The organism is Gemmatimonadaceae bacterium (genome assembly GCA_016720905.1).
Classification (GTDB): domain Bacteria; phylum Gemmatimonadota; class Gemmatimonadetes; order Gemmatimonadales; family Gemmatimonadaceae; genus Gemmatimonas.
In genome coordinates, this window is the sequence record JADKJT010000002.1 from 346,029 (window position 1) to 403,699 (window position 57,671).

Sequence of the window (57,671 nt, forward strand, 5' to 3'; positions counted from 1 at the left end):
TTCACGCGCTACGACCTGACGGGATTGCAGGATCCGTCGGGCATCTGGGCGGGCTATGGTCCGGCGCCCGTGATGACGGCCACGCAGAGTGACTTGCTGCAGGCCGAAGCGCTCATTCGCAGCGGTGGCTCGTTGGCCACGGCGGCAACGATCATCAACAAGACGCGCGTCACCCGTGGCGGCCTGCCGGCCGCTGCTGCTGGCGATGGCGTGGCGGGGCTGACCACCAAGCTGGCGTACGAGATGGAAATCGAGTTGCTGGGTCTTGGCGCGTCACCGTACTACTGGCGTCGTCGCACCGACGGCCTGTTGGACGGCACGCCGCGTGAAATGCCGGTGCCGGCGAAGGAGCTCGGCGTGAAGGGCGAGGCGCTCTACACGTGGGGCGGCACGGGACCGTTGAACTCCGTCACGCCTCCATAAGGTGACGGGTTGGTAGTGGCGTGAACGCGGGGCCGGGAGCGTCTTCCCGGCCCCGCGTTTTTTTGTATTGCGAAGGTGATGTAGTGTTCCCAATAGAAACAGATTTACCGCGAAGTGCGCAGAGGCGCAGGGGAGCGCGTGCGGGTCACCCCGCGACCCCGCGAACCCCGCGGTTCAATCGTCTGATGGGGAACCGTCGAATTTATCCATCGTTTATTGCACCACCCCTGCGCCCCCAACGCTTTGGAGTCTCCATGCGCACACCGTTCCTGGCCGCGATCCTCCTGCTGGCCTGCACCGCCACACTCGGCGCGCAGGAAACCGCCACCGAACGCGACGCCGCGAAGGACGTGCTGCGCAAGATGGCAGCGCTCGAGCAATCGCTGGATGTACCTGGCCTCGTTGCCAAGCTCACGGCCTCCAATGCGGCGCGTGATCAGGTGGTGGCGCGGGCCAAGGAGTTGATGGACAAGGAGCTGCTGGCGCTGGCAGACGATCTCACGAAACACCCCGAGATCGGCTTTCAGGAAACCGACGCGGTGCGCAAGCTCGGCGCGTATCTCACCACACATGGATTCGAAGTGACCACCGGCACCGCCGGCTTCAAGACCGCGTTTGTCGCACGCTACAAGCAGGGTGCAGGGCTGCCGAACCTCGGCATCATCGTGGAGTACGATGCGCTGCGCGGCACCGGTCGCAGCTTTCATGGCGACCAGCATTCCACGCAGGGGCCGGTGGGCATCGCGGCCGCGGTGGCCATGAGCGAGTACCTCACAAAGAACAAGTTGCCCGGTACCGTGACCGTGTTCGGCACGCCGGCCGAAGAAATGATGCCGCCGCCTGTGAAGACCGTGATGCATGAGGCCAAGGTGTTCGATGGCATGGATATTCTGGTGCGCAGTCATTCCAGCACCTCCACCCAGCGTGCGGCCGCCGGATTTGGCACCTGCTGTCTCAATATCAACGGCGTGCGTTACGTATTTACCGGCGTGCCGGCCCATCAGATGATGGCGTGGGAAGGACGCAACGCACTCACCGCCGTCATTCATCTGTTCAACAACATCGACGCCATTCGCAGCAACCTGCGTCCGGAAACGCGCATTCAGGGCATCATCCCGGAAGGGGGCGCGGCACCCAATGTCGTCCCCGACCGTGCGGTGGCCGATTTCTATGTGCGCTATCCCGATGTGGCGTATCTCGAGCAGGTGCAGGAGATGGTGGACAATGCCGCGCGCGGGGCCGCGCTGGCCACCGGTACGCAAGTGAAGATCGAGCGCTACGGTCAAATGCGCGACGGTATTGCCGTGGCATCGCTGGGCGAGGTGGGCTTCGCGTATCTCAAGAAATACGGTGGCACCAATGTGATGGCCGAACCCGGCAAGCCGCAGGGGTACGAGGAAACCGGGAGCGTGTCCAGCGACATTCCCGGCAACGGGTTCAGCGCGCACACGTCCAACTCACCGTTCCATAGCTACGGAATGGAGAGCGACGCGTTGGCCGAGGTGGGACACACCGGCTTTGTGGTGGATGCGCAGGCGATGACGGCCGTGCTGTTCGACTTCGCCACGCGTCCGGAGTATCGCGCGGTGGTGAAGAAGGAGTTTGCCGGACTCAAGGCCCTGTACGGCGAGTACCAGGAGGCGCTGCGGAAGGCGTATGTGGTGCCGAAGGCGGCCACCCCGTAGCACCGACTTGGCAACGCCTCGCGCCCGACTCGTCGAGGCGCTATGCTCAACGGGTTGCCCACCCGCCCACCATTCGAGGACTGTGACCATGTCGCGCCGTCTCGCCATCGTTTCATCGATTGCCACCACCACGCTCGTGTTCGCGGCCTACACCTTGCGACACGGGGCCACGCCCGCGTCTGCGGCCGACCTCGACGACCATTCGGCGCACATGCGCGCAGAAGATCGTATGGCACCCATGACCATGTCGATCAGCGGCGCTGGTTCGCAGCAGGACGATCTCAGCTTGCCCGCCAGCGCGGCCACCACGGCGGCGCGACTGGCGGCGTCACCGCGTCATGGCGAATGGGTCACGTTCGCCTCCACGCCCGGATCGAAGGACTCCATCATGGCCTGGGTCGTGTATCCGGCCACGAAGAACAAGGCGCCGGTGGTGGTGGTGGTACACGAAATTTTCGGGCTTTCGAGTTGGGTGCGCGCGGTGGCCGACCAGGTTGCCGCTGAAGGCTTCATTGCCATCGCACCAGACTTCCTGTCGCGCGTGCGGGGCGGCCCGAGTTCGGTCGAGCTCAAAAGCGACACGGCCACGCGGCTCATTCGCGGCGTCGATGCGGCAGAGCGGAATCGCGTGATTGCCGCCGCCGCGAACTACGCGATGATGCTGCCCGCCGCGAAACAGAAGTATGCCGTGATTGGCTACTGCTGGGGCGGACAAACCACGTTCTATCACGGTATCAACGGTGGCCTCAAGGGCTTCTCCGGCGGCGTGGCGTTTTACGGGCTGCCGTACACGTCCGGCGGGACTCCGGCTACCGCGACCACGGCGGCGGTACCAGCATCGCTGGACGTCGATTCATTGCGGAAAATCAAGCAGCCAATCATGCTGCTGAACGGATCCAAGGATGCGCGTATCGCGGCCGCGATGCCGGCGCTGGATTCGATCATGAAGAAGCTGAAGAAGAAATACACGGGCGTGAATTACGACGGCGCCGTGCACGGGTTCCTGCGGGCGCAAGCCGATGGCCGCGCCCCGCGTGCCGCAACGGCAACCCAGCCGGCCGAGACCGAGGCGGATGTGGCGAAGGAATCGGCGGCGAATCTTGCGGCCACCAAGGACGGGTGGCCGAAGACGATTGCGTTCCTGAAGAAGAATCTCGGGGTGAAGTAGGGGGTCGGCGGGGAGATCGCGGAGGTCGCAGCCTTCGAACTAACTGATTGAACCGCCAAGGACGCGAAGGTCGCCAAGAATCACTGATGCAGGACTTGGCGACCTTTGCGTCCTTGGCGGTGAATGTTCTTTGACCGACCGCGCTGCTACCCGTGCAGCGCTCCAAACGCCAGCGCCGCCATCACCCCACCCGCAATCGGCCCCACCACCGGAATCCACGCATACGACCAGTCGCTGCCGCCCTTCCCCGCGATCGGCAGTAGCGCATGCGCAATTCGCGGCCCCAGATCGCGCGCCGGATTGATGGCGTAGCCCGTGGTGCCGCCCATGGAAAGACCGATGCCCCACACCAGCGCGCCAATGAGCAGTGGCACGAGATTGCTGGCCGGTTGCGCACCCTGTGCCGCGACACTGGTGATGGCCGTCGCGACGAAGACCAGCGCCGCCGTGCCGATGATCTCGCTGATGAGATTGGCCCCGGGCGAACGCACCGCTGGCGCGGTGCAGTAGCAGGCCAGTTTGCTGCCCTGATCGGTCGTACGACTCCAGTGCGGCAGGTAATGCAGCCAGACCAGTGTCGCCCCCACAATGGCACCGGCGAACTGCGCCGCGATATGCGCCATGGCGTCCGGGAGCGTGCGCGTGCCCGTGACGAGATTGGCCAGCGTGACGGCGGGGTTGAGTTCGCCGGGCGCACCGAACGCGGTGGCCGTGAAGACGCCCAGTAGCACGCCAAGCGCCCAGCCGGTGGCGATCACGATCCAGCCGCTATTTTCGGCCTTTGAGTTCTTGAGCACGACACCGGCTACGACACCGTTGCCGAACAGGATGAGCACCATGGTACCGAGAAATTCGCCGAGTGCGGTTGCGGGCATGCCGAGGGCCTCAGGAGGGGGGGAAAGGAGCGGGTGTCGCAGATTTAGCGGTTGGGTGGCTGTTCAGCGAGCAGCGCCGAACTACTTTCGCTTTCCGTGGAGGTGATGGGCGCGCCGGCGAGGCATGTTCCATGAATAACGCCACGGGCGTGGCGCCGTCACCGCGCACCCGAATGTGATGACAAGGCCGGACGGGAACAATCGCCTCGACCGACGTCAATCGGGACTGAGACGTCGACAACACCGGAGAATGCCGCGACATGATGGACCCGACAACCGCGAGACGACGAGACAGATCCGCATGAGCCCATCGGACGCGGGACTCAAGCGTACGCTCACGCTGCGCGATCTCGTGCTGCTCAACATCGTCGCTGTCTACACGCCCAGCACGCTGTCGCAAACGCTGCAACTGGGCCTGTTCGGCGTGCTCTTCTGGGCGCTGGCGTCGTTGACCTTCATGCTGCCCTACGCCGCGGCGCTGGCCGACCTGACGCGACAATATCCGCGCGAAGGGGGCGTGTACGCGTGGACGCGCCTGGCCTTTGGCGATGCGCATGGATTCATCTGCGGCTGGTGCTATTGGGTGAATTCATTTCTGTACCTCCCCAGTATCTTCCTGGGGATGGCGGCGGTTGCGGCGCTGCTGGGCGGCGCGAAAACCGCGTGGATCAATGAGCATCAGGCCGTCGTGGTGACCGTCGCCTGCGGAGCACTCTGGCTGTCGGCTGGCCTGCACATCGTCGGACTGGGCCAGGGGAAGTGGCTGCAGAACGTGGGCGCGTTCGGGCGGCTCGCCATTGCGGCCGGATTGTTGACAGCCGCCGCATGGACTCTGTACGACACCGGTGGTCAGGCGTCGCACGCGGTGCCAGGCAACACGCTCAACGTGTGGTATTCGCTGGCCCTCTGGCCATTCGTTTTGAACGCGTTGCTCGGTCTCGACCTCGGCTCGGTCATGAGCGATGAGGCCAACGCACCCGCGCGCGACATCCCGCGTTCGCTGGCCATTGGGGGTGTCGCCGTGGGCTTGATCTACCTGCTGACATTCAGTGCGGCGCTCGTGACCGGCATGCCCGAGACCAACGTGATCTACGGGCACGTGCTGGCCATCAACTCGGTCATCGCCCGCGCCGGTGCGAACGGGGCGTTGACGGTCTTGGCCGCATTCATTGTCATGTGCGAATTGCTTGGCCTGATCGGGAGCGGTGCCGCGTGGCTGGCCGCGCCGGCCCGCGTTCCATTCGCCATCGGCATCGATCACTACCTGCCGACGGCCTTTGCGAAGGTGCATCCACGATTTGGCACCCCATACGTGGCACTCCTGGTCGAGGCCGGCGCAGCAACCGTGCTGATCATCGTGAGCGCGTACGGGGCCAATCTGCAGGATGCCTATCTCGCGCTGTTGAGCGGGTCGATTGTGCTGGTGCTGGTCCCATTCGGATACCTGTTTGCCAGTTGGCGGTCTTTGAGTGCTCGCGAAGACCGCACGTTCGCGCACTCGCGCAGTCGCGTACGCGCCCTCAGCGGCATCGGCCTCGCGGCCGCAATACTGGCCATCGTCGCCTGTTTCATTCCGCCCCCGGTGGTGACGGAAGTGACCGGGTTTGAGCTCAAGATCGCTGGCTCGGTGGCATTCATGCTGGGCACGGGGTGGGCGGCGTACGCTGCCGGGAAACGTCGGGCAATGCGATCGTTTGCGTAATCGCTTCGTTCGCCGCATATCCAGTGTGTTGGTGCAGACGCCTCGATTCACTACGGAGATTTCACCCATGATCCGCCCCACTGCCGGCCTGGTACTGGCCATCGTGATTTCCGGCGCGCTGCCCGCGCAGACCACACCCCGATCCACAGTGGCCGCGCTGAGTGTCGCGCCACCCGTGGCGGCCAAGGATCCTGTTGCCGATGCCCTCGCCGGTCTCAAGTGGCGATCGGTGGGTCCGGCCAATAACGCGGGCCGCATTTCCGTGGTGCACGGCGTGCCCGGCGATCCCAGCACGTACTACGTGGCCGGCGCCAATGGCGGCATCATCAAGACCACCAACGCGGGCACCACGTTCAAGCCCATCTTCGACAAGCAGAGCGTGGGTTCCATTGGTGCCATCGCCATTGCGCCCAGTGATCCGAATATCATCTACGTAGGCACCGGCGAGGAGAACCCGCGCAACAACGCCTCCATTGGCGACGGCATGTACAAGTCGGTCGACGCCGGTGAGCACTGGACGAAAATCGGATTGGACAAGACCGACAAGATCGCCCGAATCATTGTCGATTCGCGCAATCCGAATCTCGTGTTGGTGTGCGGCCTCGGTCGTGAGTGGGGACCCAACGAGGAACGTGGCGTGTTCAAGACCACCGACGGTGGTGCGTCCTGGAAGCGCGTGCTGTTCGTCGATCCGCAAACCGCCTGCTCCGATATCTCCGCCGATCCGGGCAACTCCAACATCCTGTACGCCGGCATGTACACCTATCGGCGATGGGCGTGGCACCTGGAGTCGGGCGGCGGGAACACCGCCGTGTACAAGTCGGTGAACGGTGGCGACACCTGGGAGCGATTGTCCGGCAAAGATCGCGATATCGGACTTCCGAAAACCGACATGGATCGTATCGGTATTGCCGTGGCGCCCAGTGATCCGAACATCGTGTACGTGATCAGCGAAACGAAAACCGAAGGGGAGCTGTGGCGCTCTGATGACGCGGGCGCGCATTGGCGCACGGTGAATCGTGACCCCAATATCAACTTCCGTCCGTTCTACTACGCCGACCTGCGCGTCGACCCGATGAACCCGAACCGCGTGTACACGCTGTCCGGATCGCTGTACCTCTCGGAGGATGGCGGCCTGAACTTCCGCACGATTGCGCAGAATGTGCACGGCGACCACCAGGCCATGTGGATCGACCCGCTCAACCCCAGGCGCATCATCGAGGGTTCCGACGGCGGGTGGCAGCTGAGCTACGACGCCGGGAAGACATGGGAGGTGGTGAACACGTTTGCGTTCACGCAGTTCTACCACATCAACTACGACATGCAGAAGCCGTACAACACGTGCGGCGGCTTGCAGGATAACGGCAACTGGTGCGGACCCAGTCGCGGGCTCTTTGGCGGCATTCTCAAGAGTGACTGGTACACCGTGTCCGGGGGCGACGGTTTCTTCACCGTGCCCGACATCGCCCAGCCGTGGCTCATCTACTCCGATGCGCAGGGCGGCATGCTCAACATCACCGACACGCGCACCGGCACCCAGAAGACCATCTACCCGTATCCCAATCGCGTGGGCTCGGTGGGTGACGCGATGATCGGGCACAAGTATCGCTTCAACTGGAATTCACCGATTGCGCTCTCACCACAGAATCCTGGCGTGGTGTACTTCGGCGGCAATGTGCTGTTCAAGAGCGTCAATCACGGCAACTCGTTCCAGGTCATCTCTCCTGACCTCACCACCAACGATCCGGCCAAGCAGCAAAGCTCGGGCGGCCCCATCGTCGTGGACAACACGGCGGCCGAGTTTCACAGCACGCTGTTGTCCATCAGCCCGTCCCCGCTCGACTCCATGCTCATCTGGACGGCCAGCGACGATGGTGTGGTGCAAGTCACGCGTGATGGCGGCAAGACGTGGACCAGCGTGTTCAAGAACGTACCGGGTCTCAAGCCGGCCGCGTGGCTGGCCACGATCGAGGCGTCGCACTTTGACGCCGCCACCGCGTACGTGACCGCGGATCATCATCAGGATGATGACTACGCGCCGTACGCCTTCATGACCAGCGACTTCGGCAAGACCTGGAAGCCCATCATGGGCGACCTGCCGGTGAGCGCATCGTGGACGCACGTGGTGCGGGAAGACCCGAAGAATCGCAACCTGCTCTACCTCGGCACGGAAATGGGCGTATGGGCGTCGTGGGATCGCGGCACGCATTGGGTGAGCCTGCGCGGCGCGCTCCCTGTGGTGCCGGTGCGTGACATCCAGATTCATCCGCGCGAGAACGACCTGCTGCTGGCCACGCACGGACGCGGCCTGTACATCATGGATGACATTACGGCGCTGCAGCAGCTGGGCACCGCGATGACCGCCGAGGCAACGCTGTTTCCCGCGCCAGTGGCGATCCGTTGGAATCAGTGGAACAAGGACGGCAACCTCGGCCAGAAGACGTACCGCGCCGAGAATCCGCCCGATGGGGCGATGCTCACGTACTTCCTGAAAGCGCAGCCGCCGACGGAAGTGAACATGACCATTGCCGACAAGGACGGGCGCGTGGTGCGTCGCCTGAATCGTGTGCCCGATGAAGCCGGTGTGAATCGCGTGAGCTGGGATTTGCGGTACGATGCCACGCCTGGCGGCGGCGGTGGACGTGGCGGCGGTGGCGGGCGTGGCGCGGGTGCCGGCGCGGCGGCTGCGGGTGGCGCGCCAGCCGATACGTCGCTGGCCGCGGTGCGGGCGCGTCGTCGCGCGGCCGCGCTGGACGACGCGGGCGGTGCGCCGGAGTTTGAAGGCTTTGGTCCGGCCGGGGCGCCGTTTGTGCTACCCGGCGTATACACCGCCACGCTCACCGTGGAAGGCAAGAAGTACACCACCAATGTGACCGTACAGCTCGATCCGCGCTCCGACATGACTGCGGCGCAACTTGTCGCACAGCACGACGCCGCACGGCGCATGGAAGACATTGCGTCGCGGGTGAACCGCGTGATCAGCAACATCGATGACGTGTCGCGCCAGATGACGGCGCTGCAAACCACGCTGCGTGCGGCGCCACGCGACAGCAGCGCTCGCAACGCCACCCAGGCACTAACGGAAATTGATGGCGCCTTGAAGGATCTCAAGCATTTTCGCGATTCGGTGCTGGTCCGGCCGGTGGCGGGTCTTGGCTACCGGCAGTATCCGCGACTGCGCGAGGAAGTGCAGACGGTGTCGGGGATGATATCGCGCCCCATGATGGCGCCAACGGCTGGGGAACTGTTGCGCTCGGGCGAATTGCGCACCGAGAGCGATGAAGCGGCCGCGCGATTCGACAACATCATGCAAACGCGGGTGGCGAAGATCAACGACTTGTTGAAGGGGTCACCGCACGTGATTGCCCCACCGGCGCCGAGGGCGTTTGTGCCGTAGGCGAACGGGCGCTATTGGGGTTAACATACAGGGATGATGAGTCTACGAAACACGTGCATGCTGGCACCGTTGCTGCTGTGCGGGCTCAGCGCCTGCGCCTCCTCGCCGTCGCGCGCCCCCGTGCTGGCGGCCGGAGCAGGCGTGGTTGGCGCGGGGTCGGCCGCGACCACGGTGGCCCTGGCGACCGCTGACAGCGCTGCACGGGCCTTCGCCCCCGCCGACGTCGATTTCATGCAGGGCATGATTCCGCATCATGCGCAGGCGGTGATCATGGGCGAGTGGGCCGCAACGCACGGCGCGCGCGCTGACGTGCAGCGACTCTGCCTGCGCATTGTCGCCGCGCAAAGCGATGAGATCCACATGATGCGGCGCTGGCTGCGCGAGCGAAAGCAGGACGTCCCCGATTCCACGGCAACGCGTCATGTGATGAAGATGGGCGACATGACGCACGAAATGACGATGCCGGGCATGCTGAGCGACGAGGAGATGGCGCAGCTCGACAATGCGCGCGGCTCAGAGTTCGACCGGCTCTTTCTCAACGGGATGATTCGCCATCACCGCGGGGCGATTGCGATGGTGGAGACGTTGCTGCAGAATGGCAACGCCGGGCACGACGATGCGGTGTTTCGCTTTGCCAACGATGTGGTGTCCGATCAGTCAGCTGAAATTATCGTGATGCTGAGAATGCTCGAAACCGTGCCCTCTCTTTAACCGGAACGACGATGCGCCGTACGCCTTTCGTTTGTGCCTCGCTCACGCTGATCGCGCTCGCGTGTTCATCAGGAACCACTCCGTCTACCGGCGGTCCGCCGGTACCGGCCGAGGGCACGACCGTCACCGGCGACGTATCGCTCGCCAAGTCGCCGCCCATGCGGTATCCGGAAAGCGCGAAAGCGCCGAACCCGGATCCGCGCATTGGTCTCACGCCTGGTGAGGCGGTGGGACAGGCGGGCGAAGCGGCGTTCAACATGAAGATGCTTTCCAACTCACCGGCGCCAAGCGGCTTCACCGGCCGTGGCGCAACCGGTTCGGATCTGGCCTTCAGCGGCAACTACATCATTCAGGGCAACTATCGCGGCATCCTCATTTGGGATGGCAGTAATCCGCGTGCCCCGAAGCTCGTCTCGTCGTTCCTCTGCCCCACCAGTCAGGGCGATCCCACGGTATACGGCAATTTGCTGTTCGTCTCCGGCGAAGGACTGGGCGCGCGCAACGATTGCGGCTCGACACCCATCACCGACTCGGTGAGCGCCGAGCGATTTCGCGGCGTGCGCGTGTTCGACATCAGCGACAAATCGAAACCGCGTTTGATCACCAACGTGCAGACCTGTCGCGGCTCGCACACCAACTCGCTCGTGCAGGATCCGAGCGACAAGAACAACATCTACGTGTACGTGAGCGGGTACTCGTCAATTCGCTCACCGAAGGAACTGGCGGGATGCCAGGACGCACCGGCCGGCGATTCGGCAAGCGCGCGCTTTCGCATCGAGATCATCAAGGTGCCGCTCAAGAATCCCGAACGGGCGGCGGTGGTGAACTCGCCGCACTTGCTGGCCGATCTCGCGGGACGCACGGTGCATGCGCCACCAGCGAGTGACACGGGTGCTCGTGGCGGTCGTGGTGGTGGTCGCGGCGGAGCGCCGGGTGGCGCGGGTCGCGCCGGTGGTCCTCCGGCGGGTGGTCCGCCTGCCGGCGCGCCCGCAGGCGGCGGCGCGCGTGGTGGCGGTGTCGGCCAAAGCGGATGTCACGACATTACCGCATACCCAGGATCGGGGTATGCCGGTGGTGCGTGCGCGGGATACGGGCTGCTGTTCGATGTGCGCGACCCCAAAAATCCCAAGCGGCTCAAGTCGGTTGCCGACTCCAACATGTCGTTCTGGCACTCAGCGACAGTAAGCAATGACGGCAGCAAGCTGCTGTTCTCCGACGAGTGGGGTGGTGGTGGCGCAGCGCGCTGTCGCGCCACCGACAAGCTGGAGGGGGGTGGCAACGCCATCTTCACCGTCGAGAAAGGCGAGCTCAAGTTCCAGAGCTATTACAAGATGCCAGCCCCGCAAACCACCGAAGAAATTTGCACCGCGCACAATGGTTCCCTGATTCCCGTGCCGGGCCGAGACATCATGGTGCAGGCGTTCTACATGGGCGGTTCGACCGTGTTTGACTTCACCGATCCGGCGCACCCGATTGAAATTGGGTTCTTCGATCGCGGCCCCGGCGGCGGATATTGGAGCACGTACTGGTTCAACGGTGCGATCATTTCGTCTGACGAACAGCGCGGACTGGACGTGCACGAGCTGACGCCCAGCGGCTATCTCTCGCAGAATGAAATCGACGCCGCGAAAACGGTGCGCTACGAACAGTTCAACGCGCAGGAGCAGCCGCATACGGTGTGGCCACCAAGCTTTGCACTGGCGCGAGCGTATCTCGATCAGCTCGAGCGCAACAGCGGCTTGTCGTCTAATCGCATCAGCGACATTCGCAATGCGCTGACGGCGGCGGAGCGCGGCGGCTGCGGCAATCGGAATACGGCGCTCGCGGCGTTGGCGCCATTGGTGCAAGCCGACATCGCCGGCGCGCTGGACAAGGGCCGAGTGGATCTCGTGGCGAGGGCCATCGCCGCGCTGGCCAAGAGCGTGTGTGTGCCACCGGCCATTTCGTAGCGCCGCCTACTTCACGACGACCTTCGCATCCTCCACGATCAACGCGTACGTGTAGCCTGCACCGAAATCCCGGTTCAGGCGCACGGTGCCCGTGATGGTCACCGTGGCGCCGGGCGCGGCGGCATCCATGGATGTCACGGTGATGTCGTGCGTGCCCTTGGCCGCGTCGCCGCTGCCGTCCTGCAAGTGAATCCAGTTCTTCCCCATCACACCGGGGTTGTATTTCACGACCACGCCGCGGATGGAGACGGTTTTGTCTGACAATCCGGCCTGCTGCGCCCACAACTCGCCGATCGTGCGCGCGTTGGCGCCACTGGCCTTCTCCACCTTGCCCACCTGGGCGTCTACGGCCTGGGGAGTCCCGACCGAGGTGGGAGCGGCGGCGTTGCCAGCCATGCCTGACGGCGCACTCCCTGGGGCATCGAGAGACCCGAAATAGATCTGGTCAAAGGTGCGGTTCAACGTCTTGGACTCGAACTTCTCCATCAGGATCGCGTTGTTCACGGTGACGTGCGCGCCGATCGTGAGCTGGGTCTGGTTCACGGCCGCCCATACGTCGCCGTTCGCCGTCTTGAGTCGCAGATACACATAGGGCGAAGCCGGGATCTGTTCGAGCAGCGTGCCGGACACCACGTCGCTCATCGCCGCCGCCTGTGTCGCGGGGGCGGCTCCAAGCGGGATCTTCTCCGCCTCGTTGCTCTTGGAGCAGGCGACGGTGAACACGGCGACGCAAACCAGCGCGAAGGGACGACGCATGATGAACTCGAAGGGATTGGAGGCGAGTGGCGCAGGGGACTGACGGGAGTGCTGGATTCCATTTACCCGCATGCGGGCCACCGTGCAAGCGGAGAACGCCCTACGGCGCCCCCCTGCCCCACCGTTGTGGGCACGGGTACCGAAGGTGTTCCGGCCGTGCGCGTCAGGGGTCAACTTGCAGTCTACCACACCCACCGTTTCCGGTCGCCATGTCCCCTCCGCATCGCCGAGAGGCAACCCCACCCCACGCGGCACCACCCTCCACCGCCTCGGTTACCCCGGGCTGGCTGGTGACGTGGCGCGTGCCGTTGGTTTTTCTGGCGGTGGCGGTGATCACTTTTTTTGTGTTCTGGCCGTCGCTGTCCAACGGTTTCGTGAGCTGGGATGACGACGAGAACTTCCTGACCAATCCGCACTATCGCGGCCTGGGGGTGGATAACCTCCGCTGGATGTGGACCACGTTTCACCTGGGCACGTGGATTCCGCTCTCCTGGATGACGCTGGGGCTGGACTATGTGCTCTGGGGGATGAATCCGGTCGGCTACCACGCCGTCAACATGCTGCTCAATGCGGTCGACGCCGGCATATTGTACCTGCTCGCGCTGCGACTGCTGCCGAAACCCTTGGACTCCGCACGAGCGGCCATGGCGCGGACCTCGCCGTGGGCGTTGCATCTGTCTGCCGCCTTTGTCGCCTTGGTGTTCTCGATTCACCCGTTGCGCGTGGAATCGGTCACGTGGATCACCGAGCGGCGCGACGTGCTGGCGGGATTCTTCTATCTGTCCACGGTGTTGTGCTTTGTCCGGTTTGCCGAGGGCAACGCGCAGGCCACGCGCTGGTACGTCGCCTCGGTGGCCGCGCACGCGCTGGCGCTCCTGTCCAAGGGCACCGCGGTCACCATTCCTGGCGTGCTGCTGCTGCTGTGGGTGTATCCGTTCCGGCAGATTGGCGGCGCGGCGGGCTGGGGTCGCGCCGCCCTCTGGCGTACCACGCGGATACTGGCGCCGTTCGTGCTGCTGTCCGTGGCGTTCACCGTTGTCGTATTCGTGGCGTTGCAGAATCTCGAGCAACTGCCAATTGGCGGGAAGATTGCCGTGTCGGCGGCCAGTTGGTGCTTCTATGTGGGCAAGATGTTGTGGCCCACCGGACTGTCGCCCCTGTATGCGATGCCCGACGTGGTGAATCCGCTTGCTGCGCGCTATCTGGTCAACTACGCCGTGATTCTTGCGGTGGTGGTGGTGGCGTGGGTCGTGCGACGCAAGGTGCCCGGCGCCGTCATGGCACTGATCATCTGCTCGGCCATCCTGTTTCCGCTCCTCGGCGTGCATCAGGGCGGTCCGCAGATCGTTGCGGATCGCAACAGCTTCAACGCGGCACCGGCGATGGCGATGCTGGCGGGAGGCACACTCCTGCTGGCGCTTCGTCGCTCACCGGGTGTCGCCATCGCCATGGCCGCGGCGATGGTGACTGTGTTGAGCACGCTGACCTGGCGACAGACCCACGTGTGGCACGACTCGGAGACCCTGTGGGCACGTGTGCTGGAGATCGAGCCCGACTCGCCGTATGGCCACAATGACTACGGCAACGTGCTGTTCCAACAGGGGCGCGTGGCCGAGGCTCTCGGGCATTTTGAGCGCGCCGTGCAGCTTCGCCCGCAATTTGCGCATGCGTGGGCCGACCTCGGCGTGGCGCTTGCCGCGAGCCAACGCGACACCGAGGCCATTGAGGCGTACCGACGGGCGCTGGCCATTGAGCCCTCTCAGCACGAAGCGGAGAGCAACTGGGGCGTGGCCCTGATGCGGGGCGGCGACGCCAGTGGTGCCATCGCGCACTTCGCGCGAGCGCTGGCGCTTAACCCGAACAACGCCGACGCGCACGTGAATTGGGGCAATGCCCTGGTACGACTGGGGCGCGCTGCCGAGGCGACAAGCCACTATGCGACGGCGGTAACGGTGCGTCCCGATCATGCTGATGCGCAGTTGAACTGGGGTGTGGCGCTGGCGTTGCAGGGTCAACTGCCGGAGGCCATTGTGCACTTCCGTCGCGCGCTGGAGCTCAACCCGTCGCTGGAGCAGGCGCGCGACTATCTCGCGCAAGCGGAAGCCGTCGTCAGATCCGGGGCGCCGCCGGTGAGTCGCTAAATAGTATCGCGACGCAGCGTCCTGGCGTTTGGCGGCGAACGGGCTCCAGATACCCCAGCGCACGAAACGCCGGCTGCAATCGCGGATCGGCGCGCAACCGGGGGCCACGAAACGCATAGATGCCCCACGCAAACCGCGCCTCCACCTGACCGCGGTCGCGCGATGCGCGATCCAGCACGGCAATGGCCACGCTATCGCTGCGCATCCATCGCGCCATGGCGAGCGCCGAAAACACAGGTCCGGTTGCGATCAGCGGATCCGTCGCCGGCTCACGGGTAGCCAGGTCGCCCCAACGCGCGGCCAATCGCGCCAGGACGTCATACTTGTCCGTCGCCGGGCCCTTGAGCGGCAGTACGGCGTCATCGAATATGGCGTGCTTGCAATCCTACCGCTTCATCTTCGCCGTGAGCTCCGTGAGCCAGTTCTCCACGTACACCGCCGTCGGCGCGCTCGCCGCCCAACGCTCGCGAATCATCAGAAAGCGCGACCCATCGGGCGATACATCGTACTGCTGTCGATTGCGCGCGCGGCGATAGCCGGCCAACGAGAACAGCGTGCGCGGATTGCCCGGCGTGAACGTTGGCCCCGCCGGGACGTTGACCACCTTCAGCATGCCACCGCTTTCGAAAAACAGTTCGCGACCGTCGCGCGACCAGCGCGGCTCGGTGCCGCCACCGCGAGACACGACAAACTTGGCCTGCGCGTCCGGAAACGACGTGACGTAGACGTTCACGGCGCCCTCGCTTTCGCTTGACGAGTAGGCCAGCCAGCGACCGTCGGGCGACAACGCAATACTGAGCGCAAACTGCACCGAGGGCATGTCAAACACGGTGCGCAGTGTAGTATCGCCGATAAGGCGTCTGGCCTGCAGAATGTTGCGCGAGCCGGTGACATCCTTCCGCATCACCATCCACCCGCCATCACGCGAGACTTCGGCTTCCCAGAGCCCGACCTCGGCGCGCTGCAACAGGGTTGCCTTCGTGCTGCCGTCCGCCGGCGCGCGATATATGGCGACATCATCCCGACGCTTGGTGATATCGCCAGCGGCAATGAACACCAGCGATTTCCCGTCGGGCATCCATGACGGGCGCCAACTGACGACACCCGGCGTGACCAGTTTCTGACGGCTGCCATCGGCCCGTCGCAGCCACAGGTCCGTGGTTTTTGCGCGAACGCTGATCGCGAGCGACTGCCCGTCCGGCGAGAGTGCCGGATATTCGAAATGCTCCACCCACGAGGAATCGAATGCCGTGGCCTGACCGTCTCGCGTGACCCACACCAACTCATCGACGGTGCGTGCCGCTTCGTCGGTCGTGTACAACACACTCCCCGACGACGAGACCGCGAAACGCAGCGGGTCCACGCCTTCCAGGACCGACACCGACCCCGACGTGAGCGTCATCGTTTCGGCGTCAAACCCGACGGCAAACAATCCGCCCTCGCGCGCCGTGTACAGCAGGTGACCCGTCGGTGAATACCACGCACCCGCCGCGCGTGGCACCAGCAGCAGCAGACTGTCCGCGGCGAACGAATAGGCGTACACCGTCGAGGTAATGGCGCAGTTTCCCGGACACACAGAGAGGAGCACGCCCTTACTCCCGGGCAACGGCGTGATTGACGCGGCAGCTCCAGCAGACTTGTAGCCACGCAACGCCACGGCCGGTCCGCCATCGGCCGACAATCGTTTCAGTGTCGACCCTTCCGCGAAATACACGATGGTGTTGTCGGCAAGCCAGGCGCCGGAGCGCATGTCGGGCGCGATGTCCTCGGCCAGTGTCACGGCGCCACCACCCTCTACCGGGACTTTCCGAAGCTTGAAATCATGGGTCAGAAACGCGACCCACTTTCCGTCCGGCGAAAAGAACGGCGAGTTCGCACCGTCCGTTCCGGCCATGAGCGTCGCATCAGTCGCACTGCGCAACTTGCGTTTGAGCACCCACTGCCCTTTCGCCGTATCGGCAAACACGATGCTCGATCCATCCGGTGCGATGGCGGCTTGCATCGCCACCGCTCGTACGCCGGGCTCCAACGCGGGCTGCAAGCTACTCTGCCAGAGCTGCACACGTTGACGACTCACGGCGCTCGAGGCGGCGGGACGCGCGAAATACATCGCGGCGAAAAACACACTGGCCGCAATGGCCGACACCGTAAGCCACGTGCGGGGATCGCGCACGAGTGGACGGGCAATCGCGACCGCACTCGTCGTCGCCGCAAACGTCGCGCCACTCGCGTTGGACAGCGCGGTCGAAAACTCGGCCGCGCTCGCATAGCGATCGGCCGGCAATTTCGCGAGCGCGGTGAACACCGCGTGCTCCACGTGCGCCGGCACCGTATCGCGCAACGTGCGCAGCGCGGTAGGCCGCTCACTCAACACTTTCGCGACAATGGCCTGCACGCTGCCACCGGTAAACGGCGCATCGCCGGCCAGCATTTCGTACAACACGGCGCCCAACGCGTACACATCACTGCGCGCGTCGATGGTGCGCTCGCCCATCGCCTGCTCGGGGCTCATGTACTGCGGCGTGCCGAGGCTCAGGCCCGTCTGCGTCATGCGCGCGCCGCCGGCGGACTGCACCGCGAGCGCGATGCCGAAGTCGGCCACAATCGCCTGGCCGTCGTGCAGGAGAATGTTCTCCGGCTTGATGTCGCGATGAATCACGCCCTGGCGATGCGCGTAGTCCAACGCACTCGCCACTTCGCGCGCAATGCGCACGGCCTCGGGAATAGGCAGCTGCCGTTCGCGCTCCATGCGCGCGCGCAGCGTTTCGCCGGTCACCAGCGGCATCACGTAGTACAGCAAACCGTCTGACGCACCGCTATCCAGCAGTGCGAGAATATGCGGATGCTGCAGCTTGGCGGTGGTCTTGATCTCGCTCAAGAACCGCTCGGCGCCGAATGCCGCGCCGAGGTCGGGATGCAGCACCTTGATGGCGACGTCGCGCTCGTGCTTGAGGTCGTGCGCGAGGTACACGGTGGCCATGCCGCCGGCGCCGAGTTCGCGGTCGACGCGGTAGCGGTCGGCGAGGGCTAACGTGAGACGCATCATGATGTCGCTCACTTGGCCGCGCCATCGATGGCGGCTTTCAGCCGCGTGATGAAGTCGGGAATGAAACGGAGATAGCGCGATTCCGTCTGCGCCGGGCTTTGCGCGTAGATGATGCCACCGTCCCACGACGCGCGATTGGACCACCCGGGTGTGTCGGTGAACAGGGGATCACGAGCCCACACGCTCGGCGCGCCGATGAGCGCACCGCTCACGCGATCGAAACGCGCCTTGTACCACGTCACGCCCGATCGGTAGAGCAGTTCGGTGGGCGAGAGCCAGATCGGCTCCACGCCACCGACCGCCACCTGCTGCTGCTGGGTGCCGCGAGGATATGGCCCGACGAGGAGCTGATTGGTTTGCGACGTATGCCAGGCGACACGCGTGGCGTCGGGAGAGCGCGTCATAAAGATGGCGTCCTTCGACAGGGTGTCGATGCGCACCGACCTTCCGGCCATCGTGAGACGAAAAACGATCGGGGTGCGACTGTCGCGCGCCAGGATCGTCGAGTCATCGCTGAAGTCGAGGGCATCGAGGGCATCCTGTTCGCCGACGCGCCGCATGAGGGTATCCGGAGCGCCCGTCGCGTCAGGAGAGCCGATCAGCAACGCCGCGCCGGCATCGTCTTCCACGCGCACCACGATCCGGTCGCTCCGCGGGTTCCAGAGCGGCATCCGGATGATCGGCGCTCGGAGCCAGACCTGCGTGAGTCCACTACGCAGATCGTAAATGCGAAGCTCGTCGCCCTCGGGCGTGGCCACCACGGCGGCCAGACGCTTCCCGTCGCGGGAGAGATCGAAACGCAGAAACGGAGCACGCTCCATGGGCAGCGGTACCGCATCAGCCCCTTCGCGACGCACCACCATGGCCGCCAGCCGCTCAGCACCAGCGGGTGCGTAGCCGAGCAGTCCGTTCGTCGACACTTCAAATTGCGCGATGCCACCCACATCGCGGCTCACGCCGCGCACCAGCGACACCGCCCGACCCAGCTGACGCGTGCGCGCGTCATACGATGCCCCACGGAGCGTGCCGTCGAGCGAGAGGTACGTCATGTAGGCGCCGTCGATGAGTCGGAATGCTGCCCCCGACACCGCTCGCGCCGCTTTGCCGTCTTCACGCGTCGTCGTGATGGACCGCACCTCACCTGAGGCCGGATCGATCAGCGTGGCCGTCTCGTTGTAGCTGCACAGCATCTTACGTTCGGCGGCAAGCCACTGACCCCATACGCAGCGCGTACCCGAAATCTTTCGATCCTCGGTCACGCCCAGTTCCGGATCGAGCCAGGTCAGCCGGTAGCCATCGCCCGCGAGAGCGAAGAGACGCGTATCGGATATCCATTCCAACGTCGCCGGCGGTGCGCTCTCCATCAGTTGCCGAGGCTCGCCGCCACCGATGGGCAGGATCATGATGTGCGTCCTGGTCGCGAACGCGAGGCGCTGACCGTCCGGCGAAATGCGCGGACTGCGGCCACCCGACGTGCCGGTGATCGGCGCTGCCGACGCATCGACGAGACTGCGGCGCCACAGCATGGTGGAGTCGCCGCGCTGCACGGCGTACACGACGAAGTCGCCGCGAGGCGCGACCGACAGTTGGCGACTCGCCGAACCGAATCCGGTGGCGATCGTCCCCGCCACGCGCGCCATCGGCGCGCTGTCCGGAAGCGCCGCATCGAAGATCGCAGCCGAGGCCACGGCGGGTGCCTCGCGTGAGCGCCCATGCGGCCACCACCAGCGATGCGACCGTGGTGACGGCCAGTGCGGCGGCGATCACCCGTAGCCTCCGGCTGCGGTCGGTTGGAGCCTGTGCGAACGGCGTGTCCACCGCGTGGCGGTCCGCCGCGGTCGTGTTCGCGGTGAGCGCCGCGACGAACTCCGTCGTACTGGCAAAGCGATCAGCCGGCAGCTTGCTCAACGCGCGGAGCACCGCCTGCTCCGCACCAAACGGCACGGTATCGCGCACCGTGCTGATCGACTGCGGCTTCTCGGTGAGCACGCGCGCCACGATGGCTTGCACGCTTGATCCGGTGAAGGGCGCATCGCCGGTGAGCATTTCGTACGTCACGGCGCCGAGCGCGTAGATGTCCGCGCGCGCATCGATGTGGCGTTCGCCCATCGCCTGTTCGGGGCTCATGTACTGCGGCGTACCGAGGCTCAAGCCGGTTTGCGTCATGCGCGCGCCGCCAGCGGCTTGCACCGCGAGTGCAATGCCGAAGTCGGCGACGATGGCGTGTCCGTTCTGGAGCAGGATGTTCTCGGGCTTCACATCGCGGTGCACAATGCCGAGCGCGTGCGCCGCGCCGAGGGCGTCAGCCACTTCGCGCGCGATGCTTAGCGCGTCGTCGATCGGCAATTGCCGCTCACGGTCGAGGCGCGCGCGCAGCGTTTCGCCGGCAATGAACGGCATCACGTAGTACAACAATCCGTCCGCCGCACCGGAGTCGAGCAGCGCCAGGATATGCGGATGCTGCAGCTTGGCGGTGGTCTTGATCTCGCTCAAGAACCGCTCGGCACCGAGTGCGGCGCCAAGGTCGGGGTGCAGCACCTTGATGGCGACGTCGCGCTCGTGCTTGAGATCGTGCGCGAGGTACACGGTGGCCATGCCGCCGCGGCCGAGCTCACGCTCGACGCGGTAGCGGTCGGACAGGGCGGCCGACAGGCGCTCGCTAGTGGTCATCCGTCTCCGGCGTTCTGATGTGATGGATCAACCGCGATGAGGACTGCTCAGCGTGCATCGCACACCGGAATGCCTGCGGTACGGGCCGCGTACGCAATAATGCCTCGATCGCAGGTTATCAGCGACGCGCCCAACGCTTGCGCCTGGGCAAGCAAAATCCGATCGGCGGGATCACCGTGCGGCCCGCCAGGCAAGCGCGTACTGTGCACCAGCACATCGCGGCTCACCGGGACGGTGGTGATGCCGGGTGCCAGGGCGGCGCGATCCAGCCAGAGGCCAACATCGGTCCCCAGCTGCAACCGCCCTTTGCTCACGAGCATGGCGATTTCCCAGTACGAGAAGTCGCTCACGAAGAGGCGGCGCGCGGCGGCGGCGCGATCGATGAGGGTGCGCGTCGCCTTGGGCAGCGCGCCCGCCGTGGCATCGAGCGTCCACAGCCACACATGCGTGTCGAGCAAGATCGGCGTGTCGCGGTCGGGCGACGCAGCGGCGCGCCAGACCGCAGGACGTCCGGTGTATTCCGGCTCGGGCTCGCGAACCGTCGACCGCGTCGTTCTTGCGCCCTCGCCGACTCGCCGGCGTGACGGTTGCTTTGGCGTCACGTCAAGTCGAAGGACGCGATGCAAGAGGCTCAGTGGTCGACGCGGACCAGAGCGCATCGTCGGGCGAGATGATATCACCGTGAGCCACGACGCTGCCACGGATAAACCCCCAAGGGGATTCGATCTGTGCCTGAACCGCCGACACCCGAACCACCGGCCGCCCGCGCTTCGTGACGATCACGTCAGCGTCGGTGCGGGCGATCTGATCCATGAGTTCGAGGCAGGTGGCCTTGAATTCACTCGCTGAGATGGTTGCTGCGGCTGGCGCAGACCTGGACCGCACCGGCTGACGGGGCATGGGCTTCATCCTGAGAAGTGGTCAAAACAATATGACCATGGTCATTCTGTATGACAAGGCGATACTGGACCTCACTGTCGATTCACCAGCCCAAACTGTTGATCCAGCCAGCGCGTGGACTCCGACACCCACATCGGCCGCGGCAGGAAATGTCCGCCTTCAAACAGCCCCTGCTTTTTGGTACCCGGCGGTGAGCCGAGCAGCCGGAGAAAGGGGACTTGCGACGACTCGTACGGAAAGACGCTGTCGTAGCGGCCACTGAGCATGTCCAACAGCGCGAGAATGTGCGGATGATTGAGTCGCGCCGTGATGGCGATCTCGCGCAGGAAGCGTTCGCCGGTGAGGGACTGGGTGAGCTCCGGCTTGAGCAGCTTGATCGCCACATCGCGGTCGTGCTTGAGATCGCGCGCGAGGTACACAGTGGCCATGCCGCCGGCGCCGAGCTCGCGGTCGACGCGGTAGCGGTCAGACAGCGCCGCAGAAAGGCGCGCGAGGATGGTGCTCACGCGGAGGCTCTCTCGGTTGGACTGGACTTCGCGACCGTCATGGCAGCGAATATGCCTCGCCGGCGCCCGTCATGACCAGTGGGCGATTCGTTGTACGTTCGGCCACGCGCTACCGCTCGAAACTCGCCATGATCGCTTCGGCGCGAGGGTCACGGCGAAGCGCGTCGTAGCGCTCAGCGCGGTTGTACATCTGCAGCCAGCTGTCAGGTTGTTTCACGGCACGTTCAATCATCGCCAGCGCGGCCGCGTGATCACCCAGCTGTTCCAGCGCCGCGGCCAGCACGCCCATGGCCGGCATCTCGCCACCATTCTTGTTGCGCAAGTTCTCCATGGCCCGCCGCGCATCTGCGGCGCGCCCGGCCCGGGCGAGAACGAACGCGAGAATGCCTTCGGTCTGATTCGGAAGATTCTTCGGCAGTTGTTCCAGGTTGCGCTGCAGCGCGAGAATCGCCTCATCGTGCCGTCCGAGATAGCTCAGCGCCTCGGCGCGAGCATCCCAAGCCAACGCGTATGTCGAGTCCATGGACAAGATCGATCGCGTGGCGGAGTCGACCTCACGGTAGCGACGCTCGGTCATGAGCAGCTGTGCGCCCCATGTCCGGGCGATCAATGACGCGGGTTCCGCCGACTGTGCGCGCGCGGCGCGGTCACGGGCTTCGGCGAAGCGTCCCATGTGGACAAGATTGAGCGCGTGCCAGCCCCAGAGAATGGCAATACTGGAATCGAGCGCTTGCGCTCGCCGGTACGTCCTGTCGGCCTCAGCGTTCTCGAAAATGCCCATCTGTGCCGAAGCGATGGCCCCCCAGGCCTCGGCCACGGTGGAATCGATGGCGATGGCCTTTCGTGCGGCCGCGATGGCCAGCGGCGCCATGGTGCGTGCCGTGCCTTGTTCGTAGAACGGGATGGATGACAACGCCAGCCCCAGCGCCGCGTGCGCGCGAGCGAACTGCGGATCGCGAGCCACCGCACGTTCGAACAGCGCAATCGACTGGCGCACCGTTTGCACGGTCCGGCGTCCGAACAACACCTGTCCCTGCAAATACAACGCGTACGCTTCGGGGTCGGCGGTCTCAACACGCGTCGGCCCTGTCGCGCGCACCCCACCGAGCGCGCCAAGCAGTTTGGTCGCCACGGCGCGCGCAATCTCGTCCTGCAACGCGAAGACATTCGTCAGCGGCCGATCGTACTTCTCCGTCCACGTCACCGCGCCATCCGTCGCCGACACCAGCGACACGTTCACACGCACCTGCCCTGCTGCGCGCTGCACACTGCCGGTGAGCAGCGACCCCACGCCGAGTTCCCTGGCAATCGCGCTTTCGTCCAGGCCGCGCGCCTGGAGCGCACCGGCACTGGAGCGTCCGATCACCCGCACACCGGTCTTGGACAGTGCGCGCGTCATCTCCTCGGCGAGTCCGATACCGAAGAAATCATCGGCCTTGTCGCCGCTCAGATTGGCCAACGGCAGCACGGCGATTGAGCGATTCGTCGCCGCGCTCGCCGGCGCCGCAGCGACCGCGGCGTACCCGCGGGAATTCCCCAGCGGCTGCCGTGTCTTCACCCAGACCGCCGCGACGATGGCCACCACCAGGACACCGGCGGCGATCGCCACGCTGCGTGGCGACCGCCGTGGCATGGTGCGTACCGAATGGCTGCGAGCACCCGTGGCGCCCGAGGGGGTCACCACACCGTCCAGCGACTGCAGTACTTCTTCCGCATTGGCCGGCCGATGTGTCGGGTCCTTGGACAGACACCGCTGCACCAGATCGTCCAGTGCCGTCGGCACGTCCCGGTTGCGCGACGTCACGGCGGCCGGCGTTTCCGACAGGTGCGCCGCAATCATCTGCGCCGAATTCACTTTCCCGGCGAACGGATGCGTACCGGTCAGCAACTCGTACGCAACGACGCCCCAGGCGTAAATGTCGGCGCGCAAATCCACGTCGGCGCCAACGGCCTGTTCGGGCGCCATATAGGCAGGCGTACCGATCGACCCGCCCGCCTGCGTGAGCGAAGCACTCGTGCTGCTGTTGGCACTGCCATCAAGGGTGCGCGAGGCGCTGAGCGCCTTGGCAATGCCGAAATCGGTGACGACGGCGGTGCCACCCGACAACAGGATATTCTCCGGCTTGATGTCGCGATGCACCACGCCTTGCGAATGCGCGTAGGCCAGCGCGCGCGCCACGTCGCGCAGGATGCTCACCGCCTGAGCCACACCGAGCGCCGCACCACCGGCAATGCGCGCCCGTAGCGATTCGCCGGTGACGAACGGCATCGTGTAATACGGCAACGATCCCGAGCTCCCCGTACTCAATACCGGCACGATATTCGCCTGCTGCAATCGTGCCGCGAGCTTCACTTCCCGCGCGAATCGCTCCGCGCTGACGCCCTCGGCCAACTCGGGGGCAATGACCTTGACCACCACGGTTCGGCCAAGCGCGCGCTCATGCGCCACGAACACGCGCGACATGCCGCCGCCGCCGAGCTCGCGCTCGAGCGTGTAGGCGTCACCAAGGGTGGTCTGGAGTTGGTCGCGGATATCGGTCATGCGAGCAGACAATATGGCGGAACTCCCTCGCTGACGGGGTTGTCAGACGGCCTGAGTCGGTAGCCGAATGCAGGGGGCGCGGGGCCAAGCGGGCTCAGGTGAGAAGATTTTGTCAATTGGCGCAATTGTCCGGGCCAGTGCAATATCAACGTCTCACCTGCAGCAACCGTCCGATTCACTGTGCGGGCCTCGTTGGCCGCCGTCACGAGGGTCCTATGCGCAAACTTCTTATTCTTGCCGCAACACTGGCTGCCTGCTCCAAAGCCGAAACGCCGGCGGCCGACTCCACGGCCATGGCACCGGCCCCCGCGATGGCCCCCGCACCGGCCAATCTCACCGGAGCCGATGTCGCGGGAACCTGGAAGGGCATGACCATGGGCGAAACCAGTGATTCGGTGACAGCTCGCTGGACGGCAGTGAACGTCAATGACTCGACGGGCACTATCACCATCGATGGGTCGAAAGACGCCATTCCGTTCACGCGGATGTTCGATGCCGACAGCATGGTGGCCACGTCCAAACCGTACGCGAATCCGGCCGATGCGAAAGGACCCAAACTGCTGTTCCGGTCCGTTGGCCGCTTGAAGGATGGCAAACTCGTGGGCACCTCGGCGAACATGCTGGCCAGCAAGCCGGATTCGGTCGTCCAGCGTGGCCGCTGGGAGGCGACGCGGGCGCCGTAAGCGCATCGCCTGCTGCCGTGCCACCACGGGCCGCCTCGCATGAGGCGGCCCGTGGCGTTTGACGTCGTCGCGCAATGGCCCGGTCGAAGCCGCCCCGGTAGTTTTCCCGGCATGACCACCATCATGCAATCCGACTTCATTCAGTCGATCGCCGACGCGCTCCAGCACATCTCGTACTATCACCCGGCCGACTACATCTCGGCGCTCGCTGTGGCGTACGAGCGGGAGCAAAGCCCCGCCGCCAAGGACGCCATCGCGCAGATTCTCACCAACTCACGCATGTGCGCCGAGGGGCATCGCCCGATTTGCCAGGACACCGGCATCGTGGTGGTGTTCCTCAAGATCGGCATGAACGTGCGCTGGGATGCGACGATGTCGGTGCAGGAAATGGTGGATGAAGGGGTGCGCCAAGCGTACCTGCTTCCCGAAAATGTGTTGCGGGCGTCAATCGTGTCCGACCCGGCGTTTTCCCGCAAGAACACGCGCGACAACACCCCCGCCGTGGTGCACTGCGAAATGGTGCCCGGCGATACCGTCGAAGTGAAGTTGGCCGCCAAGGGCGGAGGATCTGAGAACAAGTCCAAGTTCGCCATGCTCAACCCCAGCGATTCCATCGTGGATTGGGTGATGAAGACCGTGCCCACCATGGGTGCGGGTTGGTGTCCGCCAGGGATGTTGGGCATTGGCATCGGCGGCACCGCCGAAAAGGCGATGCTGATGGCCAAGGAGTCGCTGATGGAGCACATCGACATGGCGGAACTCAAGGCGCGTGGCCCCCGAAATAAGATCGAAGAGCTGCGCATCGAATTGCACGACAAAGTGAACGCACTGGGTATCGGCGCACAGGGGCTGGGCGGACTCTCCACGGTGCTGGACGTGAAGATTTTCGACTACCCCACGCACGCCGCGTCCAAACCGATCGCCATGATTCCGAATTGCGCCGCCACCAGACACGCCCATTTCACGCTGGACGGATCAGGGGTGGCCGAGTTGCCGATTCCGCGTCTGTCCGATTGGCCGGATGTCACGTGGAAGGCCGACGTGAACGCGATTCGGGTGGATCTCAACACGCTCACTCCGGAAATCGTCGCCACGTGGAAGGCCGGTGATCGTCTGCTGCTGAATGGCAAGTTGCTCACCGGACGCGACGCGGCACACAAGCGTATCGCCGATCTGTTTGCATCGGGCGAAGGCCTGCCCGCCGGCGTGGACTTCACCAATCGCATGATCTACTACGTGGGTCCGGTGGACCCAGTGCGCGACGAAGCCGTGGGACCAGCGGGTCCGACCACTGCCACGCGCATGGACAAGTTCACCGAGATGATGCTGGCCAAGACCGGCTTGATTGCGATGATCGGCAAGGCCGAGCGCGGACCAACGGGACTGGAAGCCATTCGCAAGCACAAGGCCGCATATTTGATGGCGGTGGGCGGCGCGGCCTATCTGGTGTCCAAAGCCATTCGGGCGTCGCGAGTGGTAGCGTTCGGCGAGCTGGGGATGGAGGCGATTTATGAGTTTGATGTGGAAGAAATGCCGGTGACGGTGGCGGTGGACGCTGCCGGAAGCAACGTGCACGAGACGGGCCCGCGCGAATGGCAGGAGAAGATTCGGCAGTTGCCGATTCTGGTCGGCTGAACTTCCTCCGGAGGTTGCACCATGTCAGACGCGATGCTGCAGGCTGAAGTACAAGCGGCGCTGGGGGACCACTTCACGCTGGAGCGCGAGTTGCCGCGCGGTGGCATGTCGCGCGTCTTCGTGGCCACCGAAAACGCGTTGCGTCGTCGTGTGGTCATCAAGGTGCTGGCGCCGGAGTTGGCGGCCACGTTGTCCACCGAGCGATTCAAGCGGGAAATCGCGCTGGCCGCGCGCCTGCAGCATCCGCACATCGTGCCGCTGCTGTCTGCGGGTCTCGCCGGGTCCCATTTGTACTACACCATGCCCTTCGTGGACGGGGAGTCGTTGCGGCAGCGCATGGATCGCGAACGCCCGATGGCCTTCGGCGACATCGCCACCATTCTCACGGAAGTGGCGGGCGCGCTGGCATATGCGCACACGGAAGGCGTTGTACACCGCGACATCAAGCCGGAGAACGTGATGTTCTTTCACGGCCAGGCGGTGGTGCTGGATTTCGGCATTGGCAAGGCGCTCATCAGCGCCTCCACATCGGAAACCGAAGTCCTGCGCATTACGCAGGTGGGAATGAGTCTGGGGACTCCCACCTATGTGGCGCCTGAGCAGGCCGCGGCGGATCCAGCACTGGATCATCGGGCCGACTTGTATGCGCTGGGTGTCGTGGCGTATGAAATGATCACCGGTCATCCGCCATTCTCGAGCCGGTCACCGCAGGTGGTGATTGAGGCGCACGCCAAGCAGAAACCCGACCCGATCACGGGGCGTCGCCCCGACGTGCCGAAGCATCTGGCCGCCATTGTCATGCGGTGTCTGGAGAAGCGTCCGGCGGATCGCCCGGCCAGTGGCGAGGACATCGTGACGGCACTTACGACGGCGATCACGCGACGTCATTCAGGCGGCGGACCCGTGATTGAAAAGATCGCCAACGCGCCGCTCTGGGTGCCGTGGGCTGTGGCCGGGTTCACCACGCTCGCAGCGATCGTGTTGGCCGTGTTGTACGCGACACGGTAACGCATGCGTCCACTTCATACGTGTGTCGCCGCGATCGGCACTCTTGCCCTGCTGGGCCTGGCAACGTCGTGCCAGAGCGCACCCAATGCGGTAACACCCGCCGCCGCGATGGATCGCGATTTGCTGGACGTGACAGTGCCACGCCTGCACGCGCTGTACGACGCCAGGACGTACACCGTGAAGGAGGTGGTGCAGTGGCACCTCGACCGCATCGATCGCTACAACGGCATCTATGGGGCCATTGAGACGGTGTTGCGCGATGAGGCGCTGGCCGAGGCGGAGCGTCAGGATGCGGACCAGGCTGGTACAACTCATGGTCCTCTCTGGGGCGTACCGATTGTCATCAAGTCCAACACCAGCGTGAAAGGCCAGGTGACGACGGCGGGCTGGGAGGGATTCACTCGCGCTGGCCACGAACTTGTGGCACCGAAAGACGCCACGGTCGTCGCAAAGCTGAAGGCGGCCGGCGCCATCATTGTCGGGTTGGCCAACATGCCCGACCTGGCCAACAGCGACACTAATCGCGGCAGTTCATTCGGCCGCACCGGCAATGCGTATGATGTGCGCTTCTCACCGGGCGGCTCATCCGGCGGCGTCGTGACGGCCGTCGCAGCCAACATGGCGGTGCTGGGCAACGGGACCGACACGGGCAACTCGATTCGCATGCCGGCGGCCACCAGCGCGCTGGTTGGCGTGTTTCCCACGCGCGGTCTTGTCAGCATCGCCGGCATCGCGCCGCTTGACTGGCTGCTCGACAACACCGGACCCATCGCGCGCACTGTCACCGACGCGGCGATCGCGCTCGCGGTCATGGCCGGCGCCGACTCGCTGGATCCGCCCACGGCCGATGCACCGGATTCGGTTCGTCGGGCGTCGTATCAGCCACCGCTCAACAGCGCGTCGCTCAAGGGAAAACGGTTTGGCGTTCCGGCGTTCGTGCTGGCCGGAGATGGTGTGCCCTTCCACGGCATTCCGGTCTCCGTGCCTGGCGCGGCAGCCGAGTCAATTCGTGTGGCGGCCAACATGGCGCTTCGTCCGGAAACACGCGCCATGTTCATGAAGGCGGTTGACGCACTGCGGGCAGCGGGCGCCGAGGTGGTCTTCGGCGACAGTGTGCTGCCAACATCGTTCGCGCGCACGGCCAGTCGCGTGTCCACGTACGCCTACATGCGGGATGGCACCGATCGCTTTCTCGCCACCTTCGGTCCGGCAGAGTATCACTCGGCAGCGGACTACCAGAAGGCCGTAGGCGCCCCGCTGTTCACTTCGTCCATAGGCACCGAGGACAACTTCCGGAACATGGGCGGTGTGCACCTTGATCAGCGCGTGCTGGCAGCCGATGCGGACGCGGATCGCTTGTACCACGCACCTCGGCGTGCCATGCTAGCCGCGTATCTGGCAAATCTCGATGGACTCAAACTCGACGGCTACGTGTACCCGGCCATCCAGATGCCGCCGGTCGATGAAACGATGCCGCAAGATGGTCGCGTGAGCGAAGGGCCGCACTCGGCGACCAGCTGGGTGAACATGATTGGTGTGCCCGCCGTCGTCGTGCCGGCAGGGTTCTACAGCAGCGGGCTACCGTTCGGTCTGGAGTTCTCCGCTCGCCCGTGGACTGACGGCACCCTGTTAGGCATCGCGCACGCGTGGGAACAGTCCGCACATTCGCGGAAACCGCCAACGCTGGTGGAGCAGGGACTGCTCCCGGTCACGCCGGCGCGTCCGGGGCGTCGCTGACTGAAGCACTCACCACTAGCTTCCATTCACAGCCATCACGACGTACCGATTGCCTGGAGCGTTCCGCCAATGTCCGACTACATCACACTGAGCCCCGATCGTCGTCCCCGTGACGATGAGATCGACACCTACGGCCTGACGCACACCGGCAAGGTGCGCGAGATCAATCAGGATCACTTCCTGCTGGCGACCATCCATCGTCGGGTGGATGTGCTGCAAACCAGTCTCCCTGATGCCGCGCGACTGGAGGTCAACGACGAGCGATTGGCGTTCCTGGCCATGATCGCCGATGGCGTGGGAGGCGCGGTAAGCGGCGAGAAGGCGAGTGCGACCGCGCTCGAGAACGCGATGCACTACGTGGGCAGCAGCATGCGCTGCTACGATCGCGGCGAAGCGTCCGACGAGCAGTTCATCGAGCAGTTGCAGGAAGCCGCCATGAAGAGCCACGAAGCCGTCGTCGCGCGGGCTGCCGCAGAAGCGGACGGCCGCACGATGGCCACGACGCTCACCTTGTTTCTTGGTGTATGGCCCTGGTACTACCTGCTGCAGGTGGGCGACTCGCGCTACTACCTGTATCGCGACGCCGTACTGACACAGGTCACGCGCGATCAGACGCTGGCGCAGGATCTTGTCGATCAGGGCGTTTTCACCCGCGCAGTCGCCGCCGGGTCCCGATTGGCGAATGTCCTCTCCAGCGCCATTGGCGGTGAGACCACCACCCCGGTGGTCACGCGCCTGCGGGCCAGTTGGCGCAATGTGCACCTGCTCTGCAGCGACGGGCTCACCAAGCATGTGTCCGACGAAAAGATTGCGGAGCGTCTGGCGACCATGACGTCGGCGAAACAGGTGTGTGAGCAGCTGCTGCAGGACGCGCTGGACGACGGCGGGTCGGACAACATCACCATTGTCGTGGGACGCGCCATGCCGAAGGACCTGCCGGGGTGAGTTGGGTGCGCGCGGCATGGGGACTGGCGTTGGCCGTCGCCAGCGTGTCGTGCAGCGGTGGCGCCTCGCCCATCGACATCACGCCGCCGGTGCCGGGACCGATCGGGTACGTCGCCGGGCAATCGTACTTCGGTCGCAATGGATACATCGAGTACATCGCCGGGAACGCGCCCGTCATTCTCACGGCGCCACATGGCGGCACCCTCGTGCCCAGCAGCATTCCCGACCGCACCGCCAGCACGTGCGGCGGTGCCGCCACTACAGTCACCGATACCAATACGGGTGAGTTGGTGCGGGCCATGCAGCGGCGCTTCTTCGCGCGATTCGGCACCTACCCGCACATCATCATCTCGCTGTTGTCGCGTCGCAAGCTTGACCCGAATCGAGTTGCGCCCGAAGCCGACTGCGGCAACGCCGATGCCGCCGCAGCGCTTGAAGACTGGCACGGGTTCATCAATACTGCCAAGAGCGCGGTGCTGCTGACCAGTGGCAAAGGATGGTACATGGACATGCACGGACATGGCCATGCCATTCCGCGACTGGAGCTTGGCTATCTACTGGCCGACGCCGACCTCAATCGCACGGATGCCGCGCTCGATGCGACGGCCTCGTTTGAGAACGTATCCAGCATTCGCACGCTGTCGGAGTTTTCGCCCCTGTCGTTCGCCACGCTGTTACGTGGGCCAACCAGCTTGGGCACGCTGTACGCGAACAACGGATTCCCTGCCCTGCCGAGTGGGGGCGACCCCAGCCCGAATGGCGCCGACTACTTCAACGGCGGCGACAATACGGTGCGCCACGCGTGCGGCAGTGGTGCCTCGGCCTTGGGGGGCACCAGCAACGGCAACATCTGCGGCGTACAGATCGAATCAAATTTCACGGGTGTGCGCGACAACGCGACCAATCGCGATCGATTCGGCGATGCCACGGCGACCGTGCTGGAGGAATATTTGCGCGTGCACTGGGGGCTCCGCCTCGCGCCACCGTGAGGTGCTGGCTGACTACTTGAGCTGGTCCAGCCCTTTCAGCAGTCGGGAAAAAAATCCCACCGCCGTGGCGTAGTCGGCCACCGCCAGACGCTCATTCAGGCCGTGAATGCGCGTGAAGTCTCCGTCGCCAAGGGGGATGGGCAGAAAACGGTATACGTTGGCGGAATGAGGCCCCCAGTACTTCGCATCGGTTCCGCCAACCACCAGATACGGCAGCACCGGCATCGATTCGCCCGGCGCCATGGTGCGAATCGTCGACTCGATCAATCGATACGCGGTGGACTTCGTGTCCGACACCGGAGACGGATCGACCCGGGCGCTATCGGTGGGTTCCACGCTGATCAGCGTGTCGTGAATGACCGACCGCACGCGCTCCGTCACGGTGGCCACGGTTTCGCCGGGTCGGATGCGGAAGTTCACCACGGCGGTCGCGTCCGGCGGCAGCACATTGTCCTTGATCCCCGCCGATAGCATGGTGGGAGACGTGGTGGTGTGCATCATCGCCGCACTGGAGGGCGTGGCCTTGAGCGTTTTGATGACCACCGACGTGGTGATCCACAGGTTGGCCATCGCCAGACGCTGCGCGAATGGCAGATACGGCGCCATGGCATCCAGCATGCCGCGGGTTGGTCCGTCAATGGTATACGGAAACGGATTCGACTCCAACGCCGCGATGGCGCGACTGAGTGCGCCCACGGCAGTGCGCGCGCCCGGCATGGACGAATGCCCACCCATGGCGGTCGCCCGCAATCGCAACGACACGTATCCCTTCTCGGCAATCCCCACCACCGCCGATCGACCGGCCACGCCGGGCACCAACCCCGACGTCATGATACCGCCCTCGTCGAGTACCATGGCCGGTTTCACACCGCGTGCCACCAGGGAATCAACGATCGTGCGCGCGCCGTAGAGCCCACCCACCTCTTCGTCGTGTCCGAAGGTGAGATACACGGTGCGCGGTGGGGTGTAGCCCTGCGCGAGCAAACCCTCCACCGCTTCGAGCGACGCCAGCACGGTGGTTTTGTCGTCCAGTGTGCCACGTCCCCACACGAATCCGTCGGCCACATCACCGGAAAACGGGCCGTGCGTCCAGTCCTTGAGATTCGACTCCGGGACTGGAACGACATCCATGTGTCCCATGATGACGACGGGCGCGGCCTTCGTGTCGGTGCCGGTCCACGTATAGACCAGGCTCAAACCCGCGATCTTTTCGCGGAGCAGCGTGCGAGCCACCAAGGGAAACGCGCGTTCGAGGAAATCGTGAAACCCCAGAAACGCGACCGTGTCGATGGGCGCGCCGGACGCCATCGACACCGTGGCGAATTTCACGGCGCCGGACAGTCGCTGCGCGGCCAGGGCGGAATCGACGGTGACCGCGGGTGCGGTGGCGGCCGCTGCGATGGGGGCGGGGGCGGGTACGCGGAGGGTACGCACCACCATGACGGCCAGGAGCAGCACCAACCCACTGGCCAGCAGAAGCAACACACGTTTCACGGAATTCTCGGGCGAAAGGGACCTGAAGGATTTCGCGTGTGAAGGCCGTGACCGGAAGGGGGGCTGGAGATTGTGCGCGACCCGCGCAACCTTGTCGCATGCCTGATGCCCCGATCACCGGCGATCTGTCGCCCGAGGAGTTCCGCGCCGCGGCCCATGCCGCCGTGGACTGGATTGCCGATTACCTGGAGCATCCGGGGCAGTACCCGGTCAAGAGTCGCGCGCGGCCCGGCGATATCCGGAATGCGCTCCCGGCGTCGGCGCCCACCACCGGCGAACCGTTGGAAGCGATGCTCAACGATTTTCATCGCACGATTGTGCCGGGCATCACGCATTGGAATAACCCGTCGTTCTTCGCCTACTTCGCCAATTCCGCAGCGTATCCGGCCATTGTCGGCGAGCTGTTGACGGCAGGGCTGAATGCCAACGGCATGTTGTGGGTGACGAGTCCGGCCGTCACGGAGCTGGAGCAGGTCACGCTGGATTGGCTGCGCCAGCTGATGGGGCTGGGCGACGGTTGGTTTGGGCAGATCACCGACACCGCTTCGGTGAGCACGTTCTACGCGTTGGCCGCGGCGCGCGAAACGGCGGGACTCGACATTCGCGCGCGCGGCATGGCGGCGCGCACCGACCTGCCGGTGTTGCGCGTGTATTGCTCCGAACACGCGCACTCGTCCATCGACAAGGCGGTCATTGCACTGGGACTTGGCCACGACAACCTGGTCAAGATTCCGGCCGACGAGCAATTCCGCATGCGTCCTGATGCACTCGAGACTGCAATGCGCGCCGATGTCGCGGCGGGCCGTCGACCGATTGCCGTTGTGCCGTGCGTCGGTACGACCAGCACGACCAGCATCGACCCAGTGCCGGAGATCGTGCGCATTGCCAGGATGTTCGACTGCTGGGTGCATGTGGACGCGGCGTACGCCGGGCCGGCGGCCATTGTGCCCGAGCTGCGTTATCTCATGGACGGTGTGGACGGCGCCGATTCGCTGGTGGTGAACCCGCACAAATGGTTGTTCACACCCATGGATTGTTCCGTGCTGTACACCAAGCGACCCGACGCACTGCGGCAGGCGTTTGCCCTGTTGCCCGAGTATCTGGTTACCAAGGGGCAGGACGATGTGGTGAACCTGATGGACTACGGGATACAGCTGGGACGCCGCTTTCGGTCACTCAAGTTATGGATGGTGCTGCGTGCGTTTGGTGCGGATGGATTGGCCGAGCGTATTCGTGTTCATTGCGAATTAGCGCGGGAGTTTGCCGGCATGGTGCACTTTGAAGGCGGATGGGAACTCACCGCGCCGGTGCCGTTGTCGCTGGTATGCTTTCGGTATGCGCCGGCCGGTGCCAGCGAAGACGAGTTGGCACGCATCAATGCGGCTATCATGGAACGCGTGAACGCGGGTGGCACGGCGTACCTGTCGCACACGAAGCTCAACGGCAAGTACACATTACGACTGGCCATCGGGAATATCCGGACCGAGCGCGCGCATGTTGAAGCGGTGTGGCGGGAACTGCGAGCGGCCGCGGCGTACGCTACCGAACCTTGGGCGCGTCCAGATCGAGGTGCAGTGTGACAAACTGCAGCCCACCGGTGCTCCCCACTTCGCACCGATAGATGGACACCTTGGCCTTGCCGGACCACTGCCACCGTTCGGCCAGCAGTTCCTCGGTGTCCTTTTCCTGTTGCGCGCGGATTTGCGCATCGGTGGCCCAGGGCTGTTTGCGACGGTAGTCGGCGCAGATGGATTCGGTGGGACCGTCCGGCGCGGGCCCGTGGAACAGCAGGATCAGCTGTTCGACGCCGTGGGCGGCAACCAGATACCGGCATTCTCCCTGCAACGCGTGCGCGCGCATGAAATCACGACCGCTCGGACACAGTGCGCCCGCGCCGCCCGGTGCGTAGAGGCGATCGTAGTGCTGAATGCCCAGGTGACGGGACAGGAAGTCGTCCGTGGCCTCCTGCAAACGGCCATCGGAACAGGCCGCGACGAGAATGCGCGGGCGTTCCGGATTCCAGTCCAGACTTGATACGAACTCCAATTGCAGTCCTCGGCCAAGGGGTCACCTGAGTATCGCGTGACGCGTGGCGCGGCGCCACATTAGCGAGATGCCAACTCCCTGGTCGCAGGTTTACATGCCGTTGGGCAGTCTGCTCCCCTCGGCGCTGATTGCCGCACTTCCCGTGGTCGTGCTGCTTGGCCTGCTCGGCCTCTGGCATGTGCGCGCGCACCTGGCCGCGCTGGCGGGTCTTGCCGCGGCGATGGCGGTCGCCATCGCCGTGTTCGGTATGCCGCTACCGCTGGCGCTGGCCGCTGCGGGCGACGGCGCGTTGTACGGTCTCTTCCCCATTGGGTGGATCGTGCTCAACGCCATTTTCGTGTACGCGATCACGGTGGAAACAGGAAGCTTCGACATCGTGCGGCATTCCGTAGTGGGTATCGCGGAAGATCGTCGTATCCAGGTGTTGCTGGTGGCGTTCTGCTTTGGCGCCTTTGTGGAAGGCGCCGCCGGATTCGGCACGCCGGTCGCGATATCGGCCGCCATGCTGATTGGGTTGGGATTCAAGCCGCTGCCCGCGGCCGGATTGTCACTCATCGGCAACACGGCTCCGGTGGCATTTGGTGCGCTGGGTACGCCCATTATCGCACTGGCCGGTGTGACACATTTGCCATTGAATGACCTCAGCGCCATGGTTGGCAAACAACTGCCGCTCTTTGCCATGATCATTCCGTTCTGGCTCATCTGGGTGATGGCCGGATGGCGTTCCGTGAAGGAGGTATGGCCAGCGTGTCTGGTGGCCGGCGTGAGCTTTGGCGCCATGCAGTATTTCATCAGCAATCACTTCGGTCCGACGTTGGTGGACATTGGCGCGTCGCTCACGTCCATCGTGTCACTGCTGGTGCTGTTGCGATTCTGGCAGCCACGCACCGTGTGGCGGTTTCCGGGCGAGTCGTCCGCGTTGCCGAGCGCACTGACACCGTCCGCAGTGCCGCAACACACGCCGCGACAGGTGCTGCGCGCCTGGATGCCGTGGGGCATTCTGTCCGTGCTGCTGTTCACGTGGGGATTCCCCAGCGTGAAGGCATGGTTGAATGCGCAGTCCATCATGACCTTCACCGTGCCGTATCTGCATCAAGCGGTGCTGCGCACGCCGCCCGTGGTGGCCGTAGCCAAGGCCGAAGACGCGATCTTCACACTCAACTGGCTGTCGGCCAGCGGCACGGCACTGTTGCTCACCGGCCTGCTATCGGGCGCACTGCTCGGCATGAACGTGAGCGCGATTGCGCGCACCTACTGGCAGACGCTGCTCAAGGTGCGCGTGTCTCTGGTGACCATTGCGGCGATGATGGCGCTGGGATTTGTCACGCGATACGGCGGACTGGACGCCACCATGGGCCTCGCGTTTGCGCAAACGGGCATGCTGTTCGCGTTCTTCTCGCCGCTGCTGGGCTGGCTGGGTGTCGCCCTCACGGGGAGCGACACGTCAAGCAATGTGTTGTTCGGCAACCTGCAGCAGATATCGGCCAATCAGGTTGGGGTGTCGCCGCTGCTGGCTGCGGCCGCCAACAGTTCGGGTGGCGTGATGGGCAAGATGATCGACGCGCAGAGCATTGTCGTGGCCGGTGTGGCCACGGGACAGCAAGGTCAGGAAGGGGAGATTCTGCGGTATGTGTTCTGGCACAGCCTGGCGTTGGCGTGCCTGGTGGGCATTGAAGTGCTGGTCATGTCTCGGATGTAGACATCGCTTTCCGCCGCTTCCGCTCATCTTTCTTCGCGCGCCGCACGCGGTTCCAGCGAATAAACGCATACACCGCGGCCGTGACGACGAGCGCACCAATGATCTCGCCGGCCCGCCCGACATGGCCCACGGCGCGCACAGCGGCCTCACCAGCGGCGTAGCCGATAAGCGCGAACACCAGCGTCCAGAGTGCCGACCCCAGGAGCGACGCCGCGAGATACGTGGCCAGAGGTACGCGCGCCGCACCACACGCCAACGGCAGCACAATGCGCAATCCAAACGCGAAGCGCACCAGGAACGACGCCGTGAGCGGATTCCGCGCCACCACACGCAACGCCACCGTACCCGCCGCGCGGAATCGCGGGAAGCGTTTGCGAATCCAGTCCCACTTCACGCGCCCGGCCGCATACAACACCGATGTACACAGCCAGCCGCCCAGTGTGATGCCGACAATCACGCGAATGAGCTGCAATTCGCCTTCGTGCGCCGCGATGCCACCGAACACCGGTGACAGTTCCTCAATGACAATGGCCGACAACCCCAACAGCGCGTAGGTCCAGAAGCTGTCCGCCAGCGCCTCGATGAAGTTGAGGTCCGACCAACTGCCAACCGACACGGCCGTGACAGCCACGATGGCAAAGGAAAGCAGGCGGACGGGAGTCATCATGCTGTCAATCTAGCGGAGGCCCCGCGCACGCCGTCTAGTCGCCCATGCTTGGCACGGGCTCGATCGCGCGGAACTGTCCGGTGTGCGGGGGGGTCATGCCCACGCGCCGCGCGAACCAGCTCCGCATGTTGTCGAAGATTTCGTAGAACGTGGGGATGACCAGCAGTGTCAGCACGGTTGACGTGATCACGCCGCCAATCACCGCCACGCCCAGCGGCGCGCGGAATGACGCGCCTTCGCCTCGTCCCAGCGCCACCGGGATCATGCCGGCGATGAGGGCGAACGTGGTCATGAGAATGGGACGCAACCGGATGGCGCCCGCCTCGATCAGCGCCTCCCGCAACGGCATGCCGTTCCGCTCGCGCGCCCACTTGGCGAAATCGATGAGCAGAATGGCGTTCTTGGCCACGATGCCGCACAACAGGATCACGCCGATCAGGCTCATGAGGTTGATGGTGTGCCCCGTGATGGCCAGCGCACCCATCACGCCAATCAGCGACAGCGGCAGCGAGATGAGGATGGCGATGGGATCGAGGAAGGAACCGAACTGCACCACCAGAATCAGGTACATGAGCGCAATGGCGACACCGAGCGCGACAAAGATGTTGGTGAACACCTCCTGCTGCTGCTCGACCTGCCCGCCCGTGGAGAGCTGCACCCCCGGCGGCATGGGGATCTTCGCCGTGTTCGCGTTGATATCCTTCATCACTTCGGTGAGTGACCGTCCGGCGAAGTTCGCCTCCACCTTGATCACGTTGTCGCGATTGAGATGATTGACGATGGCCGGTCCGAGGTTGCTCTTGATGCGCGCCACCTGCTGCAACGGGATCAGTTGCGCGTTGGGGCCCGTGCCAATGGCAATGGGCAACAACGCCAGGTCGGAGCCACGGGCGCGCGCTTCCGGTGAGAGGCGCACCATGACCTTGCGCGTCTGATTGGTGGGATCGACCCAGTCGCCGGCATCGAGGCCGGCAAATGCCGGACGAATGGCCTGCGCCACCTGGCCAATGCTCAGCCCCAGCGCGCCGGCCAGTCCGCGATCGATCTCCACCGTGAGCTCCGGCTTCTGTCCCTTGGTGCTGAGGCCCACGTCTACCGCACCCGGCGCGGCCTTCACGGCCGCCAGATACTGATTGGCCACCGATTGGAGCGCCGCCTTGTCGCTGCCGCGCAACTCCAGTGAGATCTGTTTTTGCGCACCCGAGAAGTCGTTGGTGAATACCGCCACGTCGGCGCCGCCGATGCTCTTCACGTCGTCGCGCATCTGCGCCGCCAATTCCTCGGCGCCGCGTTGCCCAATCGCCCGACGCTCGGCTTTCGTACTGAGCTTCACATAGATGCTGGCCTTGTCCACGGCCCCGCTGGCGCCACCTGCCGTGACGAACGTGTACTTCACTTCCGGATACTTCTCCACCAACCGGAGCGTCTCGCCGGTTTTCTGGCGCAAGTAGTCGATATTGGCGCCCGGAGGCGCGTCGACGGTTAGCGACACTTCGGCATTGTCTTCCAGCGGGAAGAATCCGCCACCCACCAGGCCGAGCGCCGGCATGGACAGGGCGATGGCGAAGCTGGCCACGGCCAGGAACACCATCGACTTGGGATGATCCAAGGCCCACCCGACCACACGGCGGTAGCCATTGGCCAAGCCGTTGAACCAGAGATTGAACTTGTCGAGCTTCTTCGTGATCCACGCCTTTTCATGCTCTTCCTGATGCGGGTCAGGCCAGTACGCCGAGAGCATCGGATCGAGCGAGAACGACACGAACAGCGAAACCAGCACCGAGCAGGCGATGGTGAGGGCGAATGGCTTGAACCACTGGCCGGAGACACCCTGCAGGAAGGCAATGGGCACGAACACGGCGATGATGGAAAACGTCGTCGCCGCGACGGCCAAGCCGATTTCGTCGGTGCCTTCACGCGCGGCCGTGTAATGGTCTTTCCCCATCTCGATATGCCGCACGATGTTCTCGCGCACCACAATGGCGTCGTCAATCAGAATGCCGATGGCCAGCGATAGCCCCAGCAGCGACATCGTATTGAGCGTGAACCCAAAGGCCCACACGGCCACAAAGCTGGCCAGCACTGACACCGGAAGGGCGAGACCGGTAATCACCGTGGACCGCCACGAATTGAGAAACAGGAAGACGACGAGCACGGTGAGCAGCGCCCCTTCGATCAGCGCCTCCTGGACGTTCCGCACCGAATCTTCAACGCGCAGCCCCTTGTTCTTGACCACCTTGATCTGCGCGCCGGCAGGCAGCGCAGGCGTCAGTTGCTCGACCTTTTTCAAGATCGCTTCCGCCACGGCGGTGGTCGAATACTCGCTGGTCTTCTTGATTTCAATGCCAACGGCGTCCTTGCCGTTGTAGAGCGCAATGGTGCGCTGCTCTTCGGTGCCGTCGGCGGCCGTCGCGACATCGCCAAGTCGCACCACATTGCCGCCGCGCTCGGCCACCACCAGCTGCATGAAATCCTGCGGCCCGTTCAAGCGGCCCTGCAGGCGAATGGTGCGTTCGTCCAGCGCGCTGGTGACCCGGCCCACCGGCACGGCCAGATTCCCCTGCTGCAGCGCCTGCACCACTTGCGGCACGCTCACGCCGGCCGCCTGCAGCCGCTGCGGGTCGAGATTGATGGTGAGTTCGCGCTTCACCGCGCCGGTGACTTTCACGTCGGCCACCCCGGGAATCGAACGCAGTTCCCGCGTGATGCCCGGATCGGCGATGAGCGTCAACTGCGCCGGGGTCAGCGACGTGGAAAACACCGAGAGCGTGACGATCGGTGCGTCGGTCTCATTGAAGCGCCGGAGGATCGGCTCTTCCATCTCCTGCGGCAGGTCCTGCCGTTTGGTGCCGATGGCGTCGCGAATCTCCTGTGTGGCATCCTGCAACGGCTTGGAAAATTCGAACTCGGTGGTGATCTGCGCGAAACCGTCCCGGGCCTCGCCGTTAATGCTCTTCACGCCCGAGATGGCCTGAATGGCTTCCTCGATGGGCTCAAGCACTTCACGTTCCACCTGCTCGGGTCCGGCACCGGGATACACAATGGTGGTCAGCACCACCGGCGGCTGCACCACCGGAAACTCGTCGGTCTTCAGTCGGAACAGCGCGACCAGTCCGAATCCCGCCAGCGCCAGCATGGACACGACCGTGATGAGCGGACGCTTGATCGCAAAATCTGAAATGAACATGGATATCCCGTGTGTGCCTGTGGCTGACGGACCGTCGGCCTAGTTGTTCTTGACCGGCGCCGCCGGTGCGTCTTTTGGTGACGACACCACCACCGACGATCCCACCGAGATCCCGCGTGCGGCACCCAGCAACACCGTGTCGCCGCCGGCCAGTCCCGAACGGATCTCCAGCGTTTCCGCGCCCTCGTCGCGCACGCCCACCTGCACTTCCACGCGTTCCACCTTGCCGCCCTTGAGGCGCATCACGATCGGCACAATGCCTGTTTGATCAACGGCTTTCTCAGGCACCAGGATCCCGATGCGCTTCTCGGCAGCAATACGACCTTCCACGAACAGTCCCGCCACCAGCGCATTCTGCGCATTGGGCACGGTGGCCAGCAGACTCACCTGCTTCGTTTGCGGATCCACCATCGGGCTCACGCGGGTGATGCGTCCCTCCAGTTGACGGTCCGACCCGTTCACCGTGAACATCACCGGCGCGCCCACGCGCACATCGGCCAGTGCCGACGTCGGCACCGACGCCTCAACCTTCAGGCTGCGCGGATCAATCACCGTGAACAGCGCCGCACCGGGTGCGACAATGTCACCGGGACTCACCGATTTCTCCGCCACAATGCCCGCGAACGGCGCGCGAATGGTGGCGTTGCGCAGGTTCTTCTCCATCGTGCTGAGACGCGAATTGGCGTCGGCCAGTTGCGCCTGCGCCGACACGTTGGCCCGCTCGGCGCCTTCGACATCACGTTCCGCAATGGCACCAGCCGCCACCAACGTCTTCGCGCGCTTCAATTCCCGCGCGGCCTGATCGGCGCCGACGGTGGCCTGCGTGACATTGGAGCGTGCGGACAATGCGGCATCCTGCAGCACACCGTCATCAATGCGTGCCAACGGCGTTCCCGCCGCCACGCGCTGACCGGCGTCAACATACGTGTGCAGCACGGCGCCGCCAATCTCGGCGCGAATGCGCGCTTCGCGGTCGGCCACCAGCGTGCCCGAGATGGCCGGACCGCTGCGCAAGGTATCAGTGGTCGCGACGGCGATGTTGTCGGGGCCGATGGTCTGCGCGGTGGCGGCCGTCGTGGCAACAGCTTCCTTGGCCTTGTTGCAGGCGCCAAGCATGAGCGCGCTGGCCAGCAGCGCGATCGATGTAGCAGTGGGCGCCATCCGGCGCGTCGTGGTCATCATGGATTCGAACTGGTTGACGGAGTGAAGCCGGAAGACAATGGAAGATCGCGCAGCAACTCGAGTCGCTTGCGGGCCACCTGCAGATCACGCGCGGCCCAGGCGCGATTGGCCAACGCCTGCTGCAACTGGACGCGTGTTTCAGAGAGTTCCAACTGCGTGGAGATGCCTTCGCGGAAACGCACTTCCGCGATCTCGTACGCGCGTTGCGCTTGTTCGGCCGTGCCCACGCTGGCCTGCCAGGAGGCTTCCGCCTCGGTCAGCTTCGCGGTGGACGACCGGGCATCGAGCGCCGCACCTTCCTGCGCCTGTCGCAGTCGCTGCTGCGCCTCGATCACCGAGGCTTCGGCAGCCAGGATGTCGCCGCGGATGCGTCCACCGGTGAAAATGGGATACGAGAGCCCGATGCCGACGGTCCAATTGGGGAAGAAGTCGGCGAGACTCCTGGGCAACACGTTGGTGGGATAGGCCAGCCGCTGATAGTTGGTGGTGGCGGCCAGCGATGGCAGCCGCTGCGCGCGCGTGGCGCGCAGCTGCTGCTGCGCCACTTCAACGCCCTTGAGTGCCTGGCGCACCGGAGCTCGCCCGGACGCGCCGGTATCGCTGGTGGCCAGCGTGCGGGCCACGCGCGCCTGCACGGCGGGATCGATCGCGAGCACGTCCGCTGCCGCCACGTTCACGGTGGTGATCGGTGCGGTCGACGCGACCACCGATGCGAGGGGCGCCTCAACGATGCTGTCGGTGAGCGCGACCGCCCGTTCGGCGTCGAGGTTGAGTAATTGGCGCAGTCGCACGTAGGCGAGATCGCGCGCGGTGCGCGCCTGCAGCCAGCCGGGCCGCTGATTGTCGCGCGTCACGCGTGCCCGGATCAACTCGAACTCAGACGTCGACCCGACGCTGCGTGTCAGCTGCACCTGTCGCAAGGTGCGCTCGGCCTGTACCAGCGTTGAATCGGAAATGGTCAACAACCGATCGGCCAGCAACGCATCGTAGTAGGCCTGCGTCACGTCCAGCTGCGCCTGCGCTTGCGCGCTGGTGATGCCAATCTCCGCCGACTCGCGTCCGGCCCGTGCGGCGCGAATGTTGGCGGTGGCCCGCCCCCCGGTGTAGAGTGGCTGCGACGCGGTGAGGCCGAGATTGAAATTGTATTCCGACGCGAAGATTCGCGTGATGGACGAGGTCGCATTGCCGGCGGCGGACGTGTCACTTTCCGAGCTTCCGCCACTTGTGCCGTTGCTGGCGCGCTTCGAGATGGCCGCAAACTGATTCTGCAGTTGCTTCTGCCAGTTGAGCGTGCTGGACACCTGTGGCAACAGGGCGGATCGCGCCTGCAGCTGCTGACCCTGCGCGCGCTGTTCGCCCGCCCGCGACAGCGCGACTTGTTCGCTGGTACCCGTGGCCAGTCGAATGGCATCGTTCAACGAGAGCACCATTGGCGCGCCGGCCGTACTGCCGGACTGTGCACGCAAGGCAACCGGTGACAGTGCGAGCGACAGCAACACGAGGGTGGAAAGGATCTGGCCATCATTCGGCGGTCGAAGTGGAAATGCTGATAGGGCGTCGAGGCGTACGTTTGACAGACGGCGTTGGTTCCGACGACACGCCGATACCGCGCAGAAAGATGCGAACGTACGCGTGCAGGGAGTCGTCGACCGTTTGCGGGAACATGGCCGGCATGATCTCCCGATTCATGGCGTCGGCGAAGATGGCACCCATGAGCATGGTGACGGCGCCGCGGACATCACCGGGACGCGTCTCTTCCGGCTCGCTGATCCATCCGTGGCGCCGCAACTGGACGACATACTGCCGCAGTTGGGCAAACGCCCCGCTGGGCCCCTCGGCCGCACAGATCGCCGTTTCCGGACGCTCCGCCGCCTCGCTCATCATCTGGCGCACGATGTCCCGCATGTTCGACAACGAGGCGTGGTGCGCATGAATCCAGTGATACAACTCGCGTTCCGGGTGCGCGGGCTCGTGGGGCAGTGTTGCATCCTGTTCCAGACGCGCGCACTCCCGCATGGCGATCTCGAGCAGCGCATCCTTCGAGCCGAACTGCCGAAAGATCGTGACTTCGTTGACGCCCGCCTCTTCAGCGATGCGGCGCGTGGTCGCCCCGCGCCATCCGTGCTGGGCATACACCCGGGCGGCGGCGTGCAGAATCCGGTGTCGATGGTCTTCGATCATGCTCAGAGGGTAATGCAAGTACATGCTTGCTGGCAAGTGGGTGCTTGCTTTCACGCACCGCGTAGCCTGCGGGCTGGCCCGGCTATCGCCTTCGGCTATCGCCTTCGGCGGGGGTGCCCGCCATACTTTCCTGCATCATGTCGGGACTCGATGAATTGACGCGCGCGGCCCGACGGGCCCGGGCCGAACGGCCGCTGGTGCCGCTGGCACTGGCTACGCTGCACGCCGTGGACGGGTCCTCATATCGACAGCCGGGGGCGCGTCTCTTGGTGGATGCGGACGGGCGCGTGCTGGCCGGAGCGGTCAGCGGCGGTTGTCTGGAGGGGGATGTCGCCGCCCAAGCCGCCGCCGTGTGTGCATCGGGGGTGCCTCGGCGACTCACGTACGATCTCCGGGACGACCTGCAGGCCATTTGGGGATTTGGCGCGATGTGTGACGGTGTCGCCCATCTGCTGCTGGAACCGCTGGGTGATTTGTCGTGGTTGGAGCGGGCGTGTGCCATTCGCGATGCGCGCGAGGAAGGCGCGCTGATCACCGTGCTTGAGGAGACGGCCGCCGGAGGCACCGGCGAGTGGCACGCGTGCGCGCTGCGCTTCGCGATGCCGCCATCCCTCTGATGAATGCGGCGCGACTTACGGCGCACCCGACCCAGGGTGCGGTCCAGGTATTCGACAAGACGCTGCGCTGTCTGGTCGACCCGCTGGTGCCGCCGGTGTCGCTGGTCCTCGTCGGTGCAGGTCGAGGCGCGGAGGCCTTCGCCGCGATCGCGCACACACTGGGATGGCGCGTCACGCTGGTCGATCATCGTCCATTTGTGGTGGAGTCCGTCTCGCTGCCGGAACGGGTAGCGCGGATTGTGGCTCGGGCCGACGACGGGATCGCTCACGTATCGCGCGATTCACGGACCGCCGTGGCGCTGCTCTCCATCAATTTGCGATCGACGCCGAATGGCTGAGCGGCTGTTGCCGCTACCGCTGGGGTATGTCGGCGTGCTGGGGTCGCGCCAGCCGGCCGCACAACTGGCGGAATCGTTGCGGACCGGGGCCCGAGATCACGGCGCGAATGGAACAGCGACTGCACGCACCGATCGGACTCGATCTGGGGCGAGTCCCGAGTCGATTGCACTGTCGGCTATCGCCGAAATCGAGGCGATTCTGCATGGCCGCCCGGGCGGATCGCTTCGAGCGGCACAGTCCTATCCACACGCGCACCCCAACGCCGCACACTGCACCGTGACGGCGGCCCGTATCGCCGGAGTGGTTTTGGCGGCCGGCGAATCGCGCCGTCTTGGCTCGCCAAAGCAGTTGCTGGTTGACGACGCGGGACGCCCGCTGGTGGCGCGCGCCGCGATCGCGCTGCTGGAGGCGGGCTGTTCCCCGGTCTTGGTGGTCACGGGAGCTCAAGACCAGGCAGTCTCAGCGGCGGTTCGTGCGCTCGGCGTTACTGTGGTTCACAACGCAGTCTGGACCGAAGGTATGGGGTCGTCGATCCGATGCGCCGTGGAATGGGCGGAATCCAAAGCGGCGGCGGCTGAGGCTGTTCTGATCGCCGCCTGCGACATGCCAACTGTTAACTCAGAGCATTTTCGCGCCATAATCGATACATCATCAGATCATTCACCGGATCATTCATCGATAATTGCCTCCCGCTATGAACTCGCGGGCGGTGACATGGTTCTTGGCATTCCGGCGCTCTTCCCGAAAGCAGACTGGGCCCTACTGCGATCACTCACGGGGATCGAGGGGCCAAAAAGTCTTTTTTCCATCGACACTCTTTCGGTTTTTCTTCGGCACGGTAGTTTCGACTTGGACACGCCGAGCGACGTGGCTCGCTGGCGCCGAGCAGTCCCCTTCATCACCACCTCTCCGACCCATGTCATCGTCCATCGCCCAGAGTGTCCTGGCAGATCTCGATCACGAGATCGCCCAAACGCGTCGCATGCTTGAGCGCGTCCCCGCCGACCATCTCGACTTCACACCGCATCCCAAGTCGTGGCCGTTGCAGAAGCTGGCCAACCACCACCGACTTCCCCATGTGGGGGGTGATCACGCTCAAGCAGGATGTGCTCGACTTTGCCGTCCCGTTCCCACCGGGTCCGCCAGTGCCGACTACCGCTGCCGGTTTCGTGGCGCAATTCGATGAACGGATGGCGGGCTTCACGGCCGCGTTGGCCGAGGCCACCGACGCGCAGATGATGGAGACGTGGACGATGAAGAACGGTGACGAGGTGCTGATGGCGATGCCGCGCATTGCGGTACTGCGCGGCATGGTGGTCAACCACATGATTCACCATCGGGCGCAGTTGACCATTTACTACCGTTTGGTTGGCGTGCCGGTCCCGGGGCTCTACGGCCCCAGCGCGGACGAAGCGATGTAAGTTCTCCCCGCCGTGCTGCCGCGTGCCCGGATTCGCGCGGCGGCATGTGCGGTCATCACCCACTGTCATGGAGCGCCGCGATGGGACGTAGCACCTGGTTGGTTCACGTGGGTGTCGCGCTCGCGGCGCTTGGTGCGTTCGCTGCTCGCCCGTCGGCAGTCGCCGCGGCGCAGGTCACGCCATCCGGCGTCATGTCGGACGGCACGCGCGTCGACGGCTTCGGCGATTGCCGCGTGGATTCACGTCGATGCGCCGCCCGGTGGTGAGTCATTCGGCCAGCGGGTGCTGTCGCCAATTCTGCCCGGTTGGCGCAGCGATGCGTTCGGCAATCTCGTCAAGCGCATTGGCAGCGGGTCGCCGCGTCGCGTCGTCGCGTGCGCGATGGATGTGCCGGGATTCGTGGTCAGTCAAATCACCGACGACGGATTGGTGCGGCTGCATCGCGCGGGCGTGCCCGGCCACCCGCTGTGGGATCAGTTTCACGAGGCACAGCAGGTTCGCGTGCTCACCGCGCGCGGCGCGGTCACCGGCGTGGTCGCTATCGCGAATGGTCACTTCGCGCGACAACATCGCGGCGACACCGCCATTGTCACTGTCGACCAACTCTGGGTAGACCTGGGCGTCGAGTCACGCGCACAGGCCATGGCGCTGGGGGTCGCGCTGCTCGATCCCGTGGTGGCGATTCGTCCGGTGTGGACCTATGAGGGCTATGCCTCGGGCCCGGCGGCCGGTGCGCGCGCGAGCTGTGCGGCCGTGGCGAGTGCGGCGCAATCCGCTCGTGTACCCACGGGCGAAACGATCTTCGTGTTATCCACGCAGCGCAGCTTCGGCTGGGTCGGATTGAGCGCGGTGTTGGCGCGTCTGGGCACGGTGGACGCCATCACGCTGTTGGACGAGGGCCGTGATGTGGCGCGAACCGCCGTCACGTCAATTCCGGCGTTGCGACTGGGCACGTCGCGTCAACGTCTGGCCCGTGTGCTTCCTGTCAGCTTGTCGCGCGACAGTGTGCAGGTTGTCGTGCCGCGCGTGCGTTTCGCGGGCTCGCTGGTGGAGTCCATTCATGCCGATGATGCGCGCGCGGTGATGCGCGCGGCACTGGTCGCTGCGGGAAGTGTGGATACCGTTGTGCCGTGGATCGCGCCGCGTGTTGATACCGCGACCGTGCGCACGACGCGGCGCGACGCGTACGACGCTGCCGAGAAGACGTTTCTGGAGATTGCCGACCTGGCCGGCGTGCCGGGGCATGAATGGCGGGTTCGTGATGCCATCACGGCGCTCTTCGTTGGCGTGGGCGGCGTCGCGCGCCACGACCGACACCGCGGGTAATCTGATCGTAGCGGTCGGCCCCGATCGTGATTCGGTCGCGTTCATCGCGCACATGGACGAGGTGTCCTTCGAAGTGGAAGCGATTCTCGCGGACGGTCGCGTGCGGCTGGCGCGTCGGGGCGGCGCGGTGACGACCGCGTGGGAGGGTCAACCGGCCATGCTGCACTTCGATCGCGACGCCTCCGGTCATGTGGCCGAATCGCTGCGAGGGGTGTTCGTGCCGCGTGATTCAGCGCGCAGCAAGCCCATCAACGCGCTCACGGCGTGGTTCGGCACCGATTCCACCGGGCTGGTGGCGCGGGGTGCGGGTGGGCATGGCCATTACGGCGTATAAACACGCCACACGACTGGCGGGCACGCGACTCACCGGTCGGGGCAGCGACGACCGAACCGGTTCGACCGCGTTGCTGCATGCGCTCAAGCGAATCGACCCGGCCACGCTGACGCACAAGGTGGTGTTCGTGTGGAGCACGCGAGAAGAAGGGGGCTTGCTGGGGGCCAGTGCCTTCGGCGCCGACCATGGCCGCAGCCTCACGCGGATTTACAGCATCGACACGTTCGTGTCGTCCGACACGCCGTTGGAATCGCCGATGTTCGCCTTCCTGCCACTGGGACGTGGTGCGGTGCTGCGCGGACTCGACGATGGCGCCATCACCCCGCGGGCCGAACGCGAGCGCATTCTGCGTATCGCCAACGCGCAGGGCATTCCAGTACAAGTGGGCACGACGCACGGGGGAACGGATGGCAGCGCCATCGCACCCTACGGTGCGCCCAACATCGGCCTGTCTTGGCCCGGGAGATACTCCCATGCGCCGGGCGAGGTACTCGACCTGCGCGACGTGGACGCGCTGATCAGGTTGATTGCGGCGGTGGCGGTGGCGCGGTAGGGGAGACGGGAGACGGGAGACGGGAGACACAGCGTTGGCCATGCCTCCCGTCGGTCCTGACAAATGCGATTTACCGCGTGGTGTCCGCAGGTGGTGGAGATGGCGGCATGTTCAAGCGCCGACGCATGCCCTGACCCTGACCTGGTCCCTGACCCGGTCCTTGACCTGGACCCTGACCCATCCCTGGACCCATCCCCTGCCTCATCCCCGGCTCAAAACCCTGGGCACCATTGGGTGGGCCATTGGGGCCGCGCCGATTTCCCATGCCCGGTCCGAACTGGCCACGTCCCTGTCCCGGACGCTGCCCGCGAAACTGTGGGGCGCGCATCGGGCCGATGCGCTGATTGGCGCGACCGCGCATGGCGGCGCCACGTCGATCTCGCAGGCGACCGGCCATGGCATCGAGCTTGGCGCGTTGTGCGGGGTTGAGCACGCCGCGCAGCTCCTGCCGTGACTTCAACTGGGCCAGCTGCTCATCGGTGCGCACGCGGGCCATGCGATCAAACGCGGCTCGCGCCTTCTCCAGATTGATGTCTCCCTTGGTGGCATCCATGAGATCGGCGCGGGCCCGAAGCATGTCGGCCTCGTTGCGCTGAGGCCGCGGTATCGATTGCAGCGTTTCCAGCTTCTTCACCTGCTCATCGGTGAGTTCGAGTTGTTCGCGCATCCGCAGCAGATTGGACGCCGGGCCACCCATGCCTGGTCCGGCGAGCGGGCCAGCGGGGGCCGCGCGACGGGGGCGAGGCGGTTGACTATCGCGATTGGCGTTGGTCGGTTGGGCAACGCGGTTTGGACGAGGCGGTGTCACTGGGCGGGTCTGTGCCACCGCGACGGCCGACGTCATGACGGTGGCCAGAACGGCCAGCGCTGAGGTTGAGAGCCTTCGCATAGGAATCTTTCTCGGTAAGAGCGGCGTTGGCCGTGTCAGGTGTTGACGACGGCGTTCGCTTCATGCCGTTGGACGGATGCGGCCGACCGACGTTAAGTCCGCTTTTCATCCCTTCGTCCCGGTTCGAGACGCGACGATCCAACGCTCCGACCACTTTCCGCGTCACGGGGTAGACGATGCGTGCTCCGCGGTGCACTCTCGTCCTTCCCGTTCCGCTCCACCTCCGTCCGGCCCCGCTTCTGTGACATCGGTCGTCGACGCCATCGTCACGTTCTTCTTCAAGTTCCCGCTGCGCGTGTTCGCGCGCGGCGATTTTGCGCTGGCACCCGTTGTCCCGGTGCTCGTCATTGCCCTGGCAGCGGCGGCCACGCTGCTGCTGGTCACGTTCTTTTACGCGCGCGTTCGCTCGCTGTCGGTGCGTGACCGCGTGGTGCTGGGCACGCTGCGCACGCTGGCGGTGCTGCTGGTGCTGGGTTGCCTGTTGCGTCCCGGGCTGGTGATCGCCTCGGCCGTTCCGCAGCGCAACGTCTTTGCGGTGGTGATGGACGACTCCGCGCAGCATGCGCATACGCGATGTGGGTGATACATCGCGGCTGGCGCGCGTGCAGCGCGTGTTCGACGACACGGCCGCCCTGAGCCGCACGCTCGGTGAGCGATTCGCCCTGCGGCGCTTTCGCTTTGGCGCGGACGCATCGCCCTTGGCGAGCGCGCGCGACCTAACGGGTGCCGGCACACGTTCCGATCTGGCCCGCGCGCTGGACGCCGTGCGCGAGGATCTCAATGGACTTCCGCTGGCGGGCGTGGTGTTGGTGTCCGATGGCGCGGACAATGGCGGCACACGGTACGACGATGCGTTGCTCGCGCTGCGTGCCCGTCGCATTCCCGTGTACACCGTTGGCGTGGGACGCGAACGGTTCGATCGCGATCTCGCCGTAGAGCGCGTGCAGGCCCCGCGTCACACTCTTGCCGGCGCCACCGTGCTCGTGGAGGCCGATGTGCGCGTGCGCGGCATCGGGCGCGACATGGCACTGATCTCCGTGGAAGCCGATGGCCGCGTGGTATCAACCGACACCGTGAAGTCGCCGGACACCGGTGACCTGGTGCACGTCCGCTTGCGGGTGCCGCCGCTGTCGGCCGGTGTGCACCGGCTGGCCGTTCGCGCGCGACCGCTGGCCAACGAAATCGTCACCGAAAACAACGAGTGGCAAACCAGCATCGAGGTGCGCGCCGGGCCGGATCGCGTGCTGTACGTGGAAGGCGAACCGCGCCCGGAGTTCGCGTTCCTGCGTCGCGCGGTGGCAACCGACAGCGGCGTGCAGGTGGTGGGCCTCATGCGCAGTGCCGAACGCAAGTTTCTGCGGCTGGGCGTGCGCGACAGTCTTGAACTGCTGGGCGGCTTTCCCACCAGTCGGGAGGAGCTCTTCTCGTATCGCGCGATTATCCTTGGCAGCATCGAGGCGTCGTTCTTCACGGCCGACCAGTTGCGCATGATCAGCGACTTCGTGAGTCGTCGCGGCGGCGGCCTGCTGGTGCTGGGCGGACGCGCGTCATTGTCCGAGGGCGCCTTTGCCGATACGCCGCTGGCCGATGTCCTGCCGATCACGCTCACGCGCGGAGAACCGAATCTGGACGGTCCGGCCACCGCCATGAAGATTCGGCCGACCCGAGCGGGTGAGTCACATGCGGCCCTGCAGTTGCGTGCGTCGATGGCGTCGTCACGGGCGCGCTGGGATTCGCTCCCGGCGCTGACCTCCGTGAATCGACCCGGCTCGTTGCGCGCCGGTGCCACGGTGCTGTTGGCGGGACAGATCGAAGGCGGACGGGCCGATGTGCCGGTGTTGGCGTGGCAGCACTATGGGCGCGGGATGAGTGCCGTGTTCACCGTGCAGGACTCCTGGCTGTGGAAGATGGACGCGAGCATTGCCGTCGACGACATGACGCACCAGACATTCTGGCGACAGATGGTGCGCTGGCTGGTGGATGATGCGCCGGCACCCTTCGAGATTGCCGCGTCGCCGTCGCGCGTCGCACCGGGCGAATCGGTGACGTTGCGCGCGCATTTGGGCGACACGTTCTTCGCCGACATCAATGACGCGAATGTGTCGGTGGCGGTAACCACGCCGACGGGCAACACCATCACCGTGCCGCTGGAATGGTCGCTGCGCGAGGATGGATCGTACACCGGGCGCTTCACGGCCGCAGACTCCGGGCGCTACGCGATTGCCGCAACCGCAAAGCGCGGCACCGACTCCACCCGCACGGCCACCACCACGCTGTTGGTGGACGATCGCGGTGCCGATGTGTCGCAAGCCGAGCAACACCCGGCCGTGCTGCGTCGCATCGCCAAGGAAACAGGCGGACGCTACTACACGATGGACGACGTCGCGAAACTGGCGGACGACGCCATGTTCACCGAGGCCGGCGTCACGGTGCGCGAAGCGAAGGACCTGTGGGACATGCCCGTCGTGTTCCTGCTACTCGCGCTGTTGCTGGGGGCTGAGTGGGGTTATCGACGGTGGCGGGGGCTCGCATGATGCGCCGACTGCCCCGTTGGGCCGCGTACCTCGCGATGATGCCGCTGACGTTTGGGTTTGTCGCGACGCGCGTTGAAGCGCAGCGCACGCACGTGCTCGTGGTATCCGGCTTGTCCGGCGATCCGGCGTTTCGAACATCGTTCCAGCAAGTCGCGGCAACCGTGAAGGAAGTCGCGCGCGTCAAATGGAGTGTGAACGACTCCAGTCTCATTGTCCTCACGGAGGACTCGGTGCCCACCGCCGTGTCGCGCGGCCGCTCAACGCGCGATGCCGTGGGGCAGGCGTTCACCACGCTGAGCACGCGCGTACTGCCCGGCGACGTGCTGCTGGTGGTGTTGGTCGGGCACGGTAGCGGCGAGGGACCGGGCTCGAAGGTGAATTTGCCCGGGCCCGATGCCACCGCGACCGATTACGCCACGTGGCTGAGCGGGTTCACGAAACAGACGGTGGTCGTGGTGAATACCGCGACCGGCAGCGGCGACTTTCTGCCAGTCCTCAAAGCGCCGGGACGTGTGGTGATCACCGCTACGCGCAGCGCGGTCGAGAAGAACGAGTCCGTGTTTGCCGGACTCTTTGCGAAGGCACTGGCCAGCGACGAATCGGATGCCGATAAGGATGGACGCGTCTCGGTGATGGAAGCGTTTCGATACACCAGTCGCGAGGTGGCCAAGGTGTACGAGTCCACCGGACGCATGCAGACTGAGCATGCGCAGATCAGTGACTCCACGCGGGCGACCACCGTGTCATTTGGCCGCACGATGGTGAGCACGGACCCGCGCATTGCTGCGTTGGTGTCCGAGCGGCTTGCCTTGGAATCCGACGTGGCGGCGTTGCGTGCCAAGAAGGCGACGATGGATGCCGCTACCTACAGTCGTGAACTGGAACGACTGCTGCTGGCCATGGCGGAGAAGACGCAGGCCATTCGCGCGGCCGGAGGCAAGCCATGAACCGCTCGTTGGCCATGACGCTGCTGGCCCTGTCGCTGGTGGCCTGTGCGCCGCGAGAGTCGCCGGCACAGCCGCCGGCCGCACGGTGGCGCGCGCAGATCGAGCAGGCCGAGGCGGCGGCCCGGCGCGGTGACCGCCGCGAGGCCTCGCGATTGGCCTCGGCCATCGTTGCGGAGTATGGGCGAACGGGCAGCCGGATCAGTGCCGAGCACGTGAACGCCGGGCGTGCGTACGTGCTGCTGTCGTCGGGTGACGCGAGCGCGGCGCGCGCGGCGCTGGCAGCATTCGATGCTGGCGCTGCCGACAGCACCAACCTCGATGCCACGCGACGCACCGGAAACCTGTTTCTCGAGAAGTACAACGCGCCGGATGCACGCCTGTCGTACGAATCAGTTCTGAAGCGCGCCCCCAACGACCCGGAGGCCTTGCTCGGCTTGGCACAGGTGGAAGAGTTCGAGGGCAAATCCACCGCATTGGCCACGGCGCGCAAAGCGCTGGCCGCAAATCCGCAGCTGGTGGGCGCGCTGGCGTTTGTTGCCCGTATGCAACTCGAAGCCGAGCAGTGGGACTCGGCGACGGTGAGCGCGCATCGGGCATTGGCGGCCGACAGCACATCGATTGCCGCCTGGTCGGTGCTTGGTGCCGTGGGATGGCTCAAGTGGCGACTCGGCGATGTTCCGGCGTCGCGCGGCGGCCATGACGTTGCAGCCGAGGCCATCCGACTTCTATGCGGAGTTGGCCGAGGCCGCGGTTCGCACGCGGCGGTATGCGGAGGCCGTGCGCCTGGCCGAGCAGGCCGTATCGTACGACAGCCTGTCGGTGCGCGCGTTGGGGGTATTGGGCACCAATCAATTGCGCACGGGCAAGATGGCCGCCGGTCAAACCACACTCGACCGGGCCTTCGTGCTCGATCCGTTCAATGTGTGGCACAAGAACACGCTGGATTTGCTGGACAAGCTCAAGGCATTCCGCACCATTCGTCAGGGGCGCTTTGAAGTCGTGGCACCGGCGGAGGAAGCGGATCTGCTGGCGATGTACATCGTGCCATTGCTGGAGCGCGCGTTTGATTCGCTGCAGGTACGTTACGGGTTCGCGCCGCCAACGCCGGTGCGTCTGGAGTTCTATCGATACCACGCGGATTTTTCGGTGCGCAGCGTTGGCCTGACCGGATTGGGCGCACTGGGTGTCAGTTTCGGCAGTCTGCTGGCGATGGACACGCCCAGCGCGCGTGATCGCGGCACGTTCAACTGGGGATCGACGGCGTGGCATGAACTGACACACGCCTTCACCCTTGGCGCATCGGCGCATCGCGTCCCGCGCTGGCTGTCGGAAGGCATGTCCGTGCTGGAGGAGCGTCGCGCGCAGCGTGGATGGGGCGCCGATGCCACGGTGCCGTATCTCGCGGCGCTGGGCAGCGGCGTATTGCGACCCGTCAGTCAGCTCAACGAAGGGTTTTTGCGACCGCGCTTTCCGGACGAGATCGGCTTCAGCTACTATCAGGCCTCGCTGTTCTGCGAAATGGTCGAGGCACTGAAGGGCGCCAAGGCGCTGCCCGCACTACTCACGGCCTATCGTGACGGACTGGACACGCCTACGGTGTTCGAACGCGTCCTGGGGATGTCGTCGGTCGCGGTTGACACGCTGTTCGATTCCTGGATGCGCGCCAAGTTTGCGGTGCCGCTCAAGTCCATCACGGCCGAACGGACGGTTGGCGGGGTACGGCTATCGGTGGCGCGCCGAGTGGTCGAGCGACCGTGCCCGGCATGCTCATTCCCAAGGGCGCGTTCATCGAGACGATGGCGTCGGCGCTCGAGGCGATGGAACGGAAGCAGCGCGATTCCACGCGGGCGCGGCTGGAGCGCGCGCAGGCGCTGTTTCCCGAGTATGCCGGCGACGACAGTCCGGCCTGGTTGTTGGCGCAGTTGGCGATCGAGCGCGGCGATTCCGCGACAGCACTTTCCCAGCTGTCTGTCATGACCAGTCGCAACGAAACCGCCTGGCAGCCCAATCAGCTGGAGGCCGATGTGCGCGAACGGCGCCGCGATGCTCCCGGCGCGATGGCGGCGCTGGAGCGTTTGCTGTGGATTTCCCCGTACGACAACGTGCTGCACGATCGATTGGCCACACTGGCGACCGCGCGCGGCGAACACACCAAGGCGCTTCGGGAACGGCGCGCGGTCGTGGCCAATCAGCCAACCGATGTGCTGACCGCGCGGTATGAGTTGGCACGGGCGTTGGTCGCATCGGGAGATGTGGCTGGTGCCCGACGCGAGTTGCTGGAGGTGCTCGAACAAGCACCGTCTTTCGAGAAAGCGCAGGTGCTGCTGCTGGAGTTGCGAGGCAGGTCGCAGGACCGGATTCGCGATGACCATCTTTGAACCGGGGCAACCCGTCACCATGAAATCAATGCGAACGGCCTGCCACCGTCGGTGGCGGATGGTGCGGCGCCCGCTGTTGATGGGCATCGTGCTCGCCTTGGGCATCGCCGGAACGGCCGACGCACAGCGCCGGGGCGGCCGCGGCGGCCGCAACGGCCCGACGATTCTGCCCAACGTGCCGTACGATGGCCGCTTCACGTACATCCGCGTGCGGTACGACATTCCGATGGACGGAGGGTTTCGCGGCCAGGACATCAAGTGGGCGCACGACTATCCGCGCGGCGAGCAGCATTTCGCGAAAGTGATGTCGGAGTTGTCGACCATTCGCATCCATACGGCCGGCAGCAACATCCTGACGCTGGATGATCCGCAGCTGACCAAGTACCCGGTGGCGTTCATCACGGAGCCGGGGTTCTGGCGGCCAAACGATCAGGAAGTGCTGGGGCTGCGCAACTACCTGACCAAGGGCGGCTTCGTGATCTTCGACGATTTCGCCGGTGAGCATTGGATGAATTTCGAAGAGCAGATGCGCAAGGTGCTCCCGAAGCTTCGGCCCATCGAGTTGACCCTGGCGCACCCGCTGTTCGATTCGTTCTACAAGATCAAGTCGTTGGACTACGAGCACCCGTACTATCGCGGCTTCAAGTCGGTGTTCTATGGCATCTTCGAGGACAATGATCCCAAGAAGCGCCTGATGGCCGTGGTGAACTACAACAACGACATGTCGGAGTATTGGGAGTTCTCCGATCAGGGCATGTTTCCGATGGATGCGTCCAACGAAGCGTACAAGCTGGGCGTGAACTACATCATCTACGCCCTCACGCGATAGTGTCGACTGGCGTGCCAGCGTCTTCCGTCTCCCGTCTCCCTTCTCCTGTCTTCCCCGATGACCTCTCCAAGCGCTGATCTGGACCGCCTCGACGACGCCACACTGGCCGACCGCCTGCAAGACACCGGCGATCGCATCACCCGTGAATTGCGCAAGGTCATCGTTGGACAGGAGTCCGTGGTCGAGCAGGCCCTCATCGCGCTCTTTGCCGGTGGCAACTGCCTGCTGGTGGGCGTGCCCGGGCTGGCCAAGACGTTGCTCATCTCGACGTTGGCGCGCGCGCTCGACCTCAAATTCTCGCGCATCCAGTTCACGCCCGACCTGATGCCGTCGGATGTCACCGGCACCGATGTGATCCAGGATGATCCCACCACGGGACATCGGCGGCTGGCGTTCATGCCGGGACCCGTGTTTGCCAATGTCCTGCTGGCCGACGAAATCAACCGCACGCCACCGAAGACGCAGGCGGCGCTGCTGGAGGCCATGCAGGAGCGCCGTGTCACCGTGCAGGGTCGCACGTATGACCTTGACGCACCGTTCTTCGTGTTTGCCACGCAGAATCCCATCGAACTCGAAGGCACCTATCCCCTGCCGGAAGCGCAACTCGATCGCTTCATGCTGGAAGTGATGCTGGACTATTCGCCGGAAGAGGACGAGGTGGCCATCGTGCGTGCGACCACGTCACTGCCTCCCGAGGCGGTGCAGCCCGTGGTGGGGAAAGCCGAGATCCTGGCGTTCCAGCGCGTAGTGCGTCGCCTGCCGATTGCGGACGCCGTGACGCGCTATGCCGTGCGGCTGGTGCGCACATCCCGGCCAGGCGACGGCGCGCCGGATTTCGTCACGCAGTACGTGTCGTATGGCGCGTCGGTGCGCGCGGCGCAGGCGTTGGTGCTGGGCGCCAAGGCGCGGGCGCTGCTGCAGGGTCGCGCCAGCGCGGGCTTCGAGGATGTCCGTGCGCTGGCACGCCCTGTATTGCGGCATCGGGTGCTGGTCAACTTCCAGGCGCAGTCGGAGAAAGTGACCACCGACGCGCTCGTGTCGCGCCTGCTGGACATCGTGCCGCTGCCCAAGTCCGGCATCTGATCGTGTCTGCCGCTCCTGCCGCATTCCTCGAACCGGCGCTGCTCGCCCGCATCTCCGATCTGGCGTTGCTGGCGCGCACGGTGGTGGATGGATTCATGCACGGCCATCATCGGTCATTGCGGAAAGGGTCGTCACTCGACTTCGCGGAACACCGTTCGTATCAACCGGGTGACGACCTGCGCCCCATCGACTGGCGGCTGTATGGGCGCACCGACCGGTTCTACATCAAGCAGTACGACGCCGACACGAACGCGAGTGTGTTGTTTGCGCTGGACCAATCGGGATCGATGGACTTCGGCAGTGGGTCGGTCACGAAATTCGAATACGCGCGGTTTCTCACGGCCTCGCTGGCGTGGCTGTCGCAGCAGCAGGGTGATCGGGTGGGTCTGGCGACCTTCACCGGCGACCTGATCGACATCGTGCCGCCGTCGGTGCGCCACCTGCAGTTGATGTTGCACACGCTCGCACGCGCCAGGGCCAAAGGCGGCAGCCATCTG

Annotated in this window: 49 protein-coding genes (2 of these 49 cut by a window edge); 31 read left to right on the forward strand and 18 right to left on the reverse strand. The window is 65.0% G+C overall.

The genetic code is table 11. The annotated features are described in order from the left end of the window. The 3 genes from IPP90_03800 to IPP90_03810 all read left to right on the forward strand — a co-directional run. Nucleotides 1–423 carry the 3' portion of a hypothetical protein gene (locus tag IPP90_03800; protein MBL0169845.1) on the forward strand. 1,161 nt of this gene lie to the left of the window's left edge, so only the last 423 of its 1,584 coding nucleotides appear in the window; its start codon lies beyond the left edge, outside the window; its stop codon occupies nt 421–423. A 254-nt stretch (nt 424–677) separates the two neighbouring features. Further along, nucleotides 678–2,108, forward strand: coding sequence for a peptidase dimerization domain-containing protein (locus IPP90_03805; protein ID MBL0169846.1), 1,431 nt, complete (start codon nt 678–680; stop codon nt 2,106–2,108). 88 nt (nt 2,109–2,196) lie between these two features. Next, nucleotides 2,197–3,276, forward strand: coding sequence for a dienelactone hydrolase family protein (locus tag IPP90_03810; GenBank protein MBL0169847.1), 1,080 nt, complete (start codon nt 2,197–2,199; stop codon nt 3,274–3,276). Nucleotides 3,277–3,422: 146 nt separating this feature from the next. Here the strand turns inward: IPP90_03810 and IPP90_03815 are convergent, their stop codons facing one another. Continuing rightward, nucleotides 3,423–4,151: an aquaporin family protein gene (locus IPP90_03815; protein ID MBL0169848.1), complete on the reverse strand. Its 729-nt coding sequence runs from the start codon at nt 4,149–4,151 to the stop codon at nt 3,423–3,425. 301 nt (nt 4,152–4,452) lie between these two features. Between IPP90_03815 and IPP90_03820 the strand changes: the two genes are divergently transcribed. The 4 genes from IPP90_03820 (at nt 4,453) to IPP90_03835 (ending at nt 11,910) form a co-directional block, all read left to right on the forward strand. Beyond that, nucleotides 4,453–5,853 (forward strand): APC family permease, encoded by a 1,401-nt coding sequence (locus IPP90_03820; protein MBL0169849.1) that lies wholly within the window; start codon nt 4,453–4,455, stop codon nt 5,851–5,853. 67 nt (nt 5,854–5,920) lie between these two features. Next, nucleotides 5,921–9,250, forward strand: a complete 3,330-nt coding sequence (locus IPP90_03825) for a hypothetical protein (protein MBL0169850.1) — start codon at nt 5,921–5,923, stop codon at nt 9,248–9,250. A 36-nt stretch (nt 9,251–9,286) separates the two neighbouring features. Then, on the forward strand, nt 9,287–9,961 hold the full coding sequence (locus IPP90_03830) for a DUF305 domain-containing protein (GenBank protein ID MBL0169851.1): 675 nt from the start codon (nt 9,287–9,289) through the stop codon (nt 9,959–9,961). Between the two features lie 11 nt (nt 9,962–9,972). Then, entirely contained in the window at nt 9,973–11,910 is a 1,938-nt protein-coding gene (locus tag IPP90_03835) for a hypothetical protein (protein ID MBL0169852.1), read from the forward strand. A gap of 6 nt (nt 11,911–11,916) precedes the next feature. On the opposite strand, the gene IPP90_03840 is transcribed toward IPP90_03835, so the two are convergent. Further along, nucleotides 11,917–12,666 (reverse strand): nucleotide-binding protein, encoded by a 750-nt coding sequence (locus tag IPP90_03840; protein MBL0169853.1) that lies wholly within the window; start codon nt 12,664–12,666, stop codon nt 11,917–11,919. A gap of 209 nt (nt 12,667–12,875) precedes the next feature. Between IPP90_03840 and IPP90_03845 the strand changes: the two genes are divergently transcribed. Next, nucleotides 12,876–14,807, forward strand: a complete 1,932-nt coding sequence (locus IPP90_03845) for a tetratricopeptide repeat protein (GenBank protein MBL0169854.1) — start codon at nt 12,876–12,878, stop codon at nt 14,805–14,807. On the opposite strand, the gene IPP90_03850 is transcribed toward IPP90_03845, so the two are convergent. From IPP90_03850 to IPP90_03885, 8 genes are all read right to left on the reverse strand, one after another. After that, nucleotides 14,776–15,111: a hypothetical protein gene (locus IPP90_03850; protein ID MBL0169855.1), complete on the reverse strand. Its 336-nt coding sequence runs from the start codon at nt 15,109–15,111 to the stop codon at nt 14,776–14,778. The genes IPP90_03845 and IPP90_03850 overlap by 32 nt on opposite strands. A gap of 81 nt (nt 15,112–15,192) precedes the next feature. Beyond that, nucleotides 15,193–17,853 (reverse strand): serine/threonine-protein kinase, encoded by a 2,661-nt coding sequence (locus IPP90_03855; GenBank protein ID MBL0169856.1) that lies wholly within the window; start codon nt 17,851–17,853, stop codon nt 15,193–15,195. An 8-nt stretch (nt 17,854–17,861) separates the two neighbouring features. Beyond that, nucleotides 17,862–19,112 (reverse strand): hypothetical protein, encoded by a 1,251-nt coding sequence (locus IPP90_03860; protein MBL0169857.1) that lies wholly within the window; start codon nt 19,110–19,112, stop codon nt 17,862–17,864. Then, entirely contained in the window at nt 19,045–20,523 is a 1,479-nt protein-coding gene (locus tag IPP90_03865) for a serine/threonine protein kinase (GenBank protein MBL0169858.1), read from the reverse strand. The genes IPP90_03860 and IPP90_03865 overlap by 68 nt, the downstream gene beginning before the upstream one ends. A 47-nt stretch (nt 20,524–20,570) precedes the next feature. Continuing rightward, complete coding sequence (locus IPP90_03870) at nt 20,571–21,149, reverse strand: type II toxin-antitoxin system VapC family toxin (protein MBL0169859.1); 579 nt, start codon at nt 21,147–21,149, stop codon at nt 20,571–20,573. Continuing rightward, the gene (locus IPP90_03875; GenBank protein ID MBL0169860.1) at nt 21,127–21,423 is read right to left on the reverse strand and encodes a type II toxin-antitoxin system Phd/YefM family antitoxin; all 297 of its coding nucleotides are present in this window, start codon (nt 21,421–21,423) and stop codon (nt 21,127–21,129) included. The genes IPP90_03870 and IPP90_03875 overlap by 23 nt, the downstream gene beginning before the upstream one ends. Nucleotides 21,424–21,494: 71 nt before the next feature. After that, nucleotides 21,495–21,929: a protein kinase gene (locus IPP90_03880; GenBank protein MBL0169861.1), complete on the reverse strand. Its 435-nt coding sequence runs from the start codon at nt 21,927–21,929 to the stop codon at nt 21,495–21,497. Nucleotides 21,930–22,038: 109 nt separating this feature from the next. Further along, nucleotides 22,039–24,471, reverse strand: coding sequence for a protein kinase (locus IPP90_03885; protein MBL0169862.1), 2,433 nt, complete (start codon nt 24,469–24,471; stop codon nt 22,039–22,041). A 215-nt stretch (nt 24,472–24,686) separates the two neighbouring features. Between IPP90_03885 and IPP90_03890 the strand changes: the two genes are divergently transcribed. From IPP90_03890 to IPP90_03915, 6 genes are all read left to right on the forward strand, one after another. Continuing rightward, on the forward strand, nt 24,687–25,154 hold the full coding sequence (locus IPP90_03890; GenBank protein MBL0169863.1) for a hypothetical protein: 468 nt from the start codon (nt 24,687–24,689) through the stop codon (nt 25,152–25,154). 111 nt (nt 25,155–25,265) lie between these two features. Further along, nucleotides 25,266–26,789: a fumarate hydratase gene (locus IPP90_03895; GenBank protein MBL0169864.1), complete on the forward strand. Its 1,524-nt coding sequence runs from the start codon at nt 25,266–25,268 to the stop codon at nt 26,787–26,789. A 21-nt stretch (nt 26,790–26,810) separates the two neighbouring features. After that, a complete protein-coding gene (locus IPP90_03900) occupies nt 26,811–27,797 on the forward strand; it encodes a serine/threonine protein kinase (GenBank protein ID MBL0169865.1) in 987 nt (328 codons plus the stop codon). A 108-nt stretch (nt 27,798–27,905) separates the two neighbouring features. Then, a complete protein-coding gene (locus IPP90_03905; protein ID MBL0169866.1) occupies nt 27,906–29,534 on the forward strand; it encodes an amidase in 1,629 nt (542 codons plus the stop codon). A gap of 69 nt (nt 29,535–29,603) precedes the next feature. After that, the gene (locus IPP90_03910; GenBank protein ID MBL0169867.1) at nt 29,604–30,479 is read left to right on the forward strand and encodes a serine/threonine-protein phosphatase; all 876 of its coding nucleotides are present in this window, start codon (nt 29,604–29,606) and stop codon (nt 30,477–30,479) included. Next, nucleotides 30,476–31,468, forward strand: a complete 993-nt coding sequence (locus tag IPP90_03915; protein MBL0169868.1) for a hypothetical protein — start codon at nt 30,476–30,478, stop codon at nt 31,466–31,468. Before IPP90_03910 ends, IPP90_03915 begins: the two co-directional genes overlap by 4 nt. Nucleotides 31,469–31,480: 12 nt before the next feature. On the opposite strand, the gene IPP90_03920 is transcribed toward IPP90_03915, so the two are convergent. Continuing rightward, nucleotides 31,481–32,908 (reverse strand): M20/M25/M40 family metallo-hydrolase, encoded by a 1,428-nt coding sequence (locus tag IPP90_03920; GenBank protein MBL0169869.1) that lies wholly within the window; start codon nt 32,906–32,908, stop codon nt 31,481–31,483. Nucleotides 32,909–33,060: 152 nt separating this feature from the next. On the opposite strand from IPP90_03920, the gene IPP90_03925 reads away from it, so the two are divergent. Beyond that, on the forward strand, nt 33,061–34,542 hold the full coding sequence (locus IPP90_03925) for an amino acid decarboxylase (GenBank protein ID MBL0169870.1): 1,482 nt from the start codon (nt 33,061–33,063) through the stop codon (nt 34,540–34,542). Here the strand turns inward: IPP90_03925 and IPP90_03930 are convergent. Next, entirely contained in the window at nt 34,502–35,008 is a 507-nt protein-coding gene (locus IPP90_03930) for a hypothetical protein (GenBank protein ID MBL0169871.1), read from the reverse strand. The genes IPP90_03925 and IPP90_03930 overlap by 41 nt on opposite strands. 67 nt (nt 35,009–35,075) lie before the next feature. On the opposite strand from IPP90_03930, the gene IPP90_03935 reads away from it, so the two are divergent. Further along, entirely contained in the window at nt 35,076–36,707 is a 1,632-nt protein-coding gene (locus tag IPP90_03935; protein ID MBL0169872.1) for a lactate permease LctP family transporter, read from the forward strand. Here IPP90_03935 and IPP90_03940 read toward each other — a convergent pair. The 5 genes from IPP90_03940 to IPP90_03960 are packed head-to-tail and all read right to left on the reverse strand — an operon-like array spanning nt 36,691 to nt 43,924. Then, on the reverse strand, nt 36,691–37,374 hold the full coding sequence (locus IPP90_03940) for a DedA family protein (protein ID MBL0169873.1): 684 nt from the start codon (nt 37,372–37,374) through the stop codon (nt 36,691–36,693). The two genes, IPP90_03935 and IPP90_03940, sit on opposite strands and share 17 nt — an antisense overlap. Before the next feature lie 34 nt (nt 37,375–37,408). Continuing rightward, nucleotides 37,409–40,561, reverse strand: coding sequence for an efflux RND transporter permease subunit (locus IPP90_03945; protein MBL0169874.1), 3,153 nt, complete (start codon nt 40,559–40,561; stop codon nt 37,409–37,411). A 39-nt stretch (nt 40,562–40,600) separates the two neighbouring features. Continuing rightward, nucleotides 40,601–41,740, reverse strand: coding sequence for an efflux RND transporter periplasmic adaptor subunit (locus tag IPP90_03950; GenBank protein ID MBL0169875.1), 1,140 nt, complete (start codon nt 41,738–41,740; stop codon nt 40,601–40,603). Continuing rightward, nucleotides 41,740–43,242: a TolC family protein gene (locus tag IPP90_03955; GenBank protein MBL0169876.1), complete on the reverse strand. Its 1,503-nt coding sequence runs from the start codon at nt 43,240–43,242 to the stop codon at nt 41,740–41,742. Before IPP90_03955 ends, IPP90_03950 begins: the two co-directional genes overlap by 1 nt. 22 nt (nt 43,243–43,264) lie before the next feature. After that, a complete protein-coding gene (locus IPP90_03960; GenBank protein ID MBL0169877.1) occupies nt 43,265–43,924 on the reverse strand; it encodes a TetR/AcrR family transcriptional regulator in 660 nt (219 codons plus the stop codon). A 137-nt stretch (nt 43,925–44,061) separates the two neighbouring features. On the opposite strand from IPP90_03960, the gene IPP90_03965 reads away from it, so the two are divergent. The 7 genes from IPP90_03965 (at nt 44,062) to IPP90_03995 (ending at nt 48,514) form a co-directional block, all read left to right on the forward strand. After that, a complete protein-coding gene (locus IPP90_03965; GenBank protein MBL0169878.1) occupies nt 44,062–44,541 on the forward strand; it encodes an XdhC family protein in 480 nt (159 codons plus the stop codon). Then, entirely contained in the window at nt 44,505–44,879 is a 375-nt protein-coding gene (locus IPP90_03970; GenBank protein MBL0169879.1) for a hypothetical protein, read from the forward strand. Before IPP90_03965 ends, IPP90_03970 begins: the two co-directional genes overlap by 37 nt. Beyond that, a complete protein-coding gene (locus tag IPP90_03975; GenBank protein MBL0169880.1) occupies nt 44,872–45,870 on the forward strand; it encodes an NTP transferase domain-containing protein in 999 nt (332 codons plus the stop codon). Before IPP90_03970 ends, IPP90_03975 begins: the two co-directional genes overlap by 8 nt. Nucleotides 45,871–45,956: 86 nt before the next feature. Next, entirely contained in the window at nt 45,957–46,301 is a 345-nt protein-coding gene (locus IPP90_03980; protein MBL0169881.1) for a hypothetical protein, read from the forward strand. A 111-nt stretch (nt 46,302–46,412) separates the two neighbouring features. Next, a complete protein-coding gene (locus IPP90_03985; protein MBL0169882.1) occupies nt 46,413–47,627 on the forward strand; it encodes a hypothetical protein in 1,215 nt (404 codons plus the stop codon). Beyond that, entirely contained in the window at nt 47,563–47,961 is a 399-nt protein-coding gene (locus tag IPP90_03990) for a hypothetical protein (protein ID MBL0169883.1), read from the forward strand. Before IPP90_03985 ends, IPP90_03990 begins: the two co-directional genes overlap by 65 nt. Then, nucleotides 47,942–48,514: a M20/M25/M40 family metallo-hydrolase gene (locus tag IPP90_03995; GenBank protein MBL0169884.1), complete on the forward strand. Its 573-nt coding sequence runs from the start codon at nt 47,942–47,944 to the stop codon at nt 48,512–48,514. The genes IPP90_03990 and IPP90_03995 overlap by 20 nt, the downstream gene beginning before the upstream one ends. Before the next feature lie 70 nt (nt 48,515–48,584). On the opposite strand, the gene IPP90_04000 is transcribed toward IPP90_03995, so the two are convergent. Further along, nucleotides 48,585–49,403: a Spy/CpxP family protein refolding chaperone gene (locus IPP90_04000; protein ID MBL0169885.1), complete on the reverse strand. Its 819-nt coding sequence runs from the start codon at nt 49,401–49,403 to the stop codon at nt 48,585–48,587. A gap of 241 nt (nt 49,404–49,644) precedes the next feature. Here IPP90_04000 and IPP90_04005 point away from each other — a divergent pair, with 241 nt between their 5' ends. The 8 genes from IPP90_04005 to IPP90_04040 all read left to right on the forward strand — a co-directional run. Next, entirely contained in the window at nt 49,645–49,986 is a 342-nt protein-coding gene (locus IPP90_04005; GenBank protein ID MBL0169886.1) for a hypothetical protein, read from the forward strand. After that, the gene (locus IPP90_04010; protein ID MBL0169887.1) at nt 49,964–51,937 is read left to right on the forward strand and encodes a hypothetical protein; all 1,974 of its coding nucleotides are present in this window, start codon (nt 49,964–49,966) and stop codon (nt 51,935–51,937) included. Before IPP90_04005 ends, IPP90_04010 begins: the two co-directional genes overlap by 23 nt. Beyond that, nucleotides 51,934–52,884: a hypothetical protein gene (locus tag IPP90_04015; GenBank protein MBL0169888.1), complete on the forward strand. Its 951-nt coding sequence runs from the start codon at nt 51,934–51,936 to the stop codon at nt 52,882–52,884. The genes IPP90_04010 and IPP90_04015 overlap by 4 nt, the downstream gene beginning before the upstream one ends. Then, nucleotides 52,881–53,879 carry a hypothetical protein gene (locus IPP90_04020; GenBank protein ID MBL0169889.1) on the forward strand — a complete coding sequence of 333 codons (999 nt, stop codon included), beginning with the start codon at nt 52,881–52,883 and terminating at the stop codon, nt 53,877–53,879. The genes IPP90_04015 and IPP90_04020 overlap by 4 nt, the downstream gene beginning before the upstream one ends. An 822-nt stretch (nt 53,880–54,701) precedes the next feature. Further along, nucleotides 54,702–55,262, forward strand: coding sequence for a tetratricopeptide repeat protein (locus IPP90_04025; protein ID MBL0169890.1), 561 nt, complete (start codon nt 54,702–54,704; stop codon nt 55,260–55,262). Nucleotides 55,263–55,320: 58 nt separating this feature from the next. Beyond that, complete coding sequence (locus tag IPP90_04030) at nt 55,321–56,091, forward strand: DUF4159 domain-containing protein (protein ID MBL0169891.1); 771 nt, start codon at nt 55,321–55,323, stop codon at nt 56,089–56,091. Nucleotides 56,092–56,148: 57 nt separating this feature from the next. Next, complete coding sequence (locus IPP90_04035) at nt 56,149–57,174, forward strand: MoxR family ATPase (GenBank protein ID MBL0169892.1); 1,026 nt, start codon at nt 56,149–56,151, stop codon at nt 57,172–57,174. Between the two features lie 2 nt (nt 57,175–57,176). Beyond that, nucleotides 57,177–57,671 carry the 5' portion of a DUF58 domain-containing protein gene (locus tag IPP90_04040; protein ID MBL0169893.1) on the forward strand. Its footprint extends 405 nt past the window's final position, so 495 of the gene's 900 nt are visible here — the first part of the coding sequence; its start codon is at nt 57,177–57,179; the stop codon falls past the right edge of the window.

Bases quoted from the DNA above. Each gene is read 5' to 3' on its own strand.
- IPP90_03805 (MBL0169846.1), top strand. From the start codon at position 678: ATGCGCACACCGTTCCTGGCCGCGATCCTCCTGCTGGCCTGCACCGCC.
- IPP90_03810 (MBL0169847.1), top strand. From the start codon at position 2,197: ATGTCGCGCCGTCTCGCCATCGTTTCATCGATTGCCACCACCACGCTC.
- IPP90_03815 (MBL0169848.1), bottom strand. From the start codon at position 4,151: ATGCCCGCAACCGCACTCGGCGAATTTCTCGGTACCATGGTGCTCATC.
- IPP90_03820 (MBL0169849.1), top strand. From the start codon at position 4,453: ATGAGCCCATCGGACGCGGGACTCAAGCGTACGCTCACGCTGCGCGAT.
- IPP90_03825 (MBL0169850.1), top strand. From the start codon at position 5,921: ATGATCCGCCCCACTGCCGGCCTGGTACTGGCCATCGTGATTTCCGGC.
- IPP90_03830 (MBL0169851.1), top strand. From the start codon at position 9,287: ATGAGTCTACGAAACACGTGCATGCTGGCACCGTTGCTGCTGTGCGGG.
- IPP90_03835 (MBL0169852.1), top strand. From the start codon at position 9,973: ATGCGCCGTACGCCTTTCGTTTGTGCCTCGCTCACGCTGATCGCGCTC.
- IPP90_03840 (MBL0169853.1), bottom strand. From the start codon at position 12,666: ATGCGTCGTCCCTTCGCGCTGGTTTGCGTCGCCGTGTTCACCGTCGCC.
- IPP90_03845 (MBL0169854.1), top strand. From the start codon at position 12,876: ATGTCCCCTCCGCATCGCCGAGAGGCAACCCCACCCCACGCGGCACCA.
- IPP90_03855 (MBL0169856.1), bottom strand. From the start codon at position 17,853: ATGATGCGTCTCACGTTAGCCCTCGCCGACCGCTACCGCGTCGACCGC.
- IPP90_03865 (MBL0169858.1), bottom strand. From the start codon at position 20,523: ATGACCACTAGCGAGCGCCTGTCGGCCGCCCTGTCCGACCGCTACCGC.
- IPP90_03875 (MBL0169860.1), bottom strand. From the start codon at position 21,423: ATGCCCCGTCAGCCGGTGCGGTCCAGGTCTGCGCCAGCCGCAGCAACC.
- IPP90_03885 (MBL0169862.1), bottom strand. From the start codon at position 24,471: ATGACCGATATCCGCGACCAACTCCAGACCACCCTTGGTGACGCCTAC.
- IPP90_03890 (MBL0169863.1), top strand. From the start codon at position 24,687: ATGCGCAAACTTCTTATTCTTGCCGCAACACTGGCTGCCTGCTCCAAA.
- IPP90_03895 (MBL0169864.1), top strand. From the start codon at position 25,266: ATGACCACCATCATGCAATCCGACTTCATTCAGTCGATCGCCGACGCG.
- IPP90_03900 (MBL0169865.1), top strand. From the start codon at position 26,811: ATGTCAGACGCGATGCTGCAGGCTGAAGTACAAGCGGCGCTGGGGGAC.
- IPP90_03905 (MBL0169866.1), top strand. From the start codon at position 27,906: ATGGATCGCGATTTGCTGGACGTGACAGTGCCACGCCTGCACGCGCTG.
- IPP90_03910 (MBL0169867.1), top strand. From the start codon at position 29,604: ATGTCCGACTACATCACACTGAGCCCCGATCGTCGTCCCCGTGACGAT.
- IPP90_03920 (MBL0169869.1), bottom strand. From the start codon at position 32,908: ATGGTGGTGCGTACCCTCCGCGTACCCGCCCCCGCCCCCATCGCAGCG.
- IPP90_03925 (MBL0169870.1), top strand. From the start codon at position 33,061: ATGCCTGATGCCCCGATCACCGGCGATCTGTCGCCCGAGGAGTTCCGC.
- IPP90_03935 (MBL0169872.1), top strand. From the start codon at position 35,076: ATGCCAACTCCCTGGTCGCAGGTTTACATGCCGTTGGGCAGTCTGCTC.
- IPP90_03940 (MBL0169873.1), bottom strand. From the start codon at position 37,374: ATGATGACTCCCGTCCGCCTGCTTTCCTTTGCCATCGTGGCTGTCACG.
- IPP90_03945 (MBL0169874.1), bottom strand. From the start codon at position 40,561: ATGTTCATTTCAGATTTTGCGATCAAGCGTCCGCTCATCACGGTCGTG.
- IPP90_03950 (MBL0169875.1), bottom strand. From the start codon at position 41,740: ATGACCACGACGCGCCGGATGGCGCCCACTGCTACATCGATCGCGCTG.
- IPP90_03960 (MBL0169877.1), bottom strand. From the start codon at position 43,924: ATGATCGAAGACCATCGACACCGGATTCTGCACGCCGCCGCCCGGGTG.
- IPP90_03965 (MBL0169878.1), top strand. From the start codon at position 44,062: ATGTCGGGACTCGATGAATTGACGCGCGCGGCCCGACGGGCCCGGGCC.
- IPP90_03975 (MBL0169880.1), top strand. From the start codon at position 44,872: ATGGCTGAGCGGCTGTTGCCGCTACCGCTGGGGTATGTCGGCGTGCTG.
- IPP90_03980 (MBL0169881.1), top strand. From the start codon at position 45,957: ATGTGGGGGGTGATCACGCTCAAGCAGGATGTGCTCGACTTTGCCGTC.
- IPP90_03990 (MBL0169883.1), top strand. From the start codon at position 47,563: ATGCCATCACGGCGCTCTTCGTTGGCGTGGGCGGCGTCGCGCGCCACG.
- IPP90_03995 (MBL0169884.1), top strand. From the start codon at position 47,942: ATGGCCATTACGGCGTATAAACACGCCACACGACTGGCGGGCACGCGA.
- IPP90_04000 (MBL0169885.1), bottom strand. From the start codon at position 49,403: ATGCGAAGGCTCTCAACCTCAGCGCTGGCCGTTCTGGCCACCGTCATG.
- IPP90_04010 (MBL0169887.1), top strand. From the start codon at position 49,964: ATGCGCATACGCGATGTGGGTGATACATCGCGGCTGGCGCGCGTGCAG.
- IPP90_04015 (MBL0169888.1), top strand. From the start codon at position 51,934: ATGATGCGCCGACTGCCCCGTTGGGCCGCGTACCTCGCGATGATGCCG.
- IPP90_04020 (MBL0169889.1), top strand. From the start codon at position 52,881: ATGAACCGCTCGTTGGCCATGACGCTGCTGGCCCTGTCGCTGGTGGCC.
- IPP90_04025 (MBL0169890.1), top strand. From the start codon at position 54,702: ATGGAACGGAAGCAGCGCGATTCCACGCGGGCGCGGCTGGAGCGCGCG.
- IPP90_04030 (MBL0169891.1), top strand. From the start codon at position 55,321: ATGGTGCGGCGCCCGCTGTTGATGGGCATCGTGCTCGCCTTGGGCATC.
- IPP90_04035 (MBL0169892.1), top strand. From the start codon at position 56,149: ATGACCTCTCCAAGCGCTGATCTGGACCGCCTCGACGACGCCACACTG.